We start from the raw sequence: 57671 nt of genomic DNA, 5'->3' as shown, positions 1-57671 counted from the left end.
AAAGGTCGGTTTGCCCCTCCTGCTTTTGCAATGACGTACCTCCGAACTCAAAATACACCGCCGGTTTTTCTATCAGCTTCAGGTAAATATCGGCATCAAACGCTATGTTGTGGTGGTAACCGTACTCCTTACCGTAATGGTCGCACAGGTTTTCTACCTGAAGGCGGTACTCATTCCCCATAAAAAAGCGCGATGCCTTTACACGTTTGCCGTCGATACGCAGGTAGTTCAGGCAGTTGTCTTCAATATCCTTTTCGGTAAGGCTTTCTGTGCTGTAAGGGTTCAGGGCAATGCTCCAGGTACCGGTAGACAGCAGTAGGAAGGGCTTTTTCTTGCTAAGGATATACGGCAACAACGCCGAAGAACTGTCGTGTATGCCCACGCCTATTTTCAGCTTATGGTCTTTATAGGTAGTGTTGATACTGGCCGATGTAGGTACAATAGGCGGCAATATTTTATCAATATCTTCGTCATGCACCCATTCATGGTAATCGTCCTTATCATAATCCCACAGGTTTGTATGGCAGCCTATACTGGTGTACTCGCTTACCGGTATACCCGTAAACAGGTACGACAGGTACTGCGGTAGGTGCAGGCTGAATTTTATTTTGCCAAATACCTCAGGCTTCCTGGCTTTAAGCCAATACAACTGCATCCCCGAATTCAGGAAACCCGACTGCGGTGAGGCCGTATCGCGGGCTATTTTCATTTCACCGCCATATTTGGCGTAAAACTCCGCAGCCACTTCGGGGTCAAAATCCTTGGTATAATTGTACAACGGGGTTAGTGGCTGGCCTTTGTAATCGAGGTGCACAAAACTGGCCCCGTACGACGAAAAGTTAAGTGTCTGTATATGGAACTCCGTGTTTTTAAGCGCGGCATCAAAGGTGTCTTCTATCCATTTGCGCAGCAGGCCCAGGTCTTCGGTAGGGTAACCGTCTTCGTCTGTAGTTTCGTCCAGGCGGGTATACTCCCTGAAAACCTCTTTATAGTTTTCATCAAAAAGGAAGAATTTCTTGTTGGTTTTCCCAATGTCAAAAACAGCATTTACTTTTATCATTCCTTTCCCTTTTAAAGATTATAAACCGGTTGCCTTGCTGCCGGTACCCCTTTCGTTAATAAGGCCGTTACGCACGGCAAGCGACCTGTATGCAGCAATCGGGTCGGCCACAGCACCGCTTTGTACGCGGGCTGCCTTAAGTATTGCCCTTACATCGGTACGGTATGCATCCTGTAGCAGTTCCTGCGCCAGCACCACATCATTATCAAGCTGTGCAGCTTTTAGTGCGGCCTGGTCTACAAGTAGTGCCTGTGCATACGCTATGCGTATGGCTTCAAGCGATTGTATAAGGTCTTCAAGCGGGTCTTTTACGTTATGGCTGGCATCAATCATCCAGGCCGGGTAAGGGTTTTGCGGGTTGTTTTCCATACCGTACACCAGTTCGTTAAATATCAGGAACAGTGCATACGGTTTTATAGAACCCACAGTAAGGTCGTCATCGCCATACTTGCTGTCGTTAAAGTGGAAACCGCCCAACTTGCCTTTGTACATCAGTGTGGCTACAATCTGCTCTATGTTGCTGTTTGGCAGGTGGTGGCCCAGGTCTACAAGGGTATAGGCGCGGTCACCACAGGCATTGGCAAGCATAAATGACGTACCCCAGTCCTGTATAACGGTGCTATAGAAGTTCGGTTCATACGGTTTGTATTCAATGAACAGCTTCCAGTCTTCCGGCATACCGGCGTATATCTGTTTCAGGCTGTTTTCGGTTTGCTGCAATACCGTCTGGAAATTGCGCTGCCCCGGGAAACTGCTGCCGTCTGCCAACCATACGGTAAGGCTTTTCGAGCCAAGCTGCTCCCCTATTTTTATCACCTCAAGGTTGTGTTCCACAGCATACTCACGCGAAGCCTCAATAGTACTGCTCAGTGAGCCGTGCTTGTAGCTGTGCTTAGCGCCTGCCTGGTCCTGGAACGTGTTAGAGTTTACGGCGTCAAATATAATATCGTGGCTTTGTGCCAATTCTTTAATGGCTTTATAATCCTGCGGGATGTCCCACGGAATGTGCAGCGACACCGCCCCCGCTGATTTGGTCAGCGCATGGATAAGCCCGATGTCGTCAAGCTTTTGCTCTAACGTAGCAGGCTCGCCACCGTAAGAGAAACGCCCGAAACGGGTACCGCCCGCACCCAGCGCCCAGCTGGGTATGGCAACCTGGAAATCTGCTACCTTACTTATAATGGTTTCAAGGCTGATACCACGTTTGCTAAGTTTACTGTCCAGCAGGTTCAGTTCTGCCTGATAGCTATCCTGTGTTTTATTTAAATCAGCAATATGCTGTGAGGTAATCTTCATTTTGTTTGAGGTTTGGTTATGAAGTAAGCCACAAACCCACCTTTCGGCAGATTTGTGGCTACTATAATTAATTATTAGCGTACAAAGGCATTGGCCATACCCCCGTCTACATTAATAGTGTTTCCGGTGCTTTTGTCCAGTATTGCCACACAGGCAAATACGCCGTTTGCAATATCATCCGGAAGTATGATTTCGTTCAGCAGGTTGCGGCTGGCGTAGTGCTTCGGTAAATCCTCCACACTGATACCGTAGGCTTTTGCACGGCCTTCGGCCCATTCGCCTTCCCATATTTTACTGCCTACAATAACACCGTCAGGGTTTACTGTATTCACACGGATTTTATCCCCGGCAAGCTCAGCGGCAAGCAGGCGCGTCATGTGCTGTTGCGCTGCTTTTGCAGTACCGTAGCCTACGTTGTTCGGTCCGGCAACAAGCCCGTTTTTACTGGCAATGTTTACCACATCACCACCAAGGCCCTGCTTACGCATAATGGCTACGCCCTGCTGTGCCATCATAAACTGTCCTTTTACAAGCACGTTTTGAAGCAGATCCCAGTCTTTAAGCGTAGTATCTTCAAGCGACTTGGAAATAGCAAGCCCCGCTGAGTGTACAATAATATCTACACCGCCAAAGGCAAGGCTGGCTTTTTTATACGCTTCGGCTATGGCATCGGCATTTGTAACGTCGCACACCACGGCTTCGGCCTGGTCTTTTTTGTATGTTTTAAGGGCGGCATCAAGCGCATCCTTGCTTAAATCAGTCAATACTACCACAGCGCCTTCAGCAACCAGCTTATCGGCTATGGCTTTACCAATACCACCACCGGCACCTGTAACAATCGCTACCTTGCGGCTAAGCGGTTTTTCGGCAGGCATACGCTGCAGCTTGGCTTCTTCAAGCAGCCAGTACTCTATGTCAAATGCTTCCTGCCTTGGCAGCGAAGTATAAGCTGTTATAGCCTCAGCACCACGCATTACGTTAATAGCGTTGATGTAGAACTCGCTTGCCACACGGGTAGTCTGCTTGTCTTTAGAGAAGCTGAACATACCCACACCCGGATAGATGATAATCACAGGGTTAGGGTCGCGCATGGCCGGGCTGTTCGGGTGCTTGCAGGTTTCGTAGTACTGCTTGTACTCTTCCCTGTATTGCGCGAAAGCCGGTTTAAGTTTTTCAAATACGGCAGCGGTATCGTTAAGGTCTTCCTCAGTAGAAAGATCTAAAACAAGCGGCTGTATCTTTGTACGCAAAAAGTGGTCAGGACAGCTGGTACCCAGTGGTGCAAGGCGCTCCAGGTCGTTACTGTTAATGAACTGCATTACGGCATCGCTGTCGTCAAAATGGCCTACCATGCGGTTTTCACTCGATGCAAGACCACGAAGCAACGGCATAATGGTAGCTGCTTTTTCAAGGCGGGCTTCTTTTTCAAGGCCCTGTATTTTGGCACCGCCAAATACGCTGCCTTTTTCTTTTATCTTTTTAGCAATATATTCCGAAGCGGTTTCTATCACCTCAAGGCTGTTAATGTAGCACTCGTAAGAGGTATCACCCCAGGTAAATAACCCGTGGCTGCCCAGTACTATACCGCGTATGCCCGGATTGTCGGCAAGGCACTTTTCCAGTTGAAGCCCCAGGTCAAAGCCCGGACGCTGCCAAGGCACCCAGCCCATGGTATCGCCCCATATTTCCTTGGTTACCTTTTCGCTGTCCTTTGCGGCAGCAACGGCAATAAGTGCATCGGGGTGCAGGTGGTCTATGTGCTTAAACGGAAGCAGGCCGTGCAGCGGCGTGTCTATAGACGGCGCTTTACTGTCCAGGTCAAAAAGGCAGTGGTTAAAAAGCCCTACCATACGGTCTTCGTCGGCCAGGCCGCCGTAAACGTTTTTAAGGTCGTGCAGGCGGCCGGTATATAGCCCGGCGATACCGCTGCGTGTAAGGGTGCCTATATCGCCACCGGAACCTTTTACCCACATTACCTCAACTTCTTCATTGGTTAGCGGGTCTTTTTCTATTGTTTTGCAGGAAGTGTTACCACCACCGTAATTTGTTATCCTTAAGTCAGCGCCCAGAATGTTAGAGCGGTACAGGAACAAAGCTACCTGGTCGTTGCCCAGTTCTGCTGCTTTAGCCTCGTCCCATAAATAATTTACGTATTGAAAATTTTTTACCATTTTTAGTCACTTTAATTTAGGTGAATACTATTAAGTGTGGGTCAAAAATACCTTAATCGGGTTAGGACAGTATCCTGTACCATGCTGTCAATTGCAAAAAAAATTGTAATTATCTTAACGTTTGTTATTCCTGGCACATGCTTTTGGAAACAAAAGCCTTACGGCAGGTAAAACACCTCTTTAAGCGGGGTGCTTACCGGCGAATTATCTGCATTGCTTTCCATAATATCCTTCATGTACGCCCACCATTTCTGCATTACCGGATGCGACGGCAGGTCGGTAAACTTTGCCTCATCGCTTATCAGCAGCGTGCCAAAAAGGCTGTTTGTGGTTTCATCCAGAAAAATGTAATAATCGCTTACGCCCGTTTCCTTAAGTAAAGCCGATAGTTCAGGCCAAATTTCGTCGTGGCGTTTTTTATATTCGGCTTCGTAGCCTTTGTGAAGCTGCATTTTAACTGCTAATCGTTTCATATTTTAGTCAAAAGTTGAAAGTTTTTAAAGTCAAAAGTCCGGGTATAGCTGCCGGCGTATGTTATCTTATAATGCCAGTACTTTATAGGTACTGCCCTTTTTGGTTTCAAAACTTATGGTGTAGCCTATAGCCGATTTTTTAGCCTTGGCCTTTACGCCTTCTACTTTAAAAGGTTCGTTAGCTCTTAGCGTACACGTACCGCCGTTGTTGGCTGCAACTGTTGCCGTAGCCAGCTTACCTTCTTTCCAGGCAATGTCCAGTGTAAAATTACCCCTTGCCACTATGCCTTTTATTTCGCCGTCTTTCCAGTTGTCCGGTAGGGCAGGCAGCAGGTGGATTTCATTATTCTGGCTTTGCAGCAGCATTTCTATAATCCCGGCAGTACCTGCAAAGTTTCCGTCTATCTGGAACGGCGGGTGGGCATCAAACAGGTTAGGGTACGAACCGCCGCCTTTGTAGCCTGAACCGCCCTCCTTAGTCAGCCTGAGCTGGTTGCGGAATATTTTATACGCATGGTTACCGTCCAGCAGGCGCGCCCACATGTTTACCTTCCAGGCAAGGCTCCAGCCTGTACCGTCATCACCACGAAGCTCCAGCGTCTTTTTGGCTGCATTGGCCAAATCAGGCGTGTTTAACGGGGTAATGATGTTTGCCGGGTGCAGCGCATAAAGGTGCGATGTGTGCCTGTGGTGCGGGTCTACATCTTCAAAATCCCTGTACCATTCCTGTAGCTGGCCTTTGCTGCCAATGTGGAACGGATACATTTTCTTATAGGTATCTTCAAGCGTTTTGCGGAACTCCTTATCAGTACCCAGTACTTTTGAAGCCGCTATGGTGTTAGAGAACAAGTCTTTTATAATGCCCATATCCATGGTGCTGGCTACGGTGATAACACCTTTCTTTTTACCGTCATAGTAATATTCATTTTCGGGCGATGTAGACGGCATGGTAACCAGGTAACCATCCTTATCTTTCTGGAGCCAGTCCAGCGAAAACTCAGCAGCACCTTTTAGTATCGGGTACACTTCCGCCAGATATTCCTTATCGCCTGTATACTGGTAGTGTTCCCACAAATGCCTAGTCAGCCAGTTGGCACCCATCCACCAGTTGGCCCACATAGGGTCGCCTTTACCAAAATCACCCACCGGGTTACTCATGGCCCAGATATCTGAGTTGTGGTGTGTTATCCAGCCGTTGGCATGGTAATAACTTTTGGCTGTTTCCTTCCCGGTAACTGATAGGTTGTATATCAGGTCGTTCAGAGGCGAGAACAATTCCGAAAGGTTGGCTGCTTCCACCGGCCAGTAATTCATCTGCACGTTAATGTTCGTGGTATAGTTACTGCTCCACGGCGCACGCAAATGGTGGTTCCAGATGCCCTGCAGGTTGGCCGGGGCATCTTTGGTACGCGATGAAGAAATCAGCAGATACCTGCCATACTGGAAGAAAATCGACTCTAAACCCGAGTCTTTCTCCCCTGCCGAGTACAATTCAAGGCGCTTGTCTGTAGTAAGGGTTGATTTATCTTTTTCCCCTTTATTTAATACCAGTGATACCCTGTTAAAAAACTTCCCGAAATCGGCACGGTGCTCACTAAGCAGGGCATCGTACGTTTTACCCGATGCCTTGGCAAGATGATTTAGTACCAACTGGTGTTCATCCTTACCGTCACTGTCCGGGCATTTATCATAACCGTTAAAGCTTGTAGCTGCCGAAACCAGCAGTAGTACTTCTGTAGCATCTTTTATAACAAGGTTATTGCCATCGGTGCTAACAGTACCGTCTTTTACAATCGGTTTTACAACCAACTCAAAACGCATACCCTTGCACCCCGAATCATCTTTATACACAACCGGTTCGGCATCATAAGAGATATAGCTTGGCGTTACATGCGAAGGCGCCTTGCCTGTTAGCGACAGTGAACCGTTAGCCACGGCAACGCGGTTGTTCAGCTGGCTTTTAGCTGCAACCGAAAACGACAATTTCTTAGCCTGGCTTGCCGTAAGCCTTATAATGATACATTCGCCCGGTGCAGACGCAAATATTTCGCGCTTATAACCCACCCCATTAATGGTAAATGTAGTTGTAGAAACACCGTCGGCAAGGTTAAGTTCCCTGTGGTACGAAGCCGGGGCAGCATTGCCGAAATCCTGCTTCAGCAAAAGGTCGCCCAGCGGCAGGTAACTTTCAGAGTAGCTGCCCTGCATATTTTTGGTAAGCTGGTACGCCTTTGCATAGTCACCCTCCATAAGGGCTGTGCGAATCGGCTGAAGGCTTTCAAAAGCAGTGGGGTTAATATTTTTACCCACCGGCCCGCCGCTCCACAGCGTAGCCTCGTTCAGCTGTATAAGTTCTTCATCGGTTTTACCGAAAACCATAGCCCCCAGCCTGCCGTTGCCTACAGGCAGGGCTTCAGTCCAGTAACCGGCCGGTTGGTCATAATGTAGTTTTAAATCCTGTTGGGCGTAGGCCGTTATGCCAAAAAGCGACAATAACAGCACAACGCATTTTTTTGTGATCATCATGGTTATAGTTTAAAGCTCTAAAAATAGACGATAAATCTTACCTGACTGTTATATTTTCTACTTTAGTGAATTGCCATATCCTACTATCATAACCGACAGCGATATAACCAGTATACCTAAAGCGATGGTGGTAACCGTTTTTTTGTTTACGCCTTTCCATTCCTTCAGGATGATGCCCCACATATTGGCAATGAAAATGATAAAGGCCATGTGCAATATCCACGAACTTGGCCCGTTACCCATGCGGCTTTCACCCATACCGTAGAAGAAAAATTGTAAAAACCACGTAGTACCCGCCAATGCACAAAAGATGATATTGGCAAGGATTGGCACATTCGGTTTACGGTAATCGCTTAGTGATTTATTTTTTATAGCCAGGAACAGGCAGCCAACAAGGTTGCTCAGCAAACCGCCCCAAAGCACAACTATATACGTTACGTTATTTTGGAACAGGAATTCACCCTGCCCCGGGTTGGCGGCTTTCCAGAGTTCGTTAGCCACATCAGCCATTGGTTTCCCAGCTTCAAGGCCAAAGTTAAAACACGCGCTCAGTATACCTGAGATTATAGAAACCAACAGCCCCAGGCCAAACTTGTATTCCGTTTTTACCTCCATACCATGCGGGTCGGTACCCGCCGCAGACAGTTGTTTCTCTTTCATGGTACCGGCCTTGCCACAGATAACAATACCCAGTACACAGATAAACAGCCCAAGCAGTACCATTTGCCCCCAGGAAGAACCGGCTATAGCGCCTATGCTGTCTTTACCGGGTTCGGGATACAGTTCATAATAAACAGATGGAAGGAGCGAGCCGAATACCATGCAAAGCCCAAGTATTACACTACTGCCCAGCGCAACGCCGAGGTAGCGCACACCGAGACCATACGTAAACCCGCCAATGCCCCACAGCACGCCAAATAAAAAGGCAAGCGCTATTACCGAGCCAGTGGCATGGGCAATGATATTCCAAAAATCAGGAATGGTAAGCCAGGCGGCCAGCGGCGGTACTATAAGCCAAGAAAATATGCCACCCACAAGCCAGTAGGTTTCCCAAGACCAGCCTTTAACTTTTTTAAACGGTATGTAAAAACTACCGGATGCAAACCCTCCGATAAAATGGAATAAAACGCCTAAAAGGACACTCATAACTTGTTGTTTGTTTTATTAACTATATGGTTTTCGAAAGTAAGTGTAAGTTAGCAAACGTCTGTCATGTGGTGTCATGTATTTATATAAAAAGCATAAAAAAATGCAGGCAAAATTTTACATGAGAAAATTTTACCTGCATTTTTTACAAATATCCCGAATTACCTTACGGGATGTACCTCAGGGAGCCCCCTACTGTTTATATAATAGTCGACTTACCTATGGTTTTATTATCCAGCACCGGTGCCGGTATTTCTTTTTTAAGGATATAGCTTTCCACAAAGTTACCTACATCTTGTGTACTGTAGGCGCTGCCTTCAACAATATCAGGTGTGCTTACACCTTTTTCTATACTGTATGCTACCGCTTCTTTTATAAGTCCGGCTTCATGGTACAGGTTAAAATGCTCCAGCAGTAACGCCGCCGAAAGTATAGATGCAACCGGATTGGCTATCCCCTTCCCTGTAGCCTGCGGGTACGAACCGTGTATCGGCTCAAACATAGAATGCACTGCACCTACTGATGCCGATGCCGCAAGCCCGATGCTGCCACCAAGTACACTCGCCTCATCCGAAAGGATATCGCCAAACATATTTTCGGTAAGCATTACGTCAAACTGTGCAGGGTTCAGTATCAGCTGCATAGCTGCATTGTCTACAAACAGATAATCCAGTGTCACATCAGGGTAATTGGCTTTACCCAGCTCAGTTACCACCCTCCTCCACAGGCGCGAGGTTTCCAACACGTTTGCCTTATCTACCAACGTAAGTTTCTTACGGCGTTTTTGTGCCGCACGGAAAGCCATGTGGGCTATACGCTCCACTTCTTCCTGGCTGTAGCTGCACAGGTCAGACGCATGTGTTTTATCGTCACTAAGTTGTTTTTCACCAAAGTAAATGCCACCTGTAAGCTCACGGTAAATGGTAAGGTCTACCCCTGCTATACGCTCAGGCTTTAGTGGCGACTGGTGCAGCAGCTTCGGGTAAATGGTTGTAGGGCGTATATTAGCAAACAGCCCAAGCTCCTTACGCAGCTTCAGCAGGCCCTGTTCCGGCCTTACGGGAGCCGTAGGGTCGTTATCATACTTAGGATGACCGATAGCACCAAAAAGCAGTGCATCGGTAGTTTTGCATAGGGTAAGCGTTTGCGGTGGCAGCGGGTCGTTAAACTCATCTATGGCCACAGCGCCTACCGGTGCTTCCTCATACTCAAAGGTATGCTCGTATTTCTTTGCCACGGCATTTAGCGTCTTTATGGCTTCTCTTGTTACTTCGGGGCCTATGCCATCTCCGGGCAATACAGCTATTTTAAGTATCATAGTTGGGTGTTTTTCTTTTCAAATTCAGCAATCGCATCCAGCCTGCTCACAAGGAAATCAATATCGTCATAGCCATTCAGCAGGCACAACTTTTTATAGGGGTCAATATCGAAATGCTCGCTGTACCCTTCAAAGCTTATGGTTTGTTCTTCAAGGTTTATGGTTACAGGGGTAGCGGCATCATCGGCTACGGCAGCAAATACCGCCCTTAAAAACTCCGGGCTTACCTGTACCGGCAGCAGTCCGTTGTTAAGGCTGTTCCCTTTAAATATATCGGCAAAATAGCTCGACACAATCACCTTAAACCCATAACCCGAAAGCGCCCATGCAGCGTGCTCACGGCTACTGCCGCACCCGAAGTTATTTCCCGCCACAAGGATGGTACCTTTATAAAGCGGATTGTTCAGGGTAAAATCAGGGTTCGGGTTATTATCACTGTCATAACGCCAGTCACGAAACAGGTTATCGCCAAAACCGGCCTTATCGGTCGATTTCAGGAAACGTGCAGGGATAATCTGGTCGGTATCTATATTGGCAATGTCCAGCGGCACTACAGTATCGTTGTAACTAGCAAACTTTTCCATTAATTAAGGTTTTGGGTATAATCAATAATTTTACCTTCTATGGCTATGGCGGCAGCGGTAAGCGGGCTTGCCAAAATGGTGCGCGCACCCGGTCCCTGGCGGCCTTCAAAATTGCGGTTACTGGTACTTACGCAATATTCGCCTGCCGGGATTTTATCCTCGTTCATGGCAAGGCATGCCGAACAGCCCGGCTCACGTATCTCAAAGCCTGCTTTGGTAAATATCTCCACAAGCCCTTCGGCTTCTATCTGCTTCACCACCTGTTGGGAGCCCGGCACTATAAGTGCCGTAATATTATCCGCCTTGGTTTTGCCTTTAATATAATCAGCTACTGCACGGAAATCCTCAATACGGGAGTTGGTACAACTGCCTATAAACACGTAGTTTATAGGCTGCCCGATAAGCGTTTCCTTGCCTGTAAAGCCCATATACGCCAGTGCCTTATCAGACGATGCATCCACACTCTGCGGAATGGCATCGGTAATACGGATGCCCATGCCCGGATTGGTTCCGTAGGTAATCATAGGGCCTATTTCTTCAGCCGCTATAAAATATTCCTGGTCGAACTCCGCGCCTTCATCGGTACGCAGGCTGTCCCAGTAGGCTTTTTTCTTTTCAAACTCTTCGCCTTTCGGGGCAAATTCGCGGCCTTCTACATACGCATATGTGGTTGCATCCGGGGCAATCAACCCGCCACGTGCACCCATCTCAATACTCATGTTGCAAACGGTCATACGGCCTTCCATAGACATTTCCTCAAACACGTTACCGGCATACTCACAGAAATAGCCTGTACCGCTATTGGTACCCAGCTTGGCAATGATATACAGGATAACGTCTTTAGGGGTAACGCCTTTTTTAAGCGTGCCGTTTACGTTAACACGTAGTGACTTCGGTTTTTCCAACAGCAAACACTGGCTGGCAAATACCTGCGCCACCTGGCTGGTACCGATACCAAAGGCAATGGTACCAAACGCCCCGTGTGTAGAGGTATGGCTGTCGCCGCATACAATGGTCATGCCCGGCTGTGTAATGCCCAGTTCGGGCGAAATAACGTGTACTATACCGTTGTACCTATGCCCCAGCCCGTAAAACGTAATGTTGTGCTTGTTGCAGTTTATGGTAAGTTCCTCTATCTGCTTGCGCGACATTTCGTCCTTAATAGGCAGGTGCTGGTCTTTTGTCGGTGTATTGTGGTCGGCCGTAGCTACAATCTGCTGCGGTCGGAAAAGGCCAATCCCGCGGCTTTCCAGTTCTGAAAAGGCCTGCGGGCTGGTTACTTCATGTATCAAATGTTTGTCTATGTACAGTATTTCAGGGCCATTGGGTATCGTTTCCACCACGTGGGCATCCCAAACCTTATCAAAAAGGGTCTTCTTCATCGCTTAATAGTTTATTTGCAGCCTGCTTTTAGACAGCGCTATAATCTGGTGCAGGTCGTTATCCTGTACCTGCTTGCAGTTATCGGCAAATTTCAGGAATTCAAGGTAAATAATATCAAGGTCGTTCTTGGTAAGTTCGTAACCTATTTTCTTGGCGGTATATGCCAATGCCGAACGCCCGCTGCGTGCCGTAAGCACAATAGACGATTCAGTAACGCCAACGTCGGCAGGGTCTATGATTTCGTAGGTTTCGCGGTTTTTAATCACACCATCCTGGTGGATGCCCGAACTGTGCGCAAAGGCATTCTCCCCTACTATGGCTTTATTCGCCTGCACAGACATGCCCATTTCCTGGGCTACCAGCCTGCTCATAGCAGTAAGCTGCTGCGTTTTTATATTTGTGGAAAGGTGCAGTGCCGGGTGTTGTCTAAGTATCATCACTACTTCTTCAAGGGCTGTATTTCCGGCACGCTCGCCTATTCCGTTAATAGTACATTCTATTTGCCTTGCACCGTTAATCACACCTGCAATGGCATTGGCTGTAGCCATACCAAGGTCGTTATGGCAATGGCACGAAAGCTTTACTTTTTCTATACCCACAACATGCTCTGTAAGGTATTTTATTTTGGCTCCGTATTCATCCGGAAGACAGTAGCCTGTGGTATCAGGAATGTTCAGTACGGTAGCACCGGCTTTTACCACAGCAGTACATACTTCTGCAAGGAAAGCGTTATCAGTACGGCCTGCATCTTCGGCATAAAACTCCACATCCGACGTAAAGTTTCGCGCGAACTTAACTGCTTCTACAGCCTGTTCTATAATCCTTTCACGTGTCGAATTAAACTTATGCTTTATGTGCGAATCAGACGTGCCTATACCGGTATGTATACGCGGACGTTTAGCATATTTAAGTGCCTGGGCGGCCACCTCTATATCATTTTTTACCGCCCTGCTCAGTCCGCAAACGGCAGCATTTTTTACGAGCTTGGCAATTTCCTCAACCGACTGAAAGTCGCCCGGGCTTGAAACCGGGAAACCCGCTTCAATAATATCTACCCCAAGGTTGTCCAGCGCATCGGCTATCTTCAGCTTTTGTGCGGTATTCAGCTTACATCCGGGTACCTGCTCTCCATCGCGCAGCGTGGTGTCGAAAATGTCAATATGCTCAGTATTCATAGTCTTTCGTGGTTTAACTATTGCTAAAATAATTAACCTTATGCCAAGTACTTTTACACCGAAAAAATATTTACGACATCCAATGCAGTATTTTACACATTATATTTTTGATTTTCAATATTTTAAATATTATATTTTTATGTTATCCAAAATTAATATGCATTCATAATAATTAACAGACGTTACTGTTTTTTGGCTATATTTGGTGAAGATTGATTCAATGGCAGATGAAAAATCGTAACCAGCTTACAGATAACCTATTTATATTGATAAAGTCGCTTTCGGCATCGGAAAAGCGGCAGTTTTCGCTATTTGTAAACCGCTTACAGGCCAATACCGACAGTAAGTTCCTCAACCTGTTTAAGGTGCTTTCCGCCCAAAAAGAATACGACGAAGCAGCACTGCTGAAAGCTACAAAAATCAGCAAGGAGCAACTGAGTAATGTAAAAGCGCACCTGTACCACCAGATACTGACCAGCCTGCGCCTGAACCCCAGTAAGCGCAACATACCGTTGCAACTCCGTGAGCAGTTCGATTTTGCCATGATACTCTACCGTAAGGGCCTGTACCAGCAATGCCTGAAGCTACTGGACAAACTGAAAAGCCAGGCGCTGATGTATGAGGAAAAAAACCTGGGCTACGAAATCCTGGATTTAGAAAAGATTATTGAGTCGCAGTACATAACACGCAGCCGCAGCAACCGTGCAGATATACTTATAGACCAGACGAATGAGCTTACCTACCTGAACAACATAGCGAGCCAGCTGAGCAGCCTGGCGCTGGATATGTACAACATTTTCCTGAAAAATGGCTATGCCCGCACCGATGAGGAAGCACAGGCCGTATCGCGCCACTTTTTTAAGCACCTGCCCGAATATGATGCCGAAAAACTGGGCTTCCGCGAAAAGCTGTGGCTGTACCAGTCGTACCTTTGGTTCAGTTTCATCACGCAGGATTTCATTGCCTGTTACCGCTACGCCACGCGCTGGGTGGGACTGTTTGAAAAGAACCCGCACCTTATTACCGTCCACCCCGTGTTTTACATTAAGGGCAACCATTACGTACTGGAATCGCTGTACTACCTGAACCGCGTAGAACAGTTTGAAAAGGCACTCGACCGTTTTGAAAAAATTTTGGGGAGCGAACCCATACCGGAAGACGACAATATTATTGTACTGTCGTTCCTGTATGTATATGCCAACAAGCTGAACCTGCGTTTTATGCGGGCGCAGTTTAGCGGCGGCGAGGAACTGCTGGAAACCATCCACAAAAAACTCGACCGTTACAAGGACAAGATAGACGACCACCATGTTATGGTGCTGTACTATAAAATAGCCTGTTACCACTTTGGTACGCAGGAATATGCCAAATGCATTTTTTACCTGAAGAAAATCATCAACAGCAAAACGACCCAGATACGTGAAGACCTGATGTGCTTTGCCCACATGCTGAACCTTGCGGCACACTACCAGGCCGGGCTTGATTACAGGCTGGAAGCCCTGATACGCACCACGTACAACTTCCTGATTAAAATGAACGACCTGCACGGGGTACAGCGCGCGGTTATCGACTTCCTGAAAGGGCTATCCAATGTTTCGCCACTGCTTATAAAACGGCGTTTTATAGAGCTGCTTGAAACCCTGAAGAAATTTGAAAAAGACCCGTTTGAACGCCGTGCCTTCCTCTACCTCGACCTCATTTCGTGGCTGGAAAGCAATATTTATAACAAGCCTATAGCGCAGGTTATCGGTGAAAAAGTAGCGAAACGGCAGGCGGAAGCGTAAGCACAACTCTTTAAATTTTACCACAAGGTTCACAAAGTTTTTTCACGAAGGACACAAGGCTATATAAATATTGGCCCGTTCCGGTCAACAAACGACACGAGGCTTACGTATCAGCTTAGTGCCCTCATGCCGATTTATCGGTACTAAACCTTTGTGCATATAAACACATAACCCACTTTGTGCACCCTGTGAAAAAACTTTGTGAACCTTGTGGTAAAATTATCCTATCTCATAAAAAATCCCGTTCCACTTTCGCGAAACGGGATTAACAATCTATAAGGTAATTTAAACGAGACTCTTATTTAACCGGCTCAATGCCTTTGTGCGTTGGCACAGTGGTTTTAATACTGCCATCGGCATTAAACTCCAGTCTGTCGATACACACCTCGCGGTGGAAACCGGCGGAATCACCCATGGTAATACCCTTAGGGTACGGGAACCTGTGGTACACAATATACCACTCGTCCTTGCCCGGTAGTTGCAGTACCGAATGGTGGCCTGTACCATAGATACCTGCATTGGCATCCTTACTCAGCACCAGGTTTTCAGTTGGCAATGTCCATGGCCCCAGCGGTGATTTTGATGTAGCATAATGCACCTGGTAGTCCGGGCTGCGGGTATCGTTTTCAGACCACGTAAGGTAATATGTACCCTTGCGATAAAACACATACGTACCCTCGTTGTAACTTTTTGTAGGCGTAATAACCTTAACCGTTTCGGGTTTAATGGTCACCATATCGGCGTTAAGCTCGGCTACAGCACAGTAACCATTGCCCCAATACAGGTAAAACTTACCGCTTACCGGGTCGTGGAAAACATCAGGATCTATCTCCTGTCCGCCCTGTTGTCCGGCTGGGCGTGTAGCTACAATCGGCTTACCGCTGTCTTTAAATGGCCCCGCAGGATTATCAGACACGGCCACACCTATTTTTTGCGCAGCTGTAAAGTAGTAGTAGTATTTGTACTGGCCTTTCTTTACTTCCTTTTCTATGATGCACGGTGCCCACGCATTACGGTCGGCCCAGGTTACATCTTTACCAAGGGTAATTATTTTCCCTTCCTCTTTCCAGTCTACAAGATTTGTAGATGAAAACGTCTTGAAATACTTGCCCGACCATCCGTCGAAACCATCGCTGGTTGGGTACAGGTAGTATTTTTTAGTTTTATTAGAATACAAAATCTCAGGGTCTGCGTAGTAGCCTTCCAGCACCGGGTTGTTATTCAGGTGTGGCAATTTTGCAGGAGTTCCCCATTTAGCAAGCATCCTTTTCAACTCCGTGCGAGTTATTGGCATTACTGTACCATGGCGCGGGTTGAAATCCATACTGATTTCGTTATCAATCAGCGAAAAATGCTCCAGGTCAGTACTTTTGGTAAACTGGTATTTACCTTTCATGTACACGTCATACATCAGTATGTACGTATCCTGGTTGTTCAGTTTAAACACCCCTGCCCCTTCCACACTCTCTGTAGTTTGTTGCAGGTACTCGTCTTTTTCTGCCCAAATGCCCGATGTAAGGTTCTGCGTAGTAGCAACCTTAATACCGTTAGTGCCACCCTCCGTTTTATAGAACAAATGGTACACACCGTCTTTCTCTACTATATCGCCATCTATGCATGACCTGCCTGACTTGGGTTTAAACAGCACTTTTGGCGCGCTTTCCAATCCTGTAAAATCAGCATTGGCATAGGCGTAGTAAATAATATCCGGGCCGCTGGCATGCTGTAACGAAAAGTACACCATGTACTTATTGGCTGCCTTGTCAAAGATGGTCTGTGGCGCCCAAACACGTTTCAGGTCGTCATTACCGGGATAGGTTTTCTGGATGTTTACGATTGAAGACGTCCAGTTTACCAGATCGGTCGATTTCAGCAGCACCATAGCGCGATTGCTGTCCCAGCCTTTGTTAGAGGTCATGTCGGTAACCACCATACGGAACACACCGTCAGGGCCACGCATAATGTGTGGGTCGCGCACACCGCCGGTAGAGCTGATTTTTTTGGAATCAATGACCGGGTTGTTATTGTTCAGCGCATAAAAATGATAACCGTCAAGGCTTACACCAAAACGGATGGCCTCTTCTTCAACGGTATTCCCGGTGAAATACGTAAACAGGTAGGCCACCTCATCCTTAGGCCTGCTGTCGGTTTGTGCGACAGCAGGCAGGGATAAGGTTACCAATGAAAGTATACTAAAAATGATTTTCTTCATAGGTTACTTCACGGTAATGGTGGTTTCTACCGGTTTCAGCCACGGGCTTGTAAACTTCACGTTTATGGTGCCTGCATCGCCTGTCGACTGTATGTATGCCAATATATGCCCGTGCAGTACACGCTGTACATTATCGGTATAATCGGTCATATCGGTATTGTTACCGGCTTCAAGGCCAAGTAGTTTACCCGGGCCACTTATCGTACAGGTTACTTCGTTGTCAGACAGCATTACCGGAAGGCCGTTTTCGTCAACCACCTGTAGTAATACCTGAGCCACACCTTTATCTTTACTAACCGTAATACCTTTTTGCTTAACCACCAACGCAGCAGGTTGCTTAGACGAGTTAATAGCATAACGGCTCACTTCTTTACCGTTTTTATCAAGGCCGATAACCTCAAGCTTACCTGCTTTGTACGGCACATCCCAAACGATGATACCCGTTTTTTCGTCATAAGGCTTCACCTCGCCTACCTGCTTACCGTTAAGCTCCAGGCGGGCTTTGGCAGCATTGGTATACGCAACCACACGGATGCTTTGCCCATCCTCATAGTTCCATACATCCCATGCGTCTTTAGACGGCTGCTTTTCCTTATCAGGCGTTGGATAGGTACCAATAAATGCCATTGGCTTGTCCGACCAAAGGGACTGGCGGAAGTAGCCCCTCGGCTTTATTTGCCCTGCAAAATCTACAAGGCCCGAGTAAAAGCCTCGCGACGGCCATGCACCTGATTCACCAAGGTAGTCGATACCTGTCCAGATGAACTGCCCGAAGATGTGCTCATTGTTTTTAACAGCCAGCCACGGCTCCAGGTCGTGTACGGTTTCACTGCCGTAAATAACACGTTTGGGGAATTTTTTATGATCCGATATATATTTACTTTCGGTATAGTTGTAGCCCGTAACATCTATAAGGAACGGGTACTCGGTTTCGTTACTCATGGCAACACCGGCAAGGCCTGCTGTAGTAACACGTGATTTATCAAATTTCTTCACTACGTTAACCAGCCTTTTGGCAATACCGCCAAGGCGCATGGCATCAGGTGCATCTTTCTTATAGCCACCGTAAGCAGGCTGGCCGAAGCCGTCCTTGCCACCATCAAGCACCGGGTGCGAGTACGGGTCGTTAGGGTAATCTACCTCGTTACCTATACTCCATCCCCAAACCGAAAGGTGGTTACGGTCGCGGCGTACCATGTCTTCAAGGTCTTTCTCAGCCCAGTCGGCAAAAATATCATACGAACCCTGGAAGCCCGGCGTACCTACGTTCCAGCCGGTTAGCCATTTACGTTTAGGGTATTCCCACTCGTCATAAGCCTCATTAAGCACTAAAATTCCAAGCTCATCACACAGCTCATAGAATACAGGAGCCTGTGGGTTGTGGCTGGTACGTATGGCGTTTACGCCAATAGCCTTAAGGGTTTGCAGCCTTGTTTTCCAAACCTCGTCCGGCACGGCAGAGCCAAGCACACCGGCATCGTGGTGAAGGCACACGCCTTTCATTTTCATCCATTTGCCGTTAAGGGCAAAACCTTTATCAGGGTCGAATGTAAACGTACGGAAACCCGTTTGGGTAGTCGTGGCGTCTATCTGCTTACCGTCTTTAAGTACCGTAGTTTTTAGGGTATACAGGTTAGGGTTATTCAAATCCCAAAGCAGCGGGTTGCTCACCTTAAGCTGGGTAGCTACCTTGTCTTTAGCATTAGCGGCAACGCTCAGCTTTTGCGAATTTTTAGCTACTACCTTGCCGCTTTTATCTACAAGCTCGTTTACCACGGTAACGCCCGATTTTTTATCAAGGCCGTTTTCTACTTCAACTTCTACATTCAGTGTAGCCGAATTTCCTTTAACCTCCGGGTAGGTATATACGCCCCACTGGTTAATGTGTACCGGGTTTGAGTACACCACATACACATCTCGGTAAATACCCGAACCGGTATACCAACGCGAATCAGCACTTTGGCTGTGGTCTACACGCACGGCAATGGTATTATCTCCGCCAAAGTTTATGTAAGGGGTAGCATCGTAACTGAACGATATGTAGCCATTTGGCCTTTTGCCCAGCGAATGCCCGTTGATAAACACTTCACTACGGTTGTATACACCTTCAAAATACAGGTATACCTTTTCACCTTTTTTAGCCTGTGGCACGTTCAGGCTTTTGCGGTACCAGCCAATACCGCCCGGCAGGTAGCCTGTACAGCTTGCCAGTGTAGGGCTTAGCTGGCCTTTTATACTCCAGTCGTGCGGCAGGTTAAGGCTTTGCCAGTCCTTATCTGAAAAATTGGTTTCTTTTGCTTCCTGCTTATCCTCTAGGGCAAACTTCCAGTTGTCATTAATCTTTTGCGGTTGCCCGAACGAAACCTGCCCCACGGCGGCCATCCAGGTTGCGTTAAGCATGGTGAGCAGTAGTTTAGTAGTAGTATTCACTTTTATTGGTTTTTATAATGATAAAATTCTTCTTCCTTTATTGTGTGTAAATTTTAAAGCCCGCCGGTAGTTATGGTAACTATACTGCGTGCCGGGAGGGTTATGGCCTGTCCGTCGGTTAGGGCCTGTTGCTGTAATTCCTTATCTTCCGAAGTTATATATGCCTTTAACCCGGTAAGGCTTGTGCTGCCTTTTTTCAGGGTAAAGGTTGTAGGCTGCGCCGATGCGTTTATCACCACAGTAACCAACTTACCTGTAGCAGGGTCTTTATATGCCGAATATAAAAAGTTTTGGTTTTGTGTATTCCCCTGGCTACTACTTATTTTCACCCTTTGGTAACCCGGCCTTACAAAACGGCTGTAGTTACCCAGCGCCCAAAGCATTTTACTTTTATAAAAGTTACCGTCCGTTTTTTGTTTGTCGATATAAATAAGGCCATCCTTATAATCATACGGCGAAATAGCCAGCCACCAGTGCCATGCGGTAGCATTAGCGGTGGCAAGGTCAGCGTGGATTACTTTTGCAAGGTACAGTGCCGATGAAATGCCTAAATCACGCCCGTTACCATTTATTTCCCCTGCATTATCGCCAAGGATACAGTATTCCGACATCCAGTATTTCAGGCCGTTTACCTGGCTTACTGCCGAGGCAAGCTGCTGCCGTTGGCTTACCATTGTAGCATAAGGTGAGGTAGTAAAGTAGCTGTGACCGGCAATCACATTTTCAAGTTTTGAAAGGTTGCCAATATAATTTGCCGAGCCCGTAGTGAAAAATTCCTGTATCTGGTTGGCACGGTTCGGCCTGTTACCGGTTTCATACAGGTAGTTTATCTGGCCGGCTTCGCCTATGATTATGGTGGCATTTAGCCCTTTGTCTGTTATTTTCTGGTTGAGCAGTGCGGTAATACCGGCTATTTCATTATTATAAAACGGGGTACCCTCCTGGCCTCCGTCGTTCCAGTCCCATTGCGGCTCGTTCATGGGGCTGATGTAGTTCACATTCAACCCTTTATCATTCAGCCCTTGTGCTACATCGGCAAGATAGCCCGCATAAGCTTCATAATTTCCTGAATCAAGGTTAGAAATGATGGTACCTGCCGTGGCAAATGCCTTGCCATTACGCGAAAGCGATACCGGCGGGCTGTTCGGGAAAATAAGCAGCTTATCTACCCCACGCGATTTGGCTGCCTGTGCAAACCAAACCTGTGCCTGCTGCTTGTCCCAATTGTACGTACCATCGGCATTACGGAACGATTCTGCCCTGCGCCATTCGTCTCCTATACCACTGGCACTGCCCTGTTCGGCACTGCCCGCGCCTACATTAAACCTCCATAGCGAAAGCCCAATACCCTGCGGATTACCCGAAGCATCATTTTGTGTACTGAACAGCAGGTCGGCAATTGCGTTTTTCTTAGAATCTGGCCAATTGCCCACAAACTGGCAGGACCATGCATCTGATGCGCCAAAGTGTTCCACGGTCTGGTACGTAGTGGCATCGTCTATGGTAAGGGTTATCCCCTGTTCCGGCTGTGGTGTGGTGGTGTCTTTATTGCCATCGCTGCTGCAGGCTGCATAACATAAGCTAAGCAGGCTTGCAAAAACACGGCTGTATGTTGTATTGTATTTCATAGTAATTTTTAGCGTAATCACTGTATGGTATAAAGGCCGGGAGCAGTTGTAACCTTGCCCCCGGCCAAGCCTTAATTAATGCATTAGTAGTTCGGATTTTGCTCCAGCTGGTTGTTAGATGCCTGGATTTCAGTCCTCGGTATCGGCAGCCAGTAATGTTTCGTCTGGAATGCTTTACCCTGAAGTGCTAACTTGCGCGTGTAGGTAAATGTACCATCGGTATTTTTTACAATATCCATACCGTAAGCAGGTGTGTTCTCTATTGTTTCAGCAATCATCCAGCGCCTTACATCGTAGAAACGGTGCTCTTCAAAAGCAAGCTCTATCCTGCGTTCGTGACGGATGCGGGTACGCATTTCACTTTGCGATAAACCTGTCGGAAGATCCGGCATACCGGCCCTGTCGCGTATTGCATTTATGGCCGCATATACTGTAGCATCGGGACCTGTAGCCTCGTTTTGTGCCTCAGCATAGTTCAGCAATATTTCGCCATAACGGAAGTAAATCCAGTTTTGTACACCAGCCACATCCCACGGGTTGATGATAGGCAGGTCTTCACGCATAAATTTCCTAAGGTAATAACCGCTCTTGCTGCTGTTCCAGTTATCTGGCCCCTGCGGGCTGTCTAAACCACCCGGGTTTTGCGGTGTAGGATTAACTACCCTGAAGGTCTGTACATTCCTGTCCCTGTAAGGGGCACCGTCATATAATATGGTAGCATAAAAACGCGGATCCCTGTTATCATAAGGGTTTGCGGCATGTGCAGCATTGTTCCAGTCAAACGCTGTACCATCGGCCATTTCATAATCGTCTACAATATTTTGCAGCGGCACGTTTCCGCCCCAGCCACCATAGCCGTTTGGCCCGTGTGCAATTTCCAGTGCATAATGCCTTGCAGACAGGTTATAGAACCTTGCAAAAATGTATTCTGAGTTACTGCCGGTTGTAGTAAAGGTTTCGGCATAGCCATTTTGGTACAGGCTGTAAATACCCATGTCCATAACTGCTTTATTAGCCGCAGCGGCAGCAGCCCATTTTTGGGTATCGTTACTGCCACCGGTGTACAGCGGGCTGGCAGCATATAGCAGCAATCTTGCTTTTAGTGCAAGCGCAGCGCCTTTTGTAGCACGGCCTTCGCCATAACCGTTAAAGTTACTTACCGGCAGTACGGCAGCAGCAGCATCAAGCTCACTCGTTACATATGCCATGCTTTCTTCTATTGGCCTGCGGTCAAAAAGTGCAGGGTCAGAAAAATCATCGTTAAGTTCTGATACCCTGTCGCCCATAAGCACTACCTCACCATAATTACGGATAAGGTCGTGGTAGCGGAAAGCACGGATAAAGCGTAGTTCTGCTGTAAGGCGTTGTGTACGGCCTTCGCTCATACCAAGTTCCTGTATGTGTGCCAATGCATAGTTAACTTCGCGAATGCTCCTGTAACTGCGTGCCCAAAAAGTGCCCGCTATACCAAGGTTTTCAGGAGATAAGCCACCCTGTTGTATAATCCAGGTGTTATCGTCGTTGTTGTAAATAGACTCATCGGTAAGCGATGCCCATAATCCGTATTCAAAACCACGGCCAAAACCCGGCTGGTTAGAGTCGCCTTCTTTATTTGTAAGGCGCACACCCATATAACGGTTAATAACAAACGATTCGAATAGTATTGAATCTGTTAGTATGGCTGCATCCGAAACCCGGTCGGTAGGTGTAATATCAAGATAATCCTTATCGCAACTTGTAAACACCAGGCCCGAAGCCATAGCAAGCGATAAAGTGGTTATTATAAATGATTTTTTCATTGCTGCTTTTTTTAGAATTGAACGTTAAACCCAAGGTTGATGATTTTCTGTTGCGGGTAAAACTGTCCGCTTTCATTATTTCCTTCCGGGTCATAATCTTTTACCTTACTTATGGTAAACAGGTTAAATGCGCTGGCATAAATCCTGAAGTTGCTTATACCGTAACGCTCAAGATAAGTAGATGGGATTGTATAGCCAAGCTGTACGTTTTTAAGCCTTACAAACGCTGCGTTGTTCAGCCAGAAATTGTTTCGGTACTGCCCGCCGCTTACTGCCGATGAAGCCCTGTCGCTTACACGTGGATACGATCCGTTAGGGTTTGTAGGGCTCCAGCGGTTGTCTGCCCAGCTGCTGTAGAAGTTACCTACAGTACCGCTTTCAGGTAATACGTACTGGCTTACCTGGGCCTGTCCTGCAAATACTACTGTAAGGTCAAAATTCTTATAGCTGGCATCTGCTGACAGGCCAAAGGTCATTTGAGGTATATTACCATATTTGGTCCTTATCTGGTCATCGGCAGTAATCTGTCCGTCACCGTTAACATCCCTGTATATAAGGTCTCCCGGTTGTGTACCTGCCACGTGAGGTGTAGCATCTATCTGTGCCTGGTCCTGGAAAATACCTACGGCATCATAAAGCAGGTAGGTATTCATAGGGCGTCCGGTCTGGCTTTGGTAGCCAAGTGTACCCGGGGCCTCGTCTATAAATACGATTTTGTTTTTAGCATAGGTAAAGTTACCCGACACACCCCAGCTGAAATCGCCCTGGTGGCTGTAGCCCAGTGTAGTTTCAAAACCGTGGCTTTTTACTTCGCCAATGTTTTCCTGCGGAACTAACGGTACAACGCTGTTATCTCCCGGCGGTAAGTAAGGGTTTACAATACCTGTAGATCCCGGTACCGATGCATTCCTTGCAGCAAGGATATCTTTCCTGTTTTGCTGGAAGTAAATACCTTCAAAGGTAAAGTTCTTAAGGAAACGTGCGTTAAGACCCAAATCTATCTTCTCTGCTGTTTCCCAGGTAATGTTAGGGTTAGCAAGTTTTATAAGGTCTATACCCGAAGTAAGCGTGTTACCTACTACATACCTGTTATTGAAAGAATAGTTATCAAAATACTGGAAGTTGCTAATATTGTCGTTACCCAGCTGGCCCCATGATGCACGGAACTTAAGGTCGTCAAAGAACTTCACATTATCGGCAAACCATGCTTCTTTTGAGATACGGTAACCCGCCGAAACCGATGGGAAGAAACCATAACGGCTACCACTCGGGAAGTTAGAAGAACCGTCTATCCTGGCTTGTAAATCCAAAAGGTATTTCTCGGCATAGTTATAGGCTACCCTGCCCAGGTAACTCTGCCTTGTAAACCTCCATGAGTACCCTCCGTTTGTAGCATCTGTTGCCGCTGCACCACCCTGCGAAAGTTCGGGTGTTGTAGTAGTAGGGAAGTTAATACGTCTTGCTGTAAAATTGTGGAATTTGGTTTCGCTCTGCTCATAGCCCACAAATGCATCAACACTATGCTCGCCAAACTGGCGTTTAAAATTCAGCTTAATATTTGATACTGCCTGAGACTGGCTGGTTTGAGACTCAGTAAGGTCACCTTTCTGGTTTGCACCGCCGCCTACTACCCTTGGGTCGTAGTTACCGGTCGAAGTATTGTATGTATATACCGTATATGGCGTGCTGAATGCTTTTGAACGGCTCTCACTTACGTCTGTAGAAAAGAAACCATCAGCAGAAAGGCCTTCAAGGAAACCGAAGTTGTAGCTTCCCCTAAGGATACCGTTAAATACATACGTAGGGTTTTCATTGGTACCACCTATGCTTGTAGCCTGCAATACCGGGTTACCATTCTCTATACCCGAAGTAGGCAAACCGTTAGGATAATAAGGCGCTATAGTAGGGTAAGCACGGTAAATAGACCTGAATATACCACCGGCACCGGTTATAGGATATGCACGGTCTTCCTTACGTCCGTTAAGCGATATGCCTACTTTAAGCCTTTCGTTTATATTGGTATCTATGTTTGTCCTTACGTTGTACTGGTTATAGTGTGCAGCGCTGTTTTTATAAAGCCCTTCCTGCGATACTTTTCCTATCGATACAAAATAGTTTGTTGTTTCGGAACCACCCTGAAGGCTCAGGTTGTGTTGCGACTGTAATGAATAATCCCTGAGTGTAGCCTTGGCCCAATCAGTATTTGGATGCAATAGCGGATCTGAACCGTCACGGAACTGCTGTATGTCCTGCTCAGAGTAAATCTGGTTCATGCCACTACCAGGATTCGCATAATAGGCTATTTCGTTACGTATTTGTGCATACGTTGGGGCATCTGCCATATCAGGCAGCCTCGTTGGCGAAGAAAAGCCCTGGTCAAAGTTATAGTTTACAGAAAGCTTAGAGCCTTTTTTACCCTTTTTAGTGGTAACAAGGATTACACCGTTAGCCGCACGGCTACCGTAAATAGCTGCCGAAGCATCTTTAAGTACGGTAACGCTTTCTATTTCCTGTGGGTTTAGCCTGCTTAACCCACCTATCTGTCCGGGTACACCGTCTACAACCACAAGTACATCATTATTGCCTGTGGTAGCAAGGCCACGGATGGTAATGCTGGAATCGTCATAACCCGGCTCACCGCCACGGTTATTGGCTATAACCCCTGATACACGGCCTGCAAAACCGTTAGATACATTTACTGCAGGGCTCTTTGTAAGTTGCTTACCGTCAATCTCAGAGATAGACCCGGTAACGGTTGCTTTTTTCTTGGTACCGTAACCCACCACAACTACTTCATCAAGCTCCTGCCTATCTTCTGCAAGGGTTACGTTTATACTGCTTTGCCCATTAACGGCTATTTCCTGGGTTTGGAAACCAATACTGCTGAATACCAGCACTGCATCAGCCGATGCGGCAGGTATTTCATAATTACCGTCAAGGTCGGTGCTTACAGCCACTGTTGTGCCTTTTACCATTACGGTAGCGCCCGGCACCGGAAGACCGTCTGCCGATGTAACCTTACCTTTTACGGTAGCCTGTAACCACGGCTTGCTGTACGCGCCCGAAAGCGGTGTGGCAGCCTTGAGGTTCCCGGCTGTTAAACTCATGCACATGAGCAGCAGCATCTGCCCGCGTACACTGTTTTTAGATTTTAAAAGCGTAGTGTTTTTCATAAATACTATTTGTTTAAGGAGATCCCCCGCTTTTTGTTTAAGGGAATTTGAGGTTTAGTTCTAAAGGTTAATATACTTTCAAAAAATAATATTCGTGTTTTCTGTGTTTTTCATGGGCGGTATATTTCGGTTTAATTATTTGTTTCGGGCAAATGCGGAGCGTGGTTTTTATGTTGAATAAAACCTGCCTGCAACAAACTCACTAAGACTGCAGGCAGGTGTAAAAAAACCAAATATTAACTCCAAACTTTATTATCATGGCAGCGCCAACTGCCGTATATTTTAATTTCAATTTTCAATGAACTTAACTTCTATGTAAAAACCAGCCCAAACAAACTTAAACGTTGTAGTAGGTAGGTATAGTGGCAAAGTAAGGGGGGTAAAAAGATTTTAACAGTGGGTAAAATTGAAAATAACGGGGGGTAAATTCGCAATTGAATAATTTTTAAATACTAAAAATCAACTATTTACAATTTCACATAGATTAAACTCTAAATTTCGACTATCTAAGCCTTATATAAAACAAAAACGTTTTCGTTGATATGTACATTTTCTTTACACAAGAAATGCCATCGCAACGAAAACGCAGCTGGTATAACAAAACAATTATTTTAAAACATTATGGTCGCGATTGAATGAGTTTTTATAGCGCTTGATATATTCTGAAGGTGTCATGCCAAAAAGCTTTACAAACTGCTGGCGGAAATACTGCTGGTCTTCAAAACCTACCTGTATTGCGGCCTGGGCTATGTTCATGTTTTCGGTAAGCATAAGCAGGGCTGCACGGCGCAGGCGCACCGAACGGATAAATGCATTGAGCGTTTGCCCAGAAATCAGCTTTATTTTATCATAAAGGCTACGGTGGCTCATGCCCATTTGCTGCGCAAAAGTTTTTATGGTGAAATCGGCATTATCAAGGTTGGCCTCAATAATATCTATGCATTTCTTAAGGAAATCACGGTACTCTGCAGGCACCTTATTATTATCATCACGCAGGGTAATGCTGTCCAGGAAGTACGTTTTAAGATTGTTACGGCTCTTAAGCAGGGTTTCCACACGCGCCATAAGTATATCGCTGTCAAACGGTTTGGTTATATAATCATCTGCTCCTTCCGAAATTCCCTTAAGGTGTATCTCCGGGCTCGATGTAGCTGTGAGCAATATCACCGGAAGGTGGTTCAGTTCGGGGGTTTCTTTTATTTTTCGGCACAATTCCAGCCCGTCCATACCATCCATAGATATATCGCTGATAATAATATCCGGCCTGTGCTGCTTCGCTGCTTCATAACCGCTGATACCATTTTCAGCAGTATATACTATATAAGATGTAGCAAAAAGGTTACCCAAATAGCTTCGTATCTCGGCATTATCATCTACTATCAGTACTGATTTTTTATCGGTAACAATTTCTTTTTCAGGTAACGGCGCTTCCTCTTTTACAGGCAGTTCATCGGTTGAAGCCATGGCATCGCCCAGCAGCTCTTCCACAAGTTCCGACATTTTAGGGCTTATGGCGCTGATAGGCATATCGGCAAAATGTTCATACCCTTTAAGGAAACTCAGTGTAAAGATGCTCCCCTGCCCCTGTACGCTCTGGCAACTTACGCTACCATGATGCTTTTCGGTAAAGTGCTTCACTACAAACAGCCCGATACCAAAACCGCTGCCTGCCACCGGCTTGCTGTTTACCCTGCGGAACTTTTCAAAAATATGCGGCAGGTCGGCCTCGCTGATACCACAGCCTGTATCGCTTATGCTTATATCGGCGTGGCCATTGTTAATAATCAGCTTTAAAGTTATGGTACCACCATTGGCAGTGTGCTTAAAAGCATTAGAGGTAAGGTTAAACAACGCTATTTCTATCTTCTCATAATCGCCGAATATCTCTGTTTTCTTTTTCGGGATGTCCAGCACAAAATCAATACCCTGCTCCTTCGCCTGGTTTATAAAGCACTGGTACACTTCATTGCACAAATGGTTCAGATTTATAGCCGAAATCTTCAGCATATCAGCATCGCTTTCCGCTTTGCGGAACAATAGCAGCTGGTCTACAAGGCTCAGCAACCTGCGTGAATTACGGTGTGCCACGGCAAGGTCGTTTGGCAGGTCGGGGTTTTCATCCACAGGCTTTTTTACAGCCCTGCGCAGCGGATTGATAATCAGCGACAACGGCGTACGGAACTCATGCGAAATGTACGTGAACATCTCCATCTGTTTTTCCGCAAGTTCTTTTTCCTTGCGGCTTTCCAGTTGGGCAAGCTTCACCTTATAGCGCATTTGCTCCTTATTCTTATTATAGCGAATGTACGCATACACTGCACCTGCTGCCATAGCTATGTACAGGATGTATGCCCACCAGCTGCGGTACCAAGGCGGCAACACATTGATGTACAACAACTCGGCAGGTTTATCCCAGGTACCGTTTATATTTTTGGTTTTCACCTTAAATATATAGTTCCCTTCGGGTAGGCGTGTGTAGTTAGCATGGCGGCTGTGTCCCACGTAGTTCCAGTGCTCATCCCAGCCCTCCAGTATATAAGCATAGCTTACCTTATCGCTGTTATTAAAATCAGGTTCCACAAAATCAATGGAAAGCGTAGTTTGGTCAAACGGCAACCTTATATTGCGTATTTGCCCCTGCTTTGCCCCTTCCACAAAATCAAGGCTTTTTTCTATGGGTTTATTATTAATCGAAAGCCCCGCCAGCAGTATGTTAGATTCCGGTTTGCTTTCCTTAATACGCTCGGGCCTGAAGCTGTTAAAGCCCCTTATACCGCCAAATAAAAACTCTCCATTAGACAATTCAAGCGCAGCATTAAAACTGAACTGGTTACTTTGCAGCCCATCATTTACCGAAAAATTCATAAACAACCCCGAATCGGCATCATAGCGGCTAAGGCCGTTGTAAGTACTCATCCACAGGTCGCCGTTCTTATCTTCCAGCAGGCGGAGTATGGTATTCCCCGGCAGGCCCTCATTAGTAGAAAACCTTTTGTACTTGCTTGTAGCACGGTCAAAAAGCAGCAGGCCGCCCTCCTGCGTGCCTACCCAAAGGCGGTGCTTACTGTCTTCCAGTACGCTACGAACCGGGTAGCCTATTTCATAAACCTTATGCTTTCGGGTAGTGGCATCTATACAATATAATGTGGTATAGTTACCGCCCCATAGTTTACCATCGGCCGTTTCCGCAAGGCATTGCAGGTTTTTAATTTTCGGGTCAAAAATTTCAAACGCATTACTGCCGGTGTTAAAGCGGTACAGGCAACCTTCATTAGTCGCACTGGCCCACACGTGGCGGTGCGAATCTTCGAAAACCAGCCATATATTGCGCTCGTTTTGTTTTGTAACCGGGTTATAGCAGTTAAAATAATCTATAGTACCCGTAGCCGGGTTTATGCGGTTTACCCCACCTTTCCAGGCAGATACCCATATACGGTTTTCTTCATCATGCAGTAGGCCGGTAATAAAGTTACTGGTAAGCCTGTATTTAGAACCGGCAGCTTTATTATAACTCGTGTAGGTATTGGTTTTACGGTTCCAGTAGCGCAGGCCGGCACCATCGGTACCTATCCACAGGTTGTTTTTTTCGTCCTCGCAAAATGAAAGGATAAAGTTTTCGGCAAGCGTATTAGGGTCGGTACCCTTGTATGTTATAGTAGAAAAACTGGTAGGATTGGCGCCAATAATACTGATACCGCCACGCAGGGAGCCTATCCACTTATTGCCTGACCGGTCTTTGTACAGGCCGTATACAACATTGCTTTTTATAACCGTTTGCGGGTTAATATCCTTATACGGCACCGCTTCTGTAGCGCCCTGTTTCAGTGCATACAGGCCTGCACCATCAGTGGCTATTACCATCAGCGCGTTATCCTGTAGCAGACTGGTAACACTGGTTTTAGATAAATAATTTTCAGAAAGTGTATTTGTTGCCGTACTATAACTAAAAAGCCCCTCATCGGTACCCAGCCACAGCAGGCCTTTATCATCTGCCATCAGGCAGTTGGCACGTATATCCGTAAGCAGTACAGGGTTAAGCTGTTTCGTTTTGGCATCAAAGCGGCACAAACCTGTATTGCGTACAAAAACCCAGCTATAGCCTTTATCGGCCATGGGTTGCAGCGCCACTACGTCATAATTGTAAACCGGTTTTCCATTCTTGTTCAGGGCAATGGGTTTACCCGTAAGGGAACTGTCTTCAAAACTTACCAGCCCATATTGCTGGGTGCCTGCCAGCATACCATACTTGCCAAAACTTTTGATTTGGTGTACATCGCCATCAAGCTGCTGTTTTTTACCTCCCGATACAAATTGCAGGGGCGTAAAAACCTCTGTAGCCTGGTTCAGCACACAGCCGCCTTTAGAAGTACCTATCCAAATATTGTTTTGGTTGTCGCCCGAAAGGCTGTATACATTGTTACTTATTAGTGAAGAAGCATCGCCAAGGCGGTTGCGGTACACCTTAAATTCATACCCATCATAGCGGTTAAGGCCGTCGTAGGTACCTATCCACATAAAGCCGTTGGTATCCTGGTGCAGGGTAAGCACCGAATTGTTAGACAATCCCTGCGCAATATCATAAAACGCCACAGGGTACACCTGCGCACGCATCATTGACACACAAAGAAGCATTAAAAAAACAAAAAATAACCGCAATGCCTTCATTTTCTTACAGGGTTTGCTCAGGTGGTAAGGGGTGAGTACGTATTAACGAGTTTAGTCAGTGCCAAATTAACACTAATTTAAAGAAAACACAAAAAAACACAGCTAAAAATATGTATCATTAATTTTTAACTGATTTTTGTTAGCAGAAAAACTACTAAAACGATTACGAAATTATAGTATGCCGAATAAACACACAAACTACTTACTATCAAACAATTAAAACACATAACTCAAAAAAAGCCCATGTTTTGCTACAATTTAGCCTACCCTATTTTTCCATTTTACCATTGTTGGCTATAACGATGTAACTTATACATTTGCATAAAGTGCTTATTTTGCACAACATCGCTAAGAACCAAATCATCTTACATGAAAAAAATACTTCCGTTTACCCTGCTGGCGGTTACACAACTGTTGTGCGCCCAGCAAAATGAATGGGAAAACCCACAGCTTATAGACCGCAACAAGCTGGAGGCCCATCCGCAGTTTATTATTTATAAAAACGAAAAAGACGCACAGGCAGGCAAACCCGAACTTTCGCCCTGGTACAAAAGCCTTAACGGCACCTGGAAGTTCAACATAGTAAAAACGCCTGCCGAACGTCCGCAGGATTTTTATACTGAAAATTATAATGACAAGGGTTGGAAAGATATTAAAGTACCTTCAAACTGGGAACTACAGGGGTTTGACATCCCTATATATACCAATATAATATATCCTTTCCCTAAAAACCCACCGTTCATAGACAGCAAGTACAACCCTGTAGGTACCTACCGTACCCATTTTACCATACCGGAAAACTGGGACAGCAGGCACGTAATATTACATTTCGGTTCCATTACAGGCTATGCGCGTATTTTCCTGAACGGGAAAGAAGTGGGTATGACCAAAGCCAGCAAAACAGCTGCGGAGTTCAGCCTGATGCATTTGCTGAAAAAAGGTGATAACGTACTGGCTGTGCAGGTATTCCGCTGGCATGACGGCAGCTACCTTGAAGACCAGGATTTTTGGCGTATGAGCGGTATAGAACGCGATGTATACCTTGCCGCCCTGCCTACTAACAGCGTTTGGGATTACCAGGTAGATGCAGGCCTTGATCCGGCATACAAAGACGGTATACTCACTGCCAAAGTAGAACTGGAGAAATTCAAAAAAATACCACCTGCCTGCAAGGTAACTTTTTCCCTTACCGACCCATCAGGAAAACAGGTGTATACCGAAACAAAAAAAGTAGCCCCGGATGACCGTTCAATCAACTTTGGCACAACACTAAAAAATGTGCTGAAGTGGAGCGATGAAACGCCTAACCTGTACCGCTATACCATAAGTTGGGATGGCATGAGTGGTGAAACCAATGTTATTACAGGCCGCACGGGCTTCCGTAAGGTGGAGATTAAAGATGCGCAGCTTATGGTAAATGGCAAGCCTGTTATGGTAAATGGCGTGAACATTCACGAGCACGACCCTATAAACGGCCACGTACCGAACCGTGAGCTGATGATGAAGGACCTTGCCCTGATGAAGCAAAACAACATCAACACCATACGCATGTGCCACTACCCGCATGACCCATATTTTTATGACCTGTGCGATGAATATGGTTTTTACGTAGTGGACGAGGCCAACATAGAAACCCACGGTATGGGTGCCGAGAGCTATATTGAAAACAAAAGCATCCACCCTGCTTACCTGCCCGAATGGGGCAAGGCGCACCACGACCGTATAGAACGTATGGTGGAAATAGACAAAAACCACCCGAGCATAATTGTGTGGAGTATGGGTAATGAGTGCGGTAACGGGCAAAACTTTTATGATGCCTACAAATGGCTGAAACAGCGCGATGCCAGCCGCCCAATTATGTTTGAGCAGGCTATGGAAAATGAAGATACCGACATTGTAGCGCCTATGTACCCTTCTATACAGTACATGAAAGAGTACGCTGCAAGTAATAAAACCCGTCCGTTTATTATGTGTGAATACAGCCATGCCATGGGTAACAGTAACGGTAACTTCCAGGAATATTTTGATATTATGGCTACCAGCCCTAAAATGCAGGGCGGCTGCATATGGGACTGGGTAGACCAGGGTATTACCACCCATGACGATAAAGGCACGGAATACCTTGCCTACGGTGGCGACCTTGGCGGAAAAGACATGCACAATGATGAGAACTTCTGTTCAAACGGATTGGTGAATGCTAACCGCATACCGCATCCTGGGCTTATAGAAGTGAAAAAGGTATACCAGGACATTGCCTTTAGCCTAAGTGGTAAAACGCTTACCGTAAAAAACCTGTATAAGTTTACCGACCTTTCGGGCTTTAACTTTAAGTGGGAACTGCTTAAGGATGGTAAAAAAGTGAAAGACGGCACGTTTACCCTTAACACTGCTGCTGGTGCTCAGGCAACAGTTCCGATGAACTACACTACTGATAATTCTGGCGAGTACTACCTGAGCGTATATGCTTATACCAATAAAGCTACCGAACTGGTTCCGCAAGGGCATGAGCAGGCACGCGAACAGTTTAAGCTAAGTGGTGACTATTTTGCTGCTGCAAAAGCCGAAGCAAAAGGCAAGCTTACCGTAAAACAGAAAAAAGACGTGCTTACGTTTGAAGCTAACGGTATTACCGGCAGCTTCGACCTAAAGAAAGGCAGCTTTACCAGCTATAAACAAAAGGATGATGCTACCGAAGTAATCAGCGCCTTCCCAACACCGTATTTTTGGCGTGCCCCTACCGATAACGACTTCGGCAGCCAGTCGCAAAAGAAACTGTCTGTATGGCGCCTTGCCCATAAAGACCCAACAGTACAGAGCGTTACTGTAGGTAAAAAGACCGATGCAGGCCAACCGATTGAGGTGAAATACCTTCTTAATGATGTTAAAGTTCCGTATACGGTTAACTACCTGATTAAAACAGACGGAAGCATAGAGGTTACCGCCAGTATGGACCGTACAGGAAAAGAACTTCCTGAACTACCACGTTTCGGGATGCGTGCCGAACTGCCGGGCAGTTATGAAAACCTTGGTTATTATGCCCGTGGCCCTATAGAAAACTATAGCGACCGTAATACCGCAGCCTTTATGGGCGAGTATAATGATAAAGTAGCAAACCAATTTACATGGACTTACATACGCCCGCAGGAATGTGGCTATAAAACCGATGCCCGCTGGATATCGCTTACCGATAATAACGGCAAAGGTATTATAGTAACCGGCAAGCAGCCGTTAAGCTTCAGTGCGCTGAATGTAAGCACCGAGGGCATAGACCCGGGTGAGAAAAAGAACCAAAGGCATACTAATGACGTACACCCTGAAGATAAGGTGTATTTTCAGATAGACCTGGCACAGCGCGGTGTAGGTGGCGATAACAGCTGGGGCGCATTGCCGCATGACCCGTACAGGCTTACGGCAGACAAGTATAGCTACACCTATACCATCAGCCTGAAATAACGTTCTCATACATTTCCCAATACGCAAAAGGGTTGCCCGGTAACAGGGCAACCCTTTGCATTTTATACGGAATGGTACTTAAACGTACTGTTTCTGATACTTGAGCGGTGTGGTATCCATAACATCCTTAAAGCACTTATGGAAGCTGGCCGTATTCTGGAAACCGCATACAAAACATATCTCCTTTACATTCAGCCGGTTTTCTATCAGCAGGCGGCAGGCATGCCCCACGCGTATTTCGTTTACAAATTCGGTGTAGGTTTTCCCCGTCCGCGACCGGAAGAATTTGCAAAAGGCACTTTCGGTAAGCTGTATCAGCGCGGCGGCTTCCTTCAGTTCTATTTTACGGCGGTAATGTTTTATGGTAAAGTTGTAAATGCTTTGCAGGCGGTCTTTTTCGGTAACGGCAAAATCGGCCTTAAAGCCGAGCGAAACCAATTGCTGCTTGCCCTTGCAATGGGCTATTTCCAATAGCGCTTCCAGCAAAAGCAAAATACGGCGGGTACCGGCAGCCTGCACCACTTCGGTTATAAGCCGTGCAATTTTAGAACTGCCACCTTCCACCGAAACGCCCCTGCCCGACAGTTCTATAACCCTGCCCAGTTCGGCATTCTCCGGCAAGGCGAAAAAATCCCTGCCCAAAAAGTCTTTTTTGAAATGCACTACGTATACTTCTACCCCAGCAGTATCACCTTCAAAAAAACTGTCGTCAAACTGCCAGTAATGCGGCAGGTTACTGCCTATCAGCGCCATATCGCCATCACTAAAAGTGCTTATACTATCGCCAATAAACCGTGTACCGCTTCCTTTTTTTATATATATAAGCTCCAGCTCGTCATGGTAATGCCAGTGGTTGTTTACATCGGGTTTGGTATCAAGGCGTGCGCTGAACGATTCGGTACCGCCACGGGTTATGCTAAGGTAATGGGGTTTCATAAAAGTGAACTATTTATGCTCATAATAAGCCATAGCTACAATAATACGATAATTTAGTTTACTATTTAGACAATAAGGCTTAATTTTAACCTTGGTGTTTTCTTTTAATTTGTATTTCCCTGCAAACGATTTAGTGCGTTACGGCAGGCACCTAAACTATAAAACTACAGCAGCTGATGCAGCAAACATCTAAAGTAACCCTGACGGAAACGCAGGGCAACAGCAAAAAATATTTGTTCCCCCTTATACTGGTTACCAGCCTGTTCTTTTTCTGGGGGTTTATCCACAACCTGGATCCCATCCTTATCCCCCACCTGAAAAAAGTTTTCACGCTGAACGACCTTGAAACCGCCTTTGTCGATTTTTCGGTATTCATAGCCTACTTCGTCATGGCATTGCCTGCGGGCTATTTCATGCGGAAATATGGCTACAAGAACGGTATCATCCTGGGGTTAGGGCTGTTTGCAGCAGGTTCGTTCCTGTTTATCCCGGCGGCAAATACACAACAATACATATTTTTCCTTGGAGCACTGTTTGTCATAGCCTGCGGACTGGCTTTTTTAGAAACCGCTGCCAATCCCTACGTCACAGTTCTTGGCGCACCCGAAACGGCAACACAAAGGCTGAACTTTTCGCAGTCGTTTAACGGGCTTGCAGCATTCCTTGCACCGGTTATCGGCGGGAAGTTCATCTTATCTGATACCACTTACACCGAAGCACAACTGGCCGCAATGCCCGTTGCCGAAAAACATGCCTTATTGGTACAGGAAGCCTCCACAGTAAAAGGCCCCTATATGGTACTGGGCATACTCATCTGCATTATAGCCATACTTTTTATGGCTACAAAACTACCCGATATTAAACACGAAGAAACCGAAGAGCAACCATCAACTATAAAAAAAGCCCTTACACACAGCCACCTGCGCTGGGCTATAGTAGCGCAGTTTTTCTACGTAGGCGCACAAGTATGTGTGCTAAGCTTCTTTATCCGCTTTGCCACCATGTCGGCAGGCATTAGCGAGTCGGAAGCTACGTGGTATGCAGGGTTTGCAGGGCTGGCCTTTATGCTGGGGCGTTTTGCAGGCACCTTCTTTATGCAGTTTGTGGCACCAAACCGCCTGCTTATGTTGTATGGGCTTATCAGCATGGGGCTGTCGCTTGTAGCCATATTTGGCAGCGGTATGTTTACCGTATACGCGCTTATTGGCATCGCATTTTTTATGTCGGTTATGTTCCCTACCATATTTTCACTGGGCATCAGCGGCCTGGGCCACGATACCAAGCTCGGCTCATCGCTTATAGTAATGAGTATCGTAGGCGGTGCATTCCTGCCGCTTGGCCTGGGGTATATATCTGACCTTACCGGAAACATACAATACGGCTACCTGGTACCGCTGCTGTGCTTTACCGTGGTATTTATCTACGGCTGGAAATTCTGGATGCCAAATACCGATAAACTGAAAACTGAGACTGAACACTAGACTATATCGCTTTTATGAAGAATGTTGTTTTAAAAATCAATGCCGCCGATAACGTGCTGGTAGCCCTTCAGGACATTCCTGCCGGTACTACCGTGCAGTATGAAGACCAGGCATACACCACCACCGAGGAAATCCCTGCCAAGCACAAGTTTTTTATGCAGGACATGAAAACCGGTGATGAAATAACCATGTACGGCGTACTTGTAGGCAAGGTGCAGTACGATGTGCCTGCGGGTGCACGCATGAGTACCGATAACACCAAGCACGCTGCCGAACCCTACGCGTATCGCGAAACCAATTACGAGTGGCACGCGCCTGATGTAAGCAAATTTGCTAACCGCACCTTTAACGGTTACCACCGCAGCAACGGCGATGTGGGCACGGCCAACTACTGGCTGTTTATCCCGACCGTTTTCTGCGAAAACCGTAACCTTGATATTATTAAAGAATCGCTGTATACCGAACTGGGGTATGCGGTAGATGATAAGTACAAATCGTACACCCACAAGCTGGTAGAGGCTTTTAACAATGGCGAGGACATTGACAAGGCAGGGTTTAACCTGTCGCCTGTGCCAAAGGCCAACCGCGTGTTTAAAAACGTGGACGGCATTAAATTCCTGAACCACCAGGGAGGCTGCGGCGGCACAAGGCAGGACTCTGAAATACTGAGCAAATTGCTTATTGCTTATGCAAACCACCCGAATGTAGCCGGTGTTACCGTACTGAGCCTGGGCTGCCAACACTTACAGGTAGCCGATTTTAAACGCGACCTGTATGAACTTAACCCCGGTTTTGATAAGCCACTGCTGGTTTTTGAACAGCAAAAATCGGTTAGTGAGGAACAACTGGTACAAAATGCCATTAAAGACACCTTTAAAGGGCTGATAGAAATCAATAAATTTGAACGTAAAGAAGCGCCGTTAAGCAAACTGACCGTTGGCGTGAAATGTGGCGGTAGCGATGGCTTTAGCGGTATTTCGGCAAACCCGGCAGTGGGGCATTGTGCCGACCTGCTTGTAGGTCTGGGTGCTAAGGTACTATTGGCTGAGTTCCCTGAACTGTGCGGCGTAGAGCAGGAAATGATAGACCGCTCTGTAGACCGCCCTACCGCAGAGAAATTTATCCACCTGATGAGTACTTACGATGCATTGGCACATAAAGTCGGGTCGGGTTTCTTTATGAACCCTTCGCCAGGTAATATTAAGGATGGCCTTATTACCGATGCCATTAAATCGGCCGGGGCTGCCAAAAAAGCGGGTTCGGCACCTGTGGTGGATGTGCTTGATTATACCGAGCCGGCTACCAAGCCGGGGCTTAGCCTTGTATGTACTCCCGGTAACGACGTGGAAGCCACAACAGGTAAAGCCGCTGCGGGCGCTACACTGATACTGTTTACCACCGGGCTGGGTACGCCTACGGGCAACCCGGTATGCCCTACCATTAAGGTGGCAACCAACAGCGCTTTGGCGCAACGCATGGCCGATATTATTGATATTGATACAGGCCCGGTAATCAGCGGGGAAAAAACCATACCCGAAATGGGCGAAGACATACTGGAATACTGCATTAAGGTAGCCAGCGGCATAGAAATACCTAAGGCGGTACAGCTGAACCAGGATGATTTTATCCCATGGAAACGCGGGGTCAGTTTATAAATTTTAGATTTCAGATTGCCTGACATCGGATAACCGAATTAACGAATAAACAAATTAACATAAAATGTTTAAATTGGATAATAAAAAGGCGGTGGTAACCGGCGGCGGCAGCGGTATAGGCCGTGCTATTGCGGTACTGCTTGCCAAACAGGGTGCCGAAGTGTTTATCTTTGAAATAAGCGAAGAGAATGCTGCAGGTACTTTGGCAGAAATAGCTGAAAACGGTGGCAAGGCTGCTGTAAAGGTTTGCGATGTAGCAAGCCAGGAAGCGGTAATAAATGCTTTTGAAGCTGTGGGCGCACTGGACATACTGGTAAACAATGCAGGTATAGCGCACATCGGTAAGGCCGATACTACACCTGAAGAGGATTTCGATCGTATTATGCGTGTCAATGTGAAGGGCGTGTACAACTGCCTGTATGCCGCGATACCGCAACTGCGTAAGGCTAATGGTGGCGTTATCATCAACATGGCATCTATTGCGGCGCATGTGGGGCTGCCCGACCGTTTTGCCTACAGCACTGCCAAAGGCGCTGTAAAAGCCATGACCCTGAGCGTGGCAAAGGATTATATAGGCGAAAACATCCGTTGTAATTCTATTTCTCCTGCAAGGGTGCACACGCCGTTTGTAGATGGCTTCCTGCAAAAGAACTACCCTGATAATATACCGGAGATGTTTGATAAGCTTTCGAAAACCCAACCTATAGGCCGTATGGCAAAACCTGATGAAATTGCCGCCCTTGCGCTGTATCTTTGCAGTGACGAGGCTTCGTTTATTACGGGTGTAGATTACCCTATAGACGGCGGATTTATTACATTAAACAACTAAACACACCATTATGAAATTAATACGATTTGGCGAACCGGGTGCCGAACGCCCTGGAGTGATTGTAAACGATAAACGCTACGATGTATCGCACCTGGTGGCTGATTATAACGAAGCATTTTTTGCAGGCGATGCCATTGAAACCCTGAAACAGGAAGTGGAAAAAGGCGGCCTTACGGAAGTACCTGCCGATGTAAGGCTGGGTGCTGCACTGGCGCGTCCATCTAAAATTATTTGCGTAGGGCTTAACTACAAAGACCACGCTGCTGAAACCAACGCACCTATCCCTGCCGAGCCTATACTTTTCTTTAAGGCTACGTCTGCTATCGTAGGGCCGAACGATGATTTGGTTATCCCGAAAAACAGCACGAAAACCGACTGGGAAGTGGAACTTGCCATTGTTATCGGTAAAAAGGCCAGTTATGTAGAGCAGGCTGATGCCCTGAACCACGTTGCAGGCTACGTGCTGCATAACGACTACAGTGAAAGAGCTTTCCAGATAGAACGTAATGGGCAGTGGGTTAAGGGAAAAAGCTGCGATACATTTGCCCCGATAGGCCCATGGATTGCTACGCCGGATGAAATTAAAGATGTGCACAACCTGCGTCTGTGGCTTACCGTAAACGGACAAACAATGCAGGATGGCAACACATCTAACCTGATTTTTGATGTGCCTTTTATAGTAAGCTACATCAGCCAGTTTATGACGTTGCTTCCGGGTGATGTCATTACTACCGGTACCCCTGCAGGTGTGGGACTTGGCCAAAAGCCGGAGCCTTGGTACCTGAAGCCGGGCGATGTGGTAGAGCTGGGCATAGACGGACTGGGAAGCAGCAAGCAAAACGTAAAAGCCTACGAATAAATGGATTTATACCTACAGGATAAAATAGTTATAGTAAGTGGTGGCGCCAGGGGTATTGGCGCCGCTATTACCAAAACACTGGCTGCCGAAGGTGCCATACCGGTTATCATAGGTCGTGATGAAGACCACAACAAGCAGTGTGCCGAGAAAATTACTGCCAATGGCGGCAAGGCGTTTTATGTGACTGCCGAGCTCACCGAACCCGAAAATTGTAAAAAGGCCATAGCACAGGTATTAGAACAATTCGGGAGGATAGACGGACTGGTAAACAATGCCGGGGTTAACGACGGTGTGGGCTTGGAAAACGGCAGCTACGAAGGCTTTATAGCATCGTACCACAAAAATACGGTACACTATTACCTGCTGGCGCACTATGCCCTGCCTGCCTTAAAGCAAAGCAAAGGCGCTATTGTAAACATCAGTAGTAAAACAGCCGAAACCGGGCAGGGTGGCACATCAGGGTATGCCGCTGCTAATGGCGCGCGTAATGCCCTCACCCGAGAATGGGCGGTAGAATTACTTCCCTACAGCATACGCGTAAATGCCGTGATTGTTGCAGAGGCGTGGACTCCATTGTATGAAAGCTGGATAAGCACCTTTGATAACCCGCAGGAAAAACTGGATAAAATAACAGCAAATATCCCATTAGAAAAGCGCATGACCCGCACTGAGGAACTGGCCAATATGGTTACATTCCTACTATCGGAAAGGTCGTCGCATACTACGGGGCAACTGATACATGTAGACGGTGGTTACGTACACCTGGACAGGGCGCTGTAATGTACAGCCCTACCCTTCTTTTTTAACCTCCTTCTTATGTCCCCGTTCAAATTCTGAAGGGGTCATACCAAAATGTTTCTGGAAGTTACGGCCGAAACTGGTCTGCGATTTATAGCCTACAGTTTCGGCTACTTCATATATTTTCAGGTTGGCAGTCTTTATCAGTTGGGCCGCCTTTTTCAGCCTGCTCTGGTTAATGAGTTCGTTTGGCGACAGCTGCGAAATCTCCCTGATGTTTCGGTACAGCGTAGAACGGCTCATGTTCATATAATCGGCCAGCTTATCTACGTTCAGTTCCTGGTCTTTCATATTTTCTTCAATCACCTTATCCAGCTTCTCTAAGAAACCTTTATCAGGCACCGATTCGGCAAGCGACTTCAGGTGTGCCAATGGTGAACTGGATACATGCCCGAAAATATTCCTGCGGTTGGCAATAAGGTTTGATATCTGTACCAGCACGTGGTCCATAGAAAACGGCTTGGTTATATAGGCATCCGCCCCTGATTCCAGCCCCTCAATACGGGCATTCAGTGCACTTTTGGCGGTAAGCAATATCACCGGGATGTGGCTTGTTTTCTCCGTCTTTTTAATTTCCCGGCACAACTCTATCCCGTTTTTTACCGGCATCATTACATCACTGATTACCAGGTGCACATCGTGCTTGGCTATCATTTTCAGGGCTTCGTCGCCATTGCCCGTAAGAATTACATTATAGGTTTCGGCCAACTCAGAGAACAGGAAATCAGCCAGTTCCTTATTGTCTTCAGCTACCAGTATTACCGGAGCCTTTTTGCCAAACTTCTCGGTAACAGCATCGTCCTTGCCTGTACGCGGTACTTTTATCGTGGTAAATTCCTCGCTTTGGTGCAGTGGCAGGGTAAGCACAAAGGCATTCATATCGGTTACGGTTTCGTCTATGGCAAGGGTACCATTATGCAGTTCCACCAACGAATGCGCCAGCGAAAGCCCAATACCGGTACCGTTGCTTTTAGAATCGCCGGGCAGCCTGAAAAACGGCTCAAATATTTTTTTGTGTAGCTCAGCCGGGATAAGCGGGCCGTCGTTTTTCACCTCTACCATAAACGTATTGTCACCGTCGTGCAGGGTTACTTTTATTTCCTTTTGCGAATATTTTACAGCATTGCTAAACAGGTTACTCAATACTTTGCGGAAGGCCTCCTCATCTACAAACGCAAACACATCCTCAGAGTCCTTTACCATTTCAAAACGTAAGCCCTTATCCTGGATTACCTGGCTGAAACGCAAGTACATTTCATCCAGAACCTCGGCTACGTTTACCTGTACAAAACTCAGTTTTATGTGCTTCATTTCTGCCTTACGGAAATCGAGCAGCTCGTTAATCAGGTTCAGCAACCTCGAAGTATTCTTTTCCATAATGCCAAGATTCCTTGGTATCTCGGGCGATTTATATTTTTCCTTCAGCAGCTTTTCAAGCGGGCTTTTTATCAGCGTAAGCGGCGTACGTATTTCGTGGGCTATGTTAGTAAAGAATTCGATTTTGGCTTGGTAAATCTCCTTTTCCTTTTCGTTTTCAAGCTGCTGTATGCGTTGGTTGTTCTTATCATGGGTGTAACGGTGGTAATACCTCAGGGCAAAATACCCCATTGCTACAAGCATTACGAAATATAAAAAATATGCTATTTTGCTGGCATAGAACGGCGGCATCACAGTAATATTCAGTGTACCGTATTCCTTGCTCCATACCCCGAAACTGTTCAGTGCCTTTACTTTAAATACATAGTCGCCTGCGGGTAGCTCAGTAAAGTTGACTTCGTGGTTTTTGCCCAGGGCTATCCAGTTATCATTCAGCCCCTCCATTTTGTACCAGTACTGCGTCATGCCTGTAGAAGTAAAGCCCAGTGAGGCAAACTCCAGCCTGAACGACGACTGGCTGTTGGTAAGCGTTATGGCATCTGAAAAGATGACCGACTTGCTTAGCGGCGAATCCTCACCCCCTACCGGAACCTCCTTATTATTGATAAAAATATCGGTTATGTACAACGGCGGGCTGTACATATTCTTGGTAAACGTACCGGGGTTAAAGCTAATAAGCCCCTTAACGCTACCGAAATACATTTGCCCGTCAGCATCCTGAAATGCCGAACAGTAATTGAACTGGTCGCTCAGCAGCCCGTTTGATTTGGTAAATACCTTAAGGTCTTCCTTTTCAGGGTCAAATTTCAGCAGGCCGTTAGAGCTGCTTATCCACAACTTATGATGGCGGTCTTCCAGTATGGAATAAATAACATTTGCAGGCAGGCCATTCTGACGTGTAAAATGCCTGAAGGTATTTTTGTTACGGTCCAACAGGTTAAGTCCATTTTCGGTGGTGACCCAAAGCCTGTTTTTACTGTCTTCAAAAATGCCGTTTATTTCGTTACAACTCAAACTGTTCTTATTATTGCGTTCGTAGCGGTAAAAGCCTTTTTTACGCGTTTTGGGGTTATAGTAATATAGGCCATCCCAGTAGGTTCCAGCCCACAGCGTACCGTTGTGGTCTTCCAGGAAATAGGTATAGTGATAGTTTTCAGGGAATCCCTGCACTGTGGTAAATGTATCGGTTTGCGGCAGGTACTTATGGATGCCCCGTGAGGTAAGCAGGTAAACATCTTTCGCTTTGGTCTGGTAAATGTAAAAAATGAAATCACTGCGGAGTCCACCCTTACCCTCACCCGTACCGTAATGGCGGATGATTTTTCCGGTGGGGATGTCCATTACATCGAGCCCATGCTCAAAGGTACCTATCCACAGTTCGTTGCCACGTGCCAGCAGGCCGTGTATGTTGTAATGCGAAAGGTTGCCCTTAGCCGCACCGGGGGCATAGTTGGTAAACTTCCCCGTTTTCAGGTTCAGTTTGTTAAGCCCGGCATCTTCGGTGCCTATCCACAGGTTGCCGTAATTATCCTTTTCTATTTCGCGCACGGCATTACCACTTATGGAGTTTTCGCCCACCTTAGGGAAATAACGGTCTATAGGTGTAAACGGTTTGGGGTAGTAATTTACCCCACCAAAGTAAGTACCTGCCCATACGCCGCCCTCTTTATCCAGCACTACGCAGTACACAGCGTTGTCTGAAAGCGAATACGGGTCGGCATAGTTTTTCTTGAAGTTGGTATAGGTATTTTTCTGTGTATTGTACACAAACACACCCGATTCGGTACCCATCCATATCTCATTATTCCCTTTCGGAAGAAAATCACGTACAAAAAGTGGATTTTCTGATTGAGAAAGTAATGGTACAAGGTTATGGCTTTTTATATTATAGCGGTATGCTCCGTTGTCTTTGGTACCTATAAGTATACTATTGTTCCCGTCTGTGGCCAGGGCCGTAATGGTAAGGGTACGGTTAACTCCCAAATCCATTTCCTGAAAAGAGTTATTATCGGGCACATATTTATAGAGTGCGTCTGCCGAAGATACAAATACATCGCCCTTAGTATTGTGGGCTATAAAAGTGGAAAAAAACTGGTCGTACTTTTCGGGGCGGGTTTTGGCATTGCCACCGGGCAGCTTAAAAAGGCTGCCTGCCGCAATAAACCACAGGTTACCGTCGGTGTTGCTTTCTACATCCAGTATGGGCAGGTTCCGCGTGGCTTCTATAAGGGTAAAGGATTCCGTTTTTTCATCGTAGCGGAAAAGCCCCGTATCAGTACCCACCCACAGGTAGTCTTTAAACTCGTACAGGCACCGTATAAAATTACTGCCTATGCCCGAAGTATCGCCCGGCACATGCTGAAAGGTTTTAAAGGTATAGCCGTCGTAGCGGTTAAGGCCGTCTTTGGTGCCAAACCACATAAAGCCCTTACTGTCCTGCAGCATGCAGATGACAGAATTGTGCGAAAGGCCGTCTTCTACCTGTAAATGTTTAAACGAAATGTTCTGCGCGTATGATACTGTAAAAATAAGCCACAACGCTATGTACTTTAATCCGCTCTTCATATAGCACAAAAATAATTCATTATAACGTTTTCGCAGCCATACAATACGTATCATTTCTCTACAAAACTGTTCACAATGCGTTTTGGGCTTCAGATTAATTTAACATTGACACATTTTGAACAAAAAATGAAATAGATTAGCCAACATTCTTCCACGTAAAATAATCTACTTTGGAAAACGAAAAGTTGGCAATTTTTTAGTGGGTTATTTTTGATATTCATAAAAAGCGTAAACCAAATTTGCTCAATCGGCAAAACGCAAAATGGCACACTTCTATAATATTATGATAACAAGCTGAATAAGACACCAAACTGTTTCACCAAATTGTACCAAACCTTAATTAAAAACGTGATTTCTTAAATCAAACCCTATGAGAAACATTACAAAGCAAATTTTAAACACCAGGTACCTGCTGTTTTTTGCCTTACTCCTCGTGCAGCATGTGTTTGCACAGGGCGGGCAGGTATCGGGTACGGTAACCCTTAAGGACGGAAGTCCGGCTGCTTTCGCAAACGTTGTCGTTAAAGGTACTGCCACAGGCGTATCTACAGACATAGATGGTAAATATACCATAGCAGCAGCACAGGATGCCGTATTGGTAGTTAGCTATGTGGGCTACAAAGCACAGGAAGTACCTGTAAACATGCAAACGACCATTAATGTACAGCTGGAAGAAGATGTAACCACACTATCTGAAGTGGTAGTGGTAGGTTACGGTACACAAAAGAAAAAGGACCTTACCAGTGCTATAGCCGTGGTAGACGCCAGCCAAATACAAAAAAGGCAAACCACCACAGTAGCAGAAAGCCTTCAGGGCCTTGCTACGGGTGTTAGCGTACGCGGCGGCGGCCAGCCGGGCCAGGAAGCCAAAATAGAGATACGCGGACTTAAAAACCTGCAAAACTCTAACCCGCTTTATGTAATAGACGGTAACATTACTACCGCAAACCGCGATTTTAACCCTAACGACATCGAGTCGATACAGGTACTTAAAGATGCGGCGGCTGCAGCTATCTACGGTTCGCGTGCGGCAAACGGTGTTATCATCATCACTACAAAGAGGGGTAAAAACGGCCCGCTTAAAATAGAGGCCTCTACTAAAATGAGTATCACCACGGTACCAACATTTGACCTTGCCGGAAGGGATGAGTTTATAACCCTTAACAACATGGCATACGACAATGCCGGTAACGCAAGGCCAAATTATTTGCCGGATGTAAATACCGACTGGCAGAAAGAAACTTTCCGCACCGGTATGATACAAGACCAGAACGTAAGCTTTTCGGGCGGTGGCGAAAACTCTAACTTCTTTATGTCTGCCAACTATTTTGGCAACAAGGGTACAGTTATAGACACTGATTTTGACAGGGTTTCGTTCCGTGTAAACAGTAGTGGAAAAAAAGGTATTTTCAGCATAGGTGAAAACCTTGCCGTGAGCAATTCAAAGGCTAATGAAACTGCCGGTGGATGGCCAAGCGGTAACCCGTTTTTTGACGCTATAAGGATGATGCCTACCATACCTGTATATGACGACAGCCATCCAGGCGGTTATGGCTATGGCCAGCAGGGCGGTTCAGAAACTTTCGGTACAAACCCTGTGGCATTTGCAGACCTTATTACCCAAAATGTTGAAAACTTCCGTATCAGGGGTAACGTTTGGGCAGAACTAAAACCATGGGAATGGCTTAAATACCGTTTCAATGCAGCCTATGAAGGCAGCTTTGATTACTATAAATACCTGCGCAAAGAAGGCAACTGGACACTTAACCAGGCGTATGACCCTGCACTTATGAACCAGAACAGGGCGCGTTATGATAATACGCTTTTAGAACATACTCTTAACTTTAGCAAAGAATTTGGTAAACACTCTCTTACTGCTGTAGCCGGTACAACATACCAAAAAGCACTGTACCAGCAAATAAACGGTGGCAAGCGTAACCTGGTGCTAAACCCTGTTACAGGTGAATATTATGATGTACTGGACCTTGGTAATACCCCTACCGTGGGTGGTTACAGGACAGAATCTCTATTACTGTCTTACCTTGCAAGGATTGAATATAACTACGACAACCGCTACCTGCTAAACGCCGTAATACGCCGCGACGGTTCGTCTAAATTCAGCGAGGCTAACAGGTGGAATAACTTCCCATCGGTTTCTGCCGGATGGAGGATAAACAACGAGTCGTTCTTCAAATCGAAAGATATTAATGAACTTAAGCTTCGTGTAAGCTATGGTGAACTGGGTAGCGGTAACATTGCCGATTATGCCTACATACCTACCATAAACACACAGGGTGCTGTAGTATTTGGCACCGGCCAAACCCTGCAACAATCGGCTATACAGGTACAGCTTGCTAACCCTAACCTAAGGTGGGAAACACTTAAGCAAACCAACTTTGGTGCTGATTTGGCCATGTACAACAACAGGCTTAGCGTAACAGCCGATTACTTTATAGCACGTACTGAAGACGTACTTTTCGGCTTTCCGATACTAAACAGTACCGGTAACGACGGCGGTAACCCTATATCTAATGCTGCTACGGTACAAAACACCGGTTTTGAATTTAACGTAGCCTACAACGATAAAATAGGTGAAGATTTTAACTGGAATGCCAATGTGAACTTTACAACCCTTAAAAACAAGCTTGTATCGTTAGGTAACGGCCAAAACCAGAGCTTTAGCGGTAATACCGTAACCCGCGACGGCCAGCCGGTAGGTATGTGGTATGTACTGCAAACAGACGGGATTTTCCAAAGCCAGGAAGAAATAAGCAACCATGTAAACTCTCAGGGAGATGTAATACAGCCGGACGCTGTGCCGGGTGATATACGTTATAAGGACATTAACGACGACGGCCAGATTACAAATGCCGATAAAATTGTGGACGGCAGCCCATGGCCAAAATTTGAAATGGGCTTTAATGCCGGTTTTGATTACAAAGGTTTTGATTTTTCTATGAACTGGATAGGCTCATTCGGGGCTACGGTTTACAGTGCACAGAGAAGCATACTTGAAGTGATAGATGGCCAGCACAACTATTTGGCAGGCACGCAGCCATGGACACCTGAAAACCCAAGCACAACAACACCAAGGGCAAACAGGGGCACAACGCTGACCAACCGTGGCGATACTGACCGTTTCCTTGAAGACGGAAGCTTTGCAAGGCTTAAATATGTAGGGCTTGGTTATACATTCCCTAAAGCATGGGTATCTAAAATAGGCTTTGACCGTGCACGTTTCAGTGTTTCGGCACAAAACATTATTACCATAACTAAATATTCAGGCCTTGACCCGGAATTTACTAACGGTAACATATTTGAAAGAGGCGTAGACTTTGGTTCATTCCCTAACGTGCGTACCTATTCAGTAGGCCTTGAATTTGGTTTCTAATCAGAAAAAACAATTGCAACAATGAAAAAAATATTATTATACAGTACATTATTGGGTGCCATGCTGTTCCTTGGCTCATGCGAGGACGAACTTGAGCAGCAAAACCCTAACGCGCTTACTACATCGCAGTTTTGGCTGTCGCCAAGCGATGCCGAAGCAGGCGTAAACTCTATCTATGCCATGTCTTACAAAGACGGGCTTTGGGCCAGGTGGATATACTTCAGGCTCGACCTTACATCAGACGAAGGTTTTAGTAAAAGCCCGTGGATAGAGCTTGCCGACTGGACACGCTTTAACTACGTAAACTTTAACTTTTGGGAAGGTAACGTAGTAACCTACAGGGATACTTACAAAGCCATTTTCCGATGCAACCAGGTACTGGCCAATGTACCAAACATAGAATTTACCGATGCCACACGCAAAGAGTCGATACTGGCTGAAGCTAAATTTTTAAGGGCACTGCACTATTTTTATGCCGCAGAGCTTTGGGAAAACATCCCTATGGTATTAACGCCTTCACTACCTACCGACCTGCCAATGCAGGCTACAAGGGACGAAGTTTTCACCCAGGTGGAAACCGACCTTAACGAAGCCTTCAATGCACTCCCTGCATCGTGGGATGCTAATAACGTGGGCAGGCCTACAAAAGGCGCCGTAAAAGGTTTGCTTGCAAAACTGTACATGCAGCAGCACCGCTGGAGCGATGCAAAAACAGCTATGGACTACCTTATAAGCGGGCAGGGCGTTTCTTACAGCCTTGTAAGCAATTATAAAGACAACTTTACCGATGCCAACGAAAACAACGCTGAGTCGGTTTATGAAATACAGTTCGGTAACCAGCGACTTGGCGGTACCGGCGAAGATGCTACGGCAGCTGTATCCAGCAACAGGGCACAGTTTTTTGCACCACGTGGCATTGGATGGTCAGACGGGCAGGCACGCCGCTGGGTAGTAGACCTTTTTAAAGAGGAACCTAACCTTAACGGCGGTATAGACGAACGCCTGCGCCACACCCTGTTTTATGCCGAAATTGAAGCCGATTTTGGTGACCTTGTTTATAACAGGCATTGGGAGTGGAATGCTGATGAAGCATTCTTCCGTAAAGGCCAAAGGGATTATTACCGTACTAACGAAGACTACTACAGCCAGGTAAACTACAGGCTTATACGCTATGCCGATATACTGCTTATGTATGCAGAAGCGCTTAACGAACTGGGGCAAACTTCACAGGCTTACCAGTATGTAGATATGGTAAGGGCACGCGCCAACATGCCTGCACTGGCTGCAGCTCACCCTGAAATAGGCAACAGCCACGACCTATTCCTGGCCCGCCTTAAAAAAGAGCGTGTACTGGAACTGTGCGGTGAAAGCGTACGCTGGATGGACCTGAAACGTTGGGGTGACCTTGAAACACAAGCTAAAGTAGACGAGATTGCTACCCGCGACCCGGACTTTAACAACTTTGTGGTTGGTAAAAGCGTACGTCTGCCGTTGCCGCTAAGCGAGGTGCAGAACAACCCTAACCTTACACAAAATACAGGCTACTAATTAATTTGATATTTCCTGGAGCGGTTTGGGTTAGTGCCGCTTCAGGATATTTTTCGTAATAAATACAACACAGCTATGTTACACAATCTGCTGAAAACTACGGCGCTGTTTATATGCGGTATTGCCTTAGCGCAACAGCCGAATCCTGCCGGGCAGGTAAAAAAGGGCGAAAAGCCCGTAAACCAAGCCTATCTTTTTGCACACATGACGCATGAAGACTACGGCAGCCTGTACTACTCGGTAAGTACAGACGGGTTGCATTGGCACAAGCTGAATGCCGGCAAGCGTGTTTTTGAGGAATACCACGGGCATCCGGACATTGCCAAAGGCCCTGACGGGAAATACTACATAGCAGGTAATGCCAGCGATGCATCGCCCGATATAAACATTTGGGTATCTGCCGACCTTATAACATGGAAAAAGCACAGCACCTATACACCAAACCTTAAGTCCACCCCCGGTTACAGCGAAGCCATGCAGCGCATAGGGGCGCCAAAACTGTATTATGATGCACCTTCGGGCAAGTTTATAATGACCTGGCACACCCCCCACCTGGACGGCACTAAGGAAGATGGCGAACGCTACTGGGCCAGCCAGCGTACACTCTACGTAATGAGCAGCGACCTGAAAACATTTGAAGGGCCGCCACAAAAACTGTTCGACTGGGATTTCGGTACCATAGACGTAAGCATCCGCAAAGTAGGCGACAGCTACTATGCCATACTGAAAGACGAAAGCTACCCTACCCTGTACTGGACCACCGGAAAAACCATACGCATAGCCAAGGCACCGGCGCTTACCGGTCCATATTCACTGCCGGGTAATTCTATAAGTCCTAACTTCAGGGAAGCCCCTAGCCTTGTGCCTTCGCCAAACGGCAAGGCGTGGTATATGTACTACGAGCAGTACCCGGGCGTATCGTACGGGTTATCCATTGCCGATAACCTTAACGGGCCGTGGTACCAGGCATCGGGCTATACATTTTACAGCGACTGGGACAAATACAGCCTGCCTCCGCACGTAAGGCATGGCTGCATGATAACCATTTCCACTGAGGAATATGATGCATTAGTGAAGAAATTCGGAATTGAAAAATAATACAATGAAAAGAAGGATATTGCTGCCGGCATTCTTTGCCTGCTTCAGTTTGTTTGCACAAAAAAAGACATTTAACAACCCGCTGCTGCCATCGGGTGCAGACCCGTACAGCACGTACCACAACGGGTATTACTACTACACTCACACGCTGGGCGATAAGCTGATGCTTTGGAAAACCAAAAACCTGGCCGACCTTAAAAATGCCGAGAGCAAGCTTGTATGGACTCCCCCTGCCGGTACTGCTTACTCTAAGGAAATATGGGCGCCTGAGTTCCATTTCATCAACAATAAGTGGTATGCTTATTTTGCCGCAGATGACGGCGATAACAACCACCACCGCATGTATGTTCTGGAAAACGCATCGGAAGACCCGTTTAAAGGCACATGGGAGTTTAAAGGCAAAATTGCTGCCGGGCCCGACCGCTGGGCTATAGACGGCGATGTGTTTACCTATAAAAACCAACTCTACATGATATGGAGCGGCTGGGAAGGAAACACTAACGGCCAGCAGAACATTTACATTGCCAAAATGCTGAACCCCTGGACGGTAGACGGCAACCGCGTACTGCTATCTGAACCCAACTACAACTGGGAAAGGCAGGGCGACCTGGATGATGCGGTAAACCCGCCACACGTAAGCGTGAACGAAGGGCCACAGTTTTTACAGCACGGAAAGGATGCTTTCATAGTGTACTCGTCAAGCGGGTGCTGGACTGATTTTTACAGCCTTGGCCTGCTGCGCCTTACCGGCAACAACCCTATGGACCCGAAATCATGGAAGAAAAGCCCTGAGCCAATTTTTATTAAAAGCGAAAAAAACAGCGTGTACGCACCGGGACATAATTCATTCTTTAAGTCGGCAGACGGCAAAGAAGACTGGATACTGTACCATGCCAACGACAACCCCGGCGAGGGCTGCGGCAACAAACGTTCGCCACGCATGCAAAAAATAACCTGGAATGCCGACGGTACACCAAACCTGGGCACACCGGCATCTAACAAAGAAACTTTACAAATACCATCTGAATAAAATTCTAAAAAACCATTATGAAGAAAATTATCGTACTGCTGGCCTGTATAACAAGTGTAACGGCGTTTGCCCAAAAATGGACGAAGGAGAAAGCCGATAAATGGTACGCCGAACACAAATGGATATCAGGGGCTAACTTTATACCGAGTTCTGCCATAAACCAGCTTGAAATGTGGCAGGAAAGCACCTTTGACCCTACAACCATAGACCGCGAACTGGGGTATGCACAAAGCGCGGGCTTTAACGCCATGCGCGTGTTCCTGCACAGCGTAGCCTACAAGGCCGACCCGAAAGGTTTTAAAAAACGTATGGACCAATACCTGGCAATAGCCGATAAGCACGGCATACAAACCATGTTTGTATTTTTTGACGATTGCTGGAACCCAAACCCTGCCGCAGGCAAACAACCTGAACCAAAAACAGGCATACACAACTCAGGGTGGATGCAGGATCCGGGTTACCCTGATACCGACCACGCCAACGACAAAGACCTTGAAGTATACGTAAAAGACATACTGAAAACCTTTGGGACTGATAAAAGGATATTGCTTTGGGACTTATACAACGAGCCGGGCAACAGCAACAAGGGTAACAAGAGCCTTGCCCTGCTTAAAAACGTTTTTAAATGGGCACGCGAAGCCAACCCAAGCCAGCCCGTTTCTGCCGGGTTATGGAAATGGGATTTACAGGAGCTGAATACGTTACAGGCACAGAACTCAGATATAATCACTTACCACTTCTATGAGGATTTTGACGGCCACCAGCGTGTTATCAACCTACTAAAAACGCACAACCTGCCTATAATATGCACCGAATACATGGCACGTACTAAAAACAACAGTTTTTACAACCATATGGCCCTTATGAAAAAGGAGAACATCGGCGCTATAAACTGGGGGCTTGTAAGCGGCAAAACCAACACCATTTACGCATGGGATACCCCAATGACTTCGGGTGCTGAGCCGGACATCTGGTTCCACGATATTTTCCGCAAAGACGGTACGCCTTACCGCCAGGATGAAGTGAATGTAATCAAGAAACTGAACGGCGTAAAATAAGCAGCATACTATGGAAATGAATAAAAGATTAGCGGCTTCATTGCTGTGCCTTACCCTGCTTGCAGCCTGTAAGGACGCTAAAAAGGAAGCGCCTGCCGAAAGCACTACAACTGCTGCTACCGGCTATGAAACCTACCTGAAAAAAGAGGACTTCGCAGCCAAAGTAAACGGCAAGGAAACCGGCCTGTACTTTATAGAAGCACAAGGCATAAAAGCAGCTTTTACAAACTATGGCGCACGCGTGGTGGGACTTTGGGTTCCGGGTAAAGACGGAAAAATGACAGATGTGGTGGTGGGGCTAAACAGCACTACAGCGTACCAAAACGCTACCGAGCATTATTTTGGCGGTACTATAGGCCGTGTGGGAAATCGCATAGCCAAGGGTACATTTAAAGTTGACGGTAAAGAGTACCATGTGCCACTAAACAACGGCGAAAACAGCCTGCACGGTGGTATAAAAGGCTTTCAGGATGTGGTGTGGGATGTAACCCAGCCTAATAAGGAAACGGTTGTTTTTACTTATAGTTCACCCGAGGGCGAAGAGGGCTATCCGGGCAAGCTTGATGTAAAGGTTACCTATAGTGTAAGCGATATCGGTACCCTGAAAATGGAATATGAGGCTACTACTGATAAGAAAACCCCTGTAAACCTGACTAACCACGCCTTCTTTAACCTTAACGGTGAAGGCAGCGGCACCATACTGAACCACAGCGTAGTAATTAATGCCGACGGCTACACGCCGGTAGATGCCGGGCTGATACCTTTTGGCAAAGTGGAAAAAGTAGCCGGTACGCCGTTTGACTTTACCACGCCGCATACCATAGGCGAACGTATAGCTGCCGATAATGAACAACTGAAAAACGGTAAAGGTTACGACCATAACTATGCACTTAATGCTGCCGGAACTGATGCCATACGCCATGCCGCTACCGTAACCGGAGACAAATCGGGTGTTGTTATGGATATTTATACACAGGAGCCGGGGCTGCAGTTTTACAGCGGCAACTTTATGCAGGGCAAAAACACGTTTAAATCGGGTGGCAAAGATGAGTTCCGTACGGCATTTTGTATGGAAACCCAGCATTTCCCTGATGCTGTGAACCAGCCTGCATTTGCCCCTATACTACTGGAACCGGGTGCGAAATACCACACGGTTTCAGAATACCGTTTCAGCACCAAAAAATAACACAATTATGAGGGTATACATATTAGCATACATGTTGTTTTTCAGCCTTACAGGGATTGCCCAAACTGGTAATCCCCTGCTGGCTGACCCCACTGTTTTTTACCATAAAGGCACTTACTACTTATATGGTACCAAAGGCAGCAATGCCATACCGGGCGAAGGTTTTTTAGTATATACCTCAACCGACCTGAAAACCTGGAGCGGCCCTGCCGGAAAACACGACGGCTACGCCTTTAAAAAAGGCGATGGCTATGGCGATACAGGCTTTTGGGCTCCGCAGGTTTTTGAATACAAAGGCACGTTTTATATGGCCTATACGGCTAACGAACAGATAGCCATAGCCAGCAGCGACAGCCCGCTTGGCCCGTTTAAAAACGACGGCAAGTGCCTGGCATCGGACGTGCGGCAGATAGACCCGTTTGTGTTTTTTGACAACGGGAAAATTTACCTCTACCACGTAAGGCTGGATAAGGGCAACCGCATTTTTGTGGCCGAAATGGAAAGCGACCTCAGTGCCATTAAACCTGCTACTTTAAAAGAATGCATACATGCCACAAAGACCTGGGAAGACACAGAAAAAGTGGAATGGACGGTAACCGAAGGCCCTACTGTTTTAAAGAAGAACGGGCTTTATTACCTGATTTATTCGGCTAATGATTTCAGGAATAAGGATTATGCCGTGGGTTATGCTACATCTAAAAGCCCCTACGGTCCCTGGGATAAGGAAAACAACAGCCCTTTTATAGCTACTAAAGGGCTTGGTTATCCCGGTACCGGCCACGGCGATGTTTTTTATGACAAGAAAGGAAACATGTACTATGTTTTCCATACACATTTTTCGGACACGGAAGTTTCCCCCAGAAAAACGGCCATTGTCCCTATTATATTACAAAACGGAGTTTTGAACATTAAAGCTGAATCTTCAGTTACATTTCCTTCATTACATTAGAAGTTTGGTTAGGTAAGACGGCTGCCCCACAAGGCAGCCGTTTTTTTATGCTATTCTCTGCCGTTATGGTATTTACCCGAGAGTAAATTGTTGCACAAAGTAGCCCAAAGGGAGCGCAAAGTTCCTCGAAGGTTTATAAAGCCTGCTTTAATCTAAATGTAGTATGTGAAGGCTTTCTTTATAGGGAGCTAACGGGATATATAGTCAAATCTATAAAGAATGTCATAATTTAAAAAACACACCCCTATCCCCTATAACTCCATATATTATTTTGTTTTTGAATCGTTAAATCTTCGATTTCAAGGGGGGAATAGCTTCACTCTTACTGATAAAAGCGGCTATGTTTTAAAGATCTAAGTAAACACATCTGAGTGTTGCCCTCTTGAGACTATCGTGTGGACACATTTTAGCGGCTTGGCGTCTTTGCGAGAAATTTTCTACCACAAGGGGCACAAAGTTTTACACAAAGTTCACAAAACACCTAAATTATACTTAAAAGAACACCAAGACTTCCCTTTGGAAAGCTAAAAAGTCCACAAAGCGATTTGTGTACACACGATAGCTCTTGAGAGGGGTTAGGGGTGTGTTGTGTAGAATAATTATGACAAATAGAAATGATTCAACTATTACATTTAATAAGCAACGTTGCAATGCAAAACATTGGTGGAACCTATTGCAGTAGAGACGTTGCAATGCAACGTCTCTACAGATATGCCATACATCATTTTTGCAACCCTATATAAAATAACAAACCCCGCCGGGAAACCGGCGGGGCTTATCAGTTTTTGGGGTTTTATAGAAATAGTAGCAGCCTGATTAGAATATTATCTTTTTGCTTACTTTACCGTTTACAGTATTTACCTCTACGATAAGTACTTGTTTTTGTGCAGTAATGTTGCTTACTTTAAGTTCGGTAGCGTTGATACCTTCCTGGCTGTAAAGCTGACGGCCGCGGATGTCATATATAGCAACACCATTCATTAGGGCGCTTCCGCTGTTGATTCCTATTGTAGCGACTTCTGTGTATACAATCACGTTGTTGCTTGCAAGGACAGGGTTTTCAGTACCAAGAGCCTGAGTAGTGTAGAATACTTCAAAACGTGTGTTGAAAGAACCTGCCTCAGTTGAGAAAGTATAATCATACTCAGTAAGGTCACGAACAAGGCCTTCTACGTTATCCCTAAGGTATACTTTTTGGCCAGATGTAAACACACCGTCTACGTGGTCTAAGCTGATGGTGAAAGTACCTGCAGTTTCAGTAGCATAACCCATTGGCACAACATCTGTAGTTTCAAAAGCCGGCCTTGCCTGTATTACAAGTTCAGTTTGTTCAGCGATAGAGTAAAGTGCTATTGCATTTTCATTAAACCTCTTAGCATCGTAACCATAGTCAAGGCTGGTTGTAGCTTCGTTAAAGTAACCTACAAGTGTTTGGGCTGCTGCATTGTTGTCACCTGATATGTTTAACCAAAGACGAGAACCTGTGTTAGCGCTTGCAGAAGCATTGGCAGCTGATTTAAAGAACGCTTGAGAAGCTCCCGGTACTGCACGACGCATGCTGTTTGTAAAGGTTACGTGTGGGTTAACTGCACCGTCTTTAGTTTTTACGAAGAAACCTTGTGCCTGAGATATTGTCCATGTAGCACTGTTGCTTCCGAAGTATACACCTTGCTCTGTACCACCGCCTACTGTAGGGTTAGATACATAACCTGACTGGTTTATGATGGCATACGATGTTTGTGTATAGTTGTTTTTCTTCCTCCAAAGGTAGATACCTGATGTTACATCCATTGCGTTAGCATTTGCAGCAAAGAAATCTATAACACTTATTGGTGAAGGGTAAGGGTTACCTACTGCTGTAAAACGCTCACCTTGTGTGTTTAGTGGGTAAGTGAATGTACCGTTGTGAGGAGCTCCTGTAAACACACCATCAAAAAGATAGTTGTCTGTACCTGCTATGTATTCGGCCGGGGTTGTAACACCATCGTTAGTAGTACCGTTTACATTTCCTGAAAGAACGTTTGGCATACGGATTAGGAAGCCTTTTGCTGTGCTGAATATAGTAGCGCTGCTTATTGGCCAGTAAGCGTTCATGTAAGTAGTACCACCATCTGTAGTGTCGTACTTGTACTCATAGAAACGGTTGCTTGAAGTAGCCGGAGAGAAGTTGTAAAGGCTTTGTCCGTCTACCGGTGAAGACCATAGTGTGTAATCTAACCTGTATAGTGGGTTGCTGTATTTGTGCTGTGTAATGTTTCCGCTGTTTACAGCATCAGTTATTTGCACAAGGGCAGCGTTATCGTTAAAGGTAAGTGTACTACCTGTAGCTACGTTTACCCAGTTTTGAACTGTAGCAGTGTAACCTGTAGGTACAACTACCTGGGCGTTGTTTTGTACTGTAAGCGTACAAGCAGCGAAGCTTGACGGTGCAGTGTAGCTGGCATTGAATATTACGGCCTTACCACCTGTAGGGAAACCGTTGCTCCAAGAAGTACCGTCCCATGTTGTAGAACCTACGTAAAGGGTAATCACATTTGAGTAAACCGAACCGCAGTTACCGCTTTGTACAAGTGCACGGAAGTAAGTAGTTGCTGCAATGGTGCCTATTTCGTTGCTGCTTAGTGTAGCAGTTGTA

At 46.3% G+C, this 57671-nt stretch carries 33 protein-coding genes (2 of these 33 cut by a window edge); 14 read left to right on the top strand and 19 right to left on the bottom strand.

Going from position 1 to position 57671, the window contains the following annotated elements; genetic code table 11:
- The 10 genes from ACZIX4_RS08815 to ACZIX4_RS08770 form a co-directional block, all read right to left on the bottom strand.
- Window positions 1–1060, bottom strand: the 5' portion of a protein-coding gene (locus ACZIX4_RS08815; RefSeq protein WP_463335264.1) for an FGGY-family carbohydrate kinase. It extends 317 nt beyond the left edge of the window; only the first 1060 of its 1377 coding nucleotides appear in the window; its start codon is at window positions 1058–1060; its stop codon lies beyond the left edge, outside the window.
- 18 nt (window positions 1061–1078) lie between these two features.
- Window positions 1079–2356, bottom strand: a complete 1278-nt coding sequence (locus ACZIX4_RS08810) for a sugar isomerase (protein ID WP_463335263.1) — start codon at window positions 2354–2356, stop codon at window positions 1079–1081.
- Between the two features lie 74 nt (window positions 2357–2430).
- Window positions 2431–4527, bottom strand: coding sequence for a bifunctional aldolase/short-chain dehydrogenase (locus tag ACZIX4_RS08805; RefSeq protein ID WP_463335262.1), 2097 nt, complete (start codon window positions 4525–4527; stop codon window positions 2431–2433).
- Between the two features lie 158 nt (window positions 4528–4685).
- A complete protein-coding gene (gene rhaM, locus ACZIX4_RS08800) occupies window positions 4686–5000 on the bottom strand; it encodes an L-rhamnose mutarotase (RefSeq protein WP_411408777.1) in 315 nt (104 codons plus the stop codon).
- 66 nt (window positions 5001–5066) lie between these two features.
- Window positions 5067–7526 carry a glycoside hydrolase family 95 protein gene (locus ACZIX4_RS08795; protein ID WP_463335261.1) on the bottom strand — a complete coding sequence of 820 codons (2460 nt, stop codon included), beginning with the start codon at window positions 7524–7526 and terminating at the stop codon, window positions 5067–5069.
- A 57-nt stretch (window positions 7527–7583) separates the two neighbouring features.
- Window positions 7584–8672, bottom strand: a complete 1089-nt coding sequence (rhaT, locus tag ACZIX4_RS08790) for an L-rhamnose/proton symporter RhaT (RefSeq protein WP_463335260.1) — start codon at window positions 8670–8672, stop codon at window positions 7584–7586.
- Window positions 8673–8871: 199 nt separating this feature from the next.
- Window positions 8872–9990 carry a 3-isopropylmalate dehydrogenase gene (gene leuB / locus ACZIX4_RS08785; protein WP_463335259.1) on the bottom strand — a complete coding sequence of 373 codons (1119 nt, stop codon included), beginning with the start codon at window positions 9988–9990 and terminating at the stop codon, window positions 8872–8874.
- Window positions 9987–10574: a 3-isopropylmalate dehydratase small subunit gene (gene leuD, locus ACZIX4_RS08780; RefSeq protein ID WP_463335258.1), complete on the bottom strand. Its 588-nt coding sequence runs from the start codon at window positions 10572–10574 to the stop codon at window positions 9987–9989. Before leuD ends, leuB begins: the two co-directional genes overlap by 4 nt.
- A complete protein-coding gene (gene leuC / locus ACZIX4_RS08775) occupies window positions 10574–11956 on the bottom strand; it encodes a 3-isopropylmalate dehydratase large subunit (RefSeq protein WP_463335257.1) in 1383 nt (460 codons plus the stop codon). The genes leuD and leuC overlap by 1 nt, the downstream gene beginning before the upstream one ends.
- Before the next feature lie 3 nt (window positions 11957–11959).
- Window positions 11960–13132, bottom strand: coding sequence for a 2-isopropylmalate synthase (locus ACZIX4_RS08770; RefSeq protein ID WP_463335256.1), 1173 nt, complete (start codon window positions 13130–13132; stop codon window positions 11960–11962).
- Between the two features lie 227 nt (window positions 13133–13359).
- Between ACZIX4_RS08770 and ACZIX4_RS08765 the strand changes: the two genes are divergently transcribed.
- Window positions 13360–14916: a hypothetical protein gene (locus tag ACZIX4_RS08765; RefSeq protein ID WP_463335255.1), complete on the top strand. Its 1557-nt coding sequence runs from the start codon at window positions 13360–13362 to the stop codon at window positions 14914–14916.
- A 298-nt stretch (window positions 14917–15214) separates the two neighbouring features.
- Here ACZIX4_RS08765 and ACZIX4_RS08760 read toward each other — a convergent pair whose 3' ends face one another.
- The 6 genes from ACZIX4_RS08760 to ACZIX4_RS08735 all read right to left on the bottom strand — a co-directional run bounded on the left by ACZIX4_RS08760 (window position 15215) and on the right by ACZIX4_RS08735 (window position 30772).
- Window positions 15215–17128, bottom strand: coding sequence for a family 43 glycosylhydrolase (locus ACZIX4_RS08760; RefSeq protein WP_463335254.1), 1914 nt, complete (start codon window positions 17126–17128; stop codon window positions 15215–15217).
- A 3-nt stretch (window positions 17129–17131) separates the two neighbouring features.
- Entirely contained in the window at window positions 17132–19558 is a 2427-nt protein-coding gene (locus tag ACZIX4_RS08755; RefSeq protein WP_463335253.1) for a sugar-binding domain-containing protein, read from the bottom strand.
- Between the two features lie 53 nt (window positions 19559–19611).
- The gene (locus ACZIX4_RS08750; protein ID WP_463335252.1) at window positions 19612–21186 is read right to left on the bottom strand and encodes a glycoside hydrolase; all 1575 of its coding nucleotides are present in this window, start codon (window positions 21184–21186) and stop codon (window positions 19612–19614) included.
- 83 nt (window positions 21187–21269) lie between these two features.
- Entirely contained in the window at window positions 21270–22985 is a 1716-nt protein-coding gene (locus ACZIX4_RS08745; protein ID WP_463335251.1) for a RagB/SusD family nutrient uptake outer membrane protein, read from the bottom strand.
- Between the two features lie 11 nt (window positions 22986–22996).
- Window positions 22997–26158, bottom strand: coding sequence for a SusC/RagA family TonB-linked outer membrane protein (locus ACZIX4_RS08740; protein WP_463335250.1), 3162 nt, complete (start codon window positions 26156–26158; stop codon window positions 22997–22999).
- A gap of 606 nt (window positions 26159–26764) precedes the next feature.
- Complete coding sequence (locus ACZIX4_RS08735) at window positions 26765–30772, bottom strand: hybrid sensor histidine kinase/response regulator transcription factor (protein ID WP_463335249.1); 4008 nt, start codon at window positions 30770–30772, stop codon at window positions 26765–26767.
- Between the two features lie 420 nt (window positions 30773–31192).
- Here ACZIX4_RS08735 and lacZ point away from each other — a divergent pair, with 420 nt between their 5' ends.
- The gene (gene lacZ / locus ACZIX4_RS08730; protein ID WP_463335248.1) at window positions 31193–34276 is read left to right on the top strand and encodes a beta-galactosidase, LacZ type; all 3084 of its coding nucleotides are present in this window, start codon (window positions 31193–31195) and stop codon (window positions 34274–34276) included.
- A 78-nt stretch (window positions 34277–34354) separates the two neighbouring features.
- Here the strand turns inward: lacZ and ACZIX4_RS08725 are convergent, their stop codons facing one another.
- Window positions 34355–35212: an AraC family transcriptional regulator gene (locus tag ACZIX4_RS08725; RefSeq protein WP_463335247.1), complete on the bottom strand. Its 858-nt coding sequence runs from the start codon at window positions 35210–35212 to the stop codon at window positions 34355–34357.
- A gap of 176 nt (window positions 35213–35388) precedes the next feature.
- On the opposite strand from ACZIX4_RS08725, the gene fucP reads away from it, so the two are divergent.
- From fucP to ACZIX4_RS08700, 5 genes are all read left to right on the top strand, one after another.
- Window positions 35389–36693: an L-fucose:H+ symporter permease gene (fucP, locus tag ACZIX4_RS08720; protein WP_463335246.1), complete on the top strand. Its 1305-nt coding sequence runs from the start codon at window positions 35389–35391 to the stop codon at window positions 36691–36693.
- Window positions 36694–36707: 14 nt separating this feature from the next.
- Window positions 36708–38348: a UxaA family hydrolase gene (locus ACZIX4_RS08715; RefSeq protein ID WP_463335245.1), complete on the top strand. Its 1641-nt coding sequence runs from the start codon at window positions 36708–36710 to the stop codon at window positions 38346–38348.
- A gap of 64 nt (window positions 38349–38412) precedes the next feature.
- On the top strand, window positions 38413–39177 hold the full coding sequence (locus ACZIX4_RS08710) for an SDR family NAD(P)-dependent oxidoreductase (RefSeq protein WP_463335244.1): 765 nt from the start codon (window positions 38413–38415) through the stop codon (window positions 39175–39177).
- A 10-nt stretch (window positions 39178–39187) separates the two neighbouring features.
- The gene (locus ACZIX4_RS08705) at window positions 39188–40036 is read left to right on the top strand and encodes a fumarylacetoacetate hydrolase family protein (protein WP_463335243.1); all 849 of its coding nucleotides are present in this window, start codon (window positions 39188–39190) and stop codon (window positions 40034–40036) included.
- Complete coding sequence (locus ACZIX4_RS08700; RefSeq protein ID WP_463335242.1) at window positions 40037–40816, top strand: L-fucose dehydrogenase; 780 nt, start codon at window positions 40037–40039, stop codon at window positions 40814–40816.
- A gap of 9 nt (window positions 40817–40825) precedes the next feature.
- On the opposite strand, the gene ACZIX4_RS08695 is transcribed toward ACZIX4_RS08700, so the two are convergent.
- Window positions 40826–44776, bottom strand: a complete 3951-nt coding sequence (locus tag ACZIX4_RS08695) for a two-component regulator propeller domain-containing protein (RefSeq protein ID WP_463335241.1) — start codon at window positions 44774–44776, stop codon at window positions 40826–40828.
- A gap of 370 nt (window positions 44777–45146) precedes the next feature.
- Between ACZIX4_RS08695 and ACZIX4_RS08690 the strand changes: the two genes are divergently transcribed.
- From ACZIX4_RS08690 to ACZIX4_RS08660, 7 genes are all read left to right on the top strand, one after another.
- Window positions 45147–48167 (top strand): SusC/RagA family TonB-linked outer membrane protein, encoded by a 3021-nt coding sequence (locus tag ACZIX4_RS08690; RefSeq protein WP_463335240.1) that lies wholly within the window; start codon window positions 45147–45149, stop codon window positions 48165–48167.
- Between the two features lie 21 nt (window positions 48168–48188).
- On the top strand, window positions 48189–49715 hold the full coding sequence (locus ACZIX4_RS08685; protein WP_463335239.1) for a RagB/SusD family nutrient uptake outer membrane protein: 1527 nt from the start codon (window positions 48189–48191) through the stop codon (window positions 49713–49715).
- Between the two features lie 75 nt (window positions 49716–49790).
- Window positions 49791–50813, top strand: coding sequence for a glycoside hydrolase family 43 protein (locus tag ACZIX4_RS08680; RefSeq protein WP_463335238.1), 1023 nt, complete (start codon window positions 49791–49793; stop codon window positions 50811–50813).
- A gap of 4 nt (window positions 50814–50817) precedes the next feature.
- Window positions 50818–51843 (top strand): glycoside hydrolase family 43 protein, encoded by a 1026-nt coding sequence (locus tag ACZIX4_RS08675; RefSeq protein ID WP_463335237.1) that lies wholly within the window; start codon window positions 50818–50820, stop codon window positions 51841–51843.
- A gap of 17 nt (window positions 51844–51860) precedes the next feature.
- A complete protein-coding gene (locus ACZIX4_RS08670) occupies window positions 51861–52901 on the top strand; it encodes a glycoside hydrolase 5 family protein (protein WP_463335236.1) in 1041 nt (346 codons plus the stop codon).
- 16 nt (window positions 52902–52917) lie between these two features.
- Window positions 52918–54087, top strand: a complete 1170-nt coding sequence (locus ACZIX4_RS08665) for an aldose epimerase family protein (RefSeq protein ID WP_463335235.1) — start codon at window positions 52918–52920, stop codon at window positions 54085–54087.
- 7 nt (window positions 54088–54094) lie between these two features.
- Complete coding sequence (locus tag ACZIX4_RS08660) at window positions 54095–55036, top strand: glycoside hydrolase family 43 protein (RefSeq protein ID WP_463335234.1); 942 nt, start codon at window positions 54095–54097, stop codon at window positions 55034–55036.
- Window positions 55037–55852: 816 nt separating this feature from the next.
- On the opposite strand, the gene ACZIX4_RS08655 is transcribed toward ACZIX4_RS08660, so the two are convergent.
- Window positions 55853–57671: the end of an immunoglobulin domain-containing protein gene (locus tag ACZIX4_RS08655; RefSeq protein WP_463335233.1), read on the bottom strand. 2219 nt of this gene lie beyond the right edge of the window; 1819 of the gene's 4038 nt are visible here — the last part of the coding sequence; the start codon falls outside the window, past its right edge — the gene reads right to left on this strand; its stop codon occupies window positions 55853–55855.

The organism is Flavobacterium niveum, from assembly GCF_055231775.1.
This window is presented reverse-complemented; position numbering and strand designations above follow the sequence as displayed.

Excerpts from the sequence above, each read along its gene's own strand:
- ACZIX4_RS08805 (WP_463335262.1), bottom strand. The coding sequence starts at position 4,527 with ATGGTAAAAAATTTTCAATACGTAAATTATTTATGGGACGAGGCTAAA.
- ACZIX4_RS08685 (WP_463335239.1), top strand. The coding sequence starts at position 48,189 with ATGAAAAAAATATTATTATACAGTACATTATTGGGTGCCATGCTGTTC.
- ACZIX4_RS08695 (WP_463335241.1), bottom strand. The coding sequence starts at position 44,776 with ATGAAGAGCGGATTAAAGTACATAGCGTTGTGGCTTATTTTTACAGTA.
- ACZIX4_RS08740 (WP_463335250.1), bottom strand. The coding sequence starts at position 26,158 with ATGAAAAACACTACGCTTTTAAAATCTAAAAACAGTGTACGCGGGCAG.
- ACZIX4_RS08765 (WP_463335255.1), top strand. The coding sequence starts at position 13,360 with ATGAAAAATCGTAACCAGCTTACAGATAACCTATTTATATTGATAAAG.
- ACZIX4_RS08795 (WP_463335261.1), bottom strand. The coding sequence starts at position 7,526 with ATGATGATCACAAAAAAATGCGTTGTGCTGTTATTGTCGCTTTTTGGC.
- ACZIX4_RS08705 (WP_463335243.1), top strand. The coding sequence starts at position 39,188 with ATGAAATTAATACGATTTGGCGAACCGGGTGCCGAACGCCCTGGAGTG.
- ACZIX4_RS08675 (WP_463335237.1), top strand. The coding sequence starts at position 50,818 with ATGAAAAGAAGGATATTGCTGCCGGCATTCTTTGCCTGCTTCAGTTTG.
- ACZIX4_RS08735 (WP_463335249.1), bottom strand. The coding sequence starts at position 30,772 with ATGATGCGTGCGCAGGTGTACCCTGTGGCGTTTTATGATATTGCGCAG.
- ACZIX4_RS08710 (WP_463335244.1), top strand. The coding sequence starts at position 38,413 with ATGTTTAAATTGGATAATAAAAAGGCGGTGGTAACCGGCGGCGGCAGC.
- ACZIX4_RS08660 (WP_463335234.1), top strand. The coding sequence starts at position 54,095 with ATGAGGGTATACATATTAGCATACATGTTGTTTTTCAGCCTTACAGGG.
- leuC (WP_463335257.1), bottom strand. The coding sequence starts at position 11,956 with ATGAAGAAGACCCTTTTTGATAAGGTTTGGGATGCCCACGTGGTGGAA.
- ACZIX4_RS08680 (WP_463335238.1), top strand. The coding sequence starts at position 49,791 with ATGTTACACAATCTGCTGAAAACTACGGCGCTGTTTATATGCGGTATT.
- rhaM (WP_411408777.1), bottom strand. The coding sequence starts at position 5,000 with ATGAAACGATTAGCAGTTAAAATGCAGCTTCACAAAGGCTACGAAGCC.
- leuD (WP_463335258.1), bottom strand. The coding sequence starts at position 10,574 with ATGGAAAAGTTTGCTAGTTACAACGATACTGTAGTGCCGCTGGACATT.
- ACZIX4_RS08750 (WP_463335252.1), bottom strand. The coding sequence starts at position 21,186 with ATGAAATACAATACAACATACAGCCGTGTTTTTGCAAGCCTGCTTAGC.
- ACZIX4_RS08665 (WP_463335235.1), top strand. The coding sequence starts at position 52,918 with ATGAATAAAAGATTAGCGGCTTCATTGCTGTGCCTTACCCTGCTTGCA.
- rhaT (WP_463335260.1), bottom strand. The coding sequence starts at position 8,672 with ATGAGTGTCCTTTTAGGCGTTTTATTCCATTTTATCGGAGGGTTTGCA.
- ACZIX4_RS08725 (WP_463335247.1), bottom strand. The coding sequence starts at position 35,212 with ATGAAACCCCATTACCTTAGCATAACCCGTGGCGGTACCGAATCGTTC.
- ACZIX4_RS08715 (WP_463335245.1), top strand. The coding sequence starts at position 36,708 with ATGAAGAATGTTGTTTTAAAAATCAATGCCGCCGATAACGTGCTGGTA.
- ACZIX4_RS08810 (WP_463335263.1), bottom strand. The coding sequence starts at position 2,356 with ATGAAGATTACCTCACAGCATATTGCTGATTTAAATAAAACACAGGAT.
- ACZIX4_RS08745 (WP_463335251.1), bottom strand. The coding sequence starts at position 22,985 with ATGAAAAAATCATTTATAATAACCACTTTATCGCTTGCTATGGCTTCG.
- ACZIX4_RS08670 (WP_463335236.1), top strand. The coding sequence starts at position 51,861 with ATGAAGAAAATTATCGTACTGCTGGCCTGTATAACAAGTGTAACGGCG.
- fucP (WP_463335246.1), top strand. The coding sequence starts at position 35,389 with ATGCAGCAAACATCTAAAGTAACCCTGACGGAAACGCAGGGCAACAGC.
- leuB (WP_463335259.1), bottom strand. The coding sequence starts at position 9,990 with ATGATACTTAAAATAGCTGTATTGCCCGGAGATGGCATAGGCCCCGAA.
- lacZ (WP_463335248.1), top strand. The coding sequence starts at position 31,193 with ATGAAAAAAATACTTCCGTTTACCCTGCTGGCGGTTACACAACTGTTG.
- ACZIX4_RS08690 (WP_463335240.1), top strand. The coding sequence starts at position 45,147 with ATGAGAAACATTACAAAGCAAATTTTAAACACCAGGTACCTGCTGTTT.
- ACZIX4_RS08760 (WP_463335254.1), bottom strand. The coding sequence starts at position 17,128 with ATGAAGAAAATCATTTTTAGTATACTTTCATTGGTAACCTTATCCCTG.
- ACZIX4_RS08770 (WP_463335256.1), bottom strand. The coding sequence starts at position 13,132 with ATGAATACTGAGCATATTGACATTTTCGACACCACGCTGCGCGATGGA.
- ACZIX4_RS08700 (WP_463335242.1), top strand. The coding sequence starts at position 40,037 with ATGGATTTATACCTACAGGATAAAATAGTTATAGTAAGTGGTGGCGCC.